The organism is Streptomyces sp. NBC_00859 (assembly GCF_045161865.1).
Lineage (GTDB): Bacteria > Actinomycetota > Actinomycetes > Streptomycetales > Streptomycetaceae > Streptomyces.
In genome coordinates, this window is record NZ_CP108826.1 from 3375001 (window position 1) to 3431291 (window position 56291).

General features: G+C 70.9%; 55 protein-coding genes (1 of these 55 running past the window's edge). 23 read left to right on the plus strand and 32 right to left on the minus strand.

The window, feature by feature from the left end:
- Positions 1-544 precede the first annotated feature (544 nt).
- Complete coding sequence (trpS, locus tag OG584_RS14505; protein ID WP_405778237.1) at positions 545-1540, plus strand: tryptophan--tRNA ligase; 996 nt, start codon at positions 545-547, stop codon at positions 1538-1540.
- Positions 1541-1637: 97 nt separating this feature from the next.
- Here trpS and proC read toward each other — a convergent pair whose 3' ends face one another.
- From proC to OG584_RS14525, 4 genes are all read right to left on the minus strand, one after another.
- Positions 1638-2447 (minus strand): pyrroline-5-carboxylate reductase, encoded by an 810-nt coding sequence (gene proC, locus OG584_RS14510; RefSeq protein WP_405778238.1) that lies wholly within the window; start codon positions 2445-2447, stop codon positions 1638-1640.
- Between the two features lie 159 nt (positions 2448-2606).
- A complete protein-coding gene (locus OG584_RS14515) occupies positions 2607-3344 on the minus strand; it encodes an ABC transporter permease (protein ID WP_405778239.1) in 738 nt (245 codons plus the stop codon).
- Positions 3341-4132: an ABC transporter ATP-binding protein gene (locus tag OG584_RS14520; protein WP_405778240.1), complete on the minus strand. Its 792-nt coding sequence runs from the start codon at positions 4130-4132 to the stop codon at positions 3341-3343. The genes OG584_RS14515 and OG584_RS14520 overlap by 4 nt, the downstream gene beginning before the upstream one ends.
- 66 nt (positions 4133-4198) lie before the next feature.
- Complete coding sequence (locus OG584_RS14525; RefSeq protein WP_405778241.1) at positions 4199-4951, minus strand: class I SAM-dependent methyltransferase; 753 nt, start codon at positions 4949-4951, stop codon at positions 4199-4201.
- Between the two features lie 103 nt (positions 4952-5054).
- Here OG584_RS14525 and OG584_RS14530 point away from each other — a divergent pair, with 103 nt between their 5' ends.
- Entirely contained in the window at positions 5055-5537 is a 483-nt protein-coding gene (locus OG584_RS14530; RefSeq protein WP_405778242.1) for a hypothetical protein, read from the plus strand.
- A gap of 97 nt (positions 5538-5634) precedes the next feature.
- Here OG584_RS14530 and OG584_RS14535 read toward each other — a convergent pair whose 3' ends face one another.
- The 6 genes from OG584_RS14535 to OG584_RS14560 all read right to left on the minus strand — a co-directional run bounded on the left by OG584_RS14535 (position 5635) and on the right by OG584_RS14560 (position 11971).
- A complete protein-coding gene (locus OG584_RS14535; RefSeq protein ID WP_405778243.1) occupies positions 5635-6393 on the minus strand; it encodes a class I SAM-dependent methyltransferase in 759 nt (252 codons plus the stop codon).
- Between the two features lie 123 nt (positions 6394-6516).
- Positions 6517-6984 carry a hypothetical protein gene (locus OG584_RS14540; protein ID WP_405784072.1) on the minus strand — a complete coding sequence of 156 codons (468 nt, stop codon included), beginning with the start codon at positions 6982-6984 and terminating at the stop codon, positions 6517-6519.
- A 354-nt stretch (positions 6985-7338) separates the two neighbouring features.
- Entirely contained in the window at positions 7339-9189 is a 1851-nt protein-coding gene (gene ilvD / locus OG584_RS14545) for a dihydroxy-acid dehydratase (protein WP_405778244.1), read from the minus strand.
- 333 nt (positions 9190-9522) lie between these two features.
- Positions 9523-10158 carry a TetR family transcriptional regulator gene (locus OG584_RS14550; protein ID WP_405778245.1) on the minus strand — a complete coding sequence of 212 codons (636 nt, stop codon included), beginning with the start codon at positions 10156-10158 and terminating at the stop codon, positions 9523-9525.
- Positions 10155-10973 (minus strand): sugar phosphate isomerase/epimerase family protein, encoded by an 819-nt coding sequence (locus tag OG584_RS14555; protein WP_405778246.1) that lies wholly within the window; start codon positions 10971-10973, stop codon positions 10155-10157. The genes OG584_RS14550 and OG584_RS14555 overlap by 4 nt, the downstream gene beginning before the upstream one ends.
- A gap of 65 nt (positions 10974-11038) precedes the next feature.
- Entirely contained in the window at positions 11039-11971 is a 933-nt protein-coding gene (locus OG584_RS14560) for a Ppx/GppA family phosphatase (protein ID WP_405778247.1), read from the minus strand.
- A gap of 77 nt (positions 11972-12048) precedes the next feature.
- Between OG584_RS14560 and OG584_RS14565 the strand changes: the two genes are divergently transcribed.
- Entirely contained in the window at positions 12049-12849 is an 801-nt protein-coding gene (locus tag OG584_RS14565) for a hypothetical protein (RefSeq protein ID WP_405778248.1), read from the plus strand.
- A 278-nt stretch (positions 12850-13127) separates the two neighbouring features.
- Here OG584_RS14565 and OG584_RS14570 read toward each other — a convergent pair whose 3' ends face one another.
- On the minus strand, positions 13128-14840 hold the full coding sequence (locus OG584_RS14570) for a BACON domain-containing protein (protein WP_405778249.1): 1713 nt from the start codon (positions 14838-14840) through the stop codon (positions 13128-13130).
- Positions 14841-15012: 172 nt separating this feature from the next.
- On the opposite strand from OG584_RS14570, the gene radA reads away from it, so the two are divergent.
- Positions 15013-16410, plus strand: coding sequence for a DNA repair protein RadA (radA, locus tag OG584_RS14575; RefSeq protein WP_405778250.1), 1398 nt, complete (start codon positions 15013-15015; stop codon positions 16408-16410).
- A 56-nt stretch (positions 16411-16466) separates the two neighbouring features.
- On the plus strand, positions 16467-17618 hold the full coding sequence (disA, locus tag OG584_RS14580) for a DNA integrity scanning diadenylate cyclase DisA (RefSeq protein WP_405778251.1): 1152 nt from the start codon (positions 16467-16469) through the stop codon (positions 17616-17618).
- Positions 17619-17906: 288 nt separating this feature from the next.
- Here disA and OG584_RS14585 read toward each other — a convergent pair whose 3' ends face one another.
- Positions 17907-18743 (minus strand): hypothetical protein, encoded by an 837-nt coding sequence (locus OG584_RS14585; RefSeq protein WP_405784073.1) that lies wholly within the window; start codon positions 18741-18743, stop codon positions 17907-17909.
- 183 nt (positions 18744-18926) lie between these two features.
- On the opposite strand from OG584_RS14585, the gene OG584_RS14590 reads away from it, so the two are divergent.
- The 6 genes from OG584_RS14590 to cseC all read left to right on the plus strand — a co-directional run bounded on the left by OG584_RS14590 (position 18927) and on the right by cseC (position 24047).
- Positions 18927-19535 carry a phosphatase PAP2 family protein gene (locus OG584_RS14590; RefSeq protein ID WP_405778252.1) on the plus strand — a complete coding sequence of 203 codons (609 nt, stop codon included), beginning with the start codon at positions 18927-18929 and terminating at the stop codon, positions 19533-19535.
- Between the two features lie 16 nt (positions 19536-19551).
- Entirely contained in the window at positions 19552-20478 is a 927-nt protein-coding gene (locus OG584_RS14595; RefSeq protein ID WP_405778253.1) for an A/G-specific adenine glycosylase, read from the plus strand.
- A gap of 277 nt (positions 20479-20755) precedes the next feature.
- On the plus strand, positions 20756-21307 hold the full coding sequence (locus OG584_RS14600) for a SigE family RNA polymerase sigma factor (protein ID WP_405778254.1): 552 nt from the start codon (positions 20756-20758) through the stop codon (positions 21305-21307).
- A gap of 56 nt (positions 21308-21363) precedes the next feature.
- Entirely contained in the window at positions 21364-22020 is a 657-nt protein-coding gene (locus tag OG584_RS14605) for a hypothetical protein (RefSeq protein ID WP_405778255.1), read from the plus strand.
- 12 nt (positions 22021-22032) lie between these two features.
- Positions 22033-22731, plus strand: coding sequence for a two-component system response regulator CseB (gene cseB / locus OG584_RS14610; RefSeq protein ID WP_405778256.1), 699 nt, complete (start codon positions 22033-22035; stop codon positions 22729-22731).
- A complete protein-coding gene (gene cseC / locus OG584_RS14615; RefSeq protein ID WP_405778257.1) occupies positions 22728-24047 on the plus strand; it encodes a two-component system sensor histidine kinase CseC in 1320 nt (439 codons plus the stop codon). Before cseB ends, cseC begins: the two co-directional genes overlap by 4 nt.
- Before the next feature lie 116 nt (positions 24048-24163).
- Here cseC and OG584_RS14620 read toward each other — a convergent pair whose 3' ends face one another.
- Positions 24164-25714, minus strand: a complete 1551-nt coding sequence (locus OG584_RS14620) for an MDR family MFS transporter (protein WP_405778258.1) — start codon at positions 25712-25714, stop codon at positions 24164-24166.
- Positions 25715-25843: 129 nt separating this feature from the next.
- Here OG584_RS14620 and OG584_RS14625 point away from each other — a divergent pair, with 129 nt between their 5' ends.
- Entirely contained in the window at positions 25844-26416 is a 573-nt protein-coding gene (locus OG584_RS14625; protein WP_405778259.1) for a TetR/AcrR family transcriptional regulator, read from the plus strand.
- A 15-nt stretch (positions 26417-26431) separates the two neighbouring features.
- Here OG584_RS14625 and OG584_RS14630 read toward each other — a convergent pair whose 3' ends face one another.
- Together OG584_RS14630 and OG584_RS14635 are read right to left on the minus strand one after the other, a co-directional pair.
- Positions 26432-27124, minus strand: coding sequence for a M23 family metallopeptidase (locus tag OG584_RS14630; RefSeq protein WP_405778260.1), 693 nt, complete (start codon positions 27122-27124; stop codon positions 26432-26434).
- Positions 27125-27902: 778 nt separating this feature from the next.
- Entirely contained in the window at positions 27903-30428 is a 2526-nt protein-coding gene (locus tag OG584_RS14635) for an ATP-dependent Clp protease ATP-binding subunit (protein ID WP_405778261.1), read from the minus strand.
- Positions 30429-30857: 429 nt separating this feature from the next.
- Between OG584_RS14635 and OG584_RS14640 the strand changes: the two genes are divergently transcribed.
- Positions 30858-31511 (plus strand): SCO3374 family protein, encoded by a 654-nt coding sequence (locus OG584_RS14640; protein WP_405778262.1) that lies wholly within the window; start codon positions 30858-30860, stop codon positions 31509-31511.
- On the opposite strand, the gene OG584_RS14645 is transcribed toward OG584_RS14640, so the two are convergent.
- The 10 genes from OG584_RS14645 to OG584_RS14690 all read right to left on the minus strand — a co-directional run bounded on the left by OG584_RS14645 (position 31490) and on the right by OG584_RS14690 (position 39364).
- Positions 31490-31825 carry an Lsr2 family protein gene (locus OG584_RS14645; RefSeq protein ID WP_405778263.1) on the minus strand — a complete coding sequence of 112 codons (336 nt, stop codon included), beginning with the start codon at positions 31823-31825 and terminating at the stop codon, positions 31490-31492. The two genes, OG584_RS14640 and OG584_RS14645, sit on opposite strands and share 22 nt — an antisense overlap.
- A gap of 145 nt (positions 31826-31970) precedes the next feature.
- Positions 31971-32492 (minus strand): amino-acid N-acetyltransferase, encoded by a 522-nt coding sequence (locus tag OG584_RS14650; protein ID WP_405778264.1) that lies wholly within the window; start codon positions 32490-32492, stop codon positions 31971-31973.
- A gap of 10 nt (positions 32493-32502) precedes the next feature.
- Positions 32503-32901 carry a BlaI/MecI/CopY family transcriptional regulator gene (locus OG584_RS14655; RefSeq protein WP_356835567.1) on the minus strand — a complete coding sequence of 133 codons (399 nt, stop codon included), beginning with the start codon at positions 32899-32901 and terminating at the stop codon, positions 32503-32505.
- Positions 32902-33010: 109 nt separating this feature from the next.
- Positions 33011-33190, minus strand: coding sequence for a hypothetical protein (locus OG584_RS14660; RefSeq protein WP_405778265.1), 180 nt, complete (start codon positions 33188-33190; stop codon positions 33011-33013).
- A 13-nt stretch (positions 33191-33203) separates the two neighbouring features.
- A complete protein-coding gene (locus OG584_RS14665) occupies positions 33204-33770 on the minus strand; it encodes a hypothetical protein (protein ID WP_405784074.1) in 567 nt (188 codons plus the stop codon).
- 152 nt (positions 33771-33922) lie between these two features.
- Positions 33923-34720, minus strand: coding sequence for a type III pantothenate kinase (locus tag OG584_RS14670; RefSeq protein ID WP_405778266.1), 798 nt, complete (start codon positions 34718-34720; stop codon positions 33923-33925).
- A 3-nt stretch (positions 34721-34723) separates the two neighbouring features.
- Positions 34724-35722, minus strand: coding sequence for a carboxylating nicotinate-nucleotide diphosphorylase (gene nadC / locus OG584_RS14675; RefSeq protein ID WP_405778267.1), 999 nt, complete (start codon positions 35720-35722; stop codon positions 34724-34726).
- Between the two features lie 2 nt (positions 35723-35724).
- Positions 35725-37521, minus strand: a complete 1797-nt coding sequence (locus OG584_RS14680) for an L-aspartate oxidase (RefSeq protein ID WP_405778268.1) — start codon at positions 37519-37521, stop codon at positions 35725-35727.
- Positions 37518-38468 carry a pantoate--beta-alanine ligase gene (gene panC / locus OG584_RS14685; protein WP_405778269.1) on the minus strand — a complete coding sequence of 317 codons (951 nt, stop codon included), beginning with the start codon at positions 38466-38468 and terminating at the stop codon, positions 37518-37520. The genes OG584_RS14680 and panC overlap by 4 nt, the downstream gene beginning before the upstream one ends.
- Positions 38465-39364 (minus strand): Rossmann-like and DUF2520 domain-containing protein, encoded by a 900-nt coding sequence (locus OG584_RS14690; protein WP_405778270.1) that lies wholly within the window; start codon positions 39362-39364, stop codon positions 38465-38467. Before OG584_RS14690 ends, panC begins: the two co-directional genes overlap by 4 nt.
- 117 nt (positions 39365-39481) lie before the next feature.
- Between OG584_RS14690 and OG584_RS14695 the strand changes: the two genes are divergently transcribed.
- Complete coding sequence (locus tag OG584_RS14695; RefSeq protein WP_405778271.1) at positions 39482-40726, plus strand: threonine aldolase family protein; 1245 nt, start codon at positions 39482-39484, stop codon at positions 40724-40726.
- A 20-nt stretch (positions 40727-40746) separates the two neighbouring features.
- On the opposite strand, the gene OG584_RS14700 is transcribed toward OG584_RS14695, so the two are convergent.
- A complete protein-coding gene (locus tag OG584_RS14700) occupies positions 40747-41424 on the minus strand; it encodes a response regulator (protein WP_405778272.1) in 678 nt (225 codons plus the stop codon).
- A 257-nt stretch (positions 41425-41681) separates the two neighbouring features.
- Entirely contained in the window at positions 41682-42881 is a 1200-nt protein-coding gene (locus OG584_RS14705) for a sensor histidine kinase (RefSeq protein ID WP_405778273.1), read from the minus strand.
- Between the two features lie 96 nt (positions 42882-42977).
- Between OG584_RS14705 and OG584_RS14710 the strand changes: the two genes are divergently transcribed.
- Together OG584_RS14710 and OG584_RS14715 are read left to right on the plus strand one after the other, a co-directional pair.
- Positions 42978-43934, plus strand: a complete 957-nt coding sequence (locus OG584_RS14710) for an SAM-dependent methyltransferase (protein ID WP_405778274.1) — start codon at positions 42978-42980, stop codon at positions 43932-43934.
- Positions 43935-43968: 34 nt separating this feature from the next.
- Positions 43969-45111: an NADH-quinone oxidoreductase subunit D gene (locus OG584_RS14715; protein ID WP_405778275.1), complete on the plus strand. Its 1143-nt coding sequence runs from the start codon at positions 43969-43971 to the stop codon at positions 45109-45111.
- Between the two features lie 142 nt (positions 45112-45253).
- Here the strand turns inward: OG584_RS14715 and OG584_RS14720 are convergent, their stop codons facing one another.
- The 4 genes from OG584_RS14720 to OG584_RS14735 form a co-directional block, all read right to left on the minus strand.
- Positions 45254-46342 (minus strand): hypothetical protein, encoded by a 1089-nt coding sequence (locus OG584_RS14720; RefSeq protein WP_405778276.1) that lies wholly within the window; start codon positions 46340-46342, stop codon positions 45254-45256.
- Between the two features lie 109 nt (positions 46343-46451).
- Entirely contained in the window at positions 46452-47435 is a 984-nt protein-coding gene (locus tag OG584_RS14725) for an ABC transporter substrate-binding protein (protein ID WP_405778277.1), read from the minus strand.
- A 177-nt stretch (positions 47436-47612) separates the two neighbouring features.
- Positions 47613-48281, minus strand: a complete 669-nt coding sequence (locus tag OG584_RS14730) for an ABC transporter permease (RefSeq protein WP_405778278.1) — start codon at positions 48279-48281, stop codon at positions 47613-47615.
- 2 nt (positions 48282-48283) lie between these two features.
- Positions 48284-48985: an ABC transporter permease gene (locus OG584_RS14735; RefSeq protein ID WP_405778279.1), complete on the minus strand. Its 702-nt coding sequence runs from the start codon at positions 48983-48985 to the stop codon at positions 48284-48286.
- Positions 48986-49143: 158 nt separating this feature from the next.
- Here OG584_RS14735 and OG584_RS14740 point away from each other — a divergent pair, with 158 nt between their 5' ends.
- Entirely contained in the window at positions 49144-50289 is a 1146-nt protein-coding gene (locus tag OG584_RS14740) for an ABC transporter ATP-binding protein (RefSeq protein WP_405778280.1), read from the plus strand.
- Here the strand turns inward: OG584_RS14740 and OG584_RS14745 are convergent.
- Positions 50276-51388 carry an alpha/beta hydrolase gene (locus OG584_RS14745; RefSeq protein ID WP_405778281.1) on the minus strand — a complete coding sequence of 371 codons (1113 nt, stop codon included), beginning with the start codon at positions 51386-51388 and terminating at the stop codon, positions 50276-50278. The genes OG584_RS14740 and OG584_RS14745 overlap by 14 nt on opposite strands.
- A 150-nt stretch (positions 51389-51538) precedes the next feature.
- Here OG584_RS14745 and OG584_RS14750 point away from each other — a divergent pair, with 150 nt between their 5' ends.
- The 6 genes from OG584_RS14750 to OG584_RS14775 form a co-directional block, all read left to right on the plus strand.
- Positions 51539-53371 (plus strand): phosphatidylglycerol lysyltransferase domain-containing protein, encoded by a 1833-nt coding sequence (locus tag OG584_RS14750; RefSeq protein WP_405778282.1) that lies wholly within the window; start codon positions 51539-51541, stop codon positions 53369-53371.
- 180 nt (positions 53372-53551) lie between these two features.
- Positions 53552-54412, plus strand: a complete 861-nt coding sequence (gene folP, locus OG584_RS14755; RefSeq protein WP_405778283.1) for a dihydropteroate synthase — start codon at positions 53552-53554, stop codon at positions 54410-54412.
- Positions 54409-54882 (plus strand): nuclear transport factor 2 family protein, encoded by a 474-nt coding sequence (locus tag OG584_RS14760; RefSeq protein ID WP_405778284.1) that lies wholly within the window; start codon positions 54409-54411, stop codon positions 54880-54882. The genes folP and OG584_RS14760 overlap by 4 nt, the downstream gene beginning before the upstream one ends.
- Positions 54883-55103: 221 nt before the next feature.
- Positions 55104-55463: a dihydroneopterin aldolase gene (gene folB, locus OG584_RS14765; protein ID WP_405778285.1), complete on the plus strand. Its 360-nt coding sequence runs from the start codon at positions 55104-55106 to the stop codon at positions 55461-55463.
- Positions 55460-56071, plus strand: a complete 612-nt coding sequence (folK, locus tag OG584_RS14770; RefSeq protein ID WP_405778286.1) for a 2-amino-4-hydroxy-6-hydroxymethyldihydropteridine diphosphokinase — start codon at positions 55460-55462, stop codon at positions 56069-56071. Before folB ends, folK begins: the two co-directional genes overlap by 4 nt.
- Before the next feature lie 91 nt (positions 56072-56162).
- Positions 56163-56291, plus strand: the 5' portion of a protein-coding gene (locus OG584_RS14775; RefSeq protein ID WP_405778287.1) for a DUF3180 domain-containing protein. Its footprint extends 354 nt past the window's final position; the window shows 129 of its 483 coding nt (coding positions 1-129); its start codon is at positions 56163-56165; its stop codon lies beyond the right edge, outside the window.

The following is a 56291-nucleotide window of genomic DNA, read 5'->3' on the forward strand; positions in this document are numbered from 1 at the left end:
TGCTTTCCAGTTCCACGCTTTCGCGTTTCCCTTTCCGGCGATTCCGACTCTATCAGATCCTTTCGGGCCTGATCCCCGGTCAGCGGGGCTTGTCTTCCCGGCCGTTGGGCCGTTCCGACGAGTGAGACATTAGCGGATTCCTGGCCCCCGAGCTAATCGGGGGTCACGTTCTTTCGAACGTGGATTCCTCATTTCGCAAAAGCACATGAAAATGACACGACTAGTCGTCGGGCCGTTCGAATGTTTGGTGCGGAATGGCTGTCCGGGGACCGACCTGGGCCGGGGCTCACGTCGGACAGCTCGGAGAACATTACGGAGACGTCAACCCCGTGTCAAGCCGGTCCTGCCTCTGCCCCAGTGGGCGTCCCCGGCACTACAGTGGGGGCCGTGATGACGCGTGCATACACCCTTCGGTGGCGGGCCAGCTGACGGCGGCCCGTACCTTGCGTATGCATTCAACGGCCGCCTTCCCGGCGGCCGTTCGTGTTTCTCCCTCCACGAGCCGGCTGTCGGTGACGGCGGCCTCGTTCGAGAGGTGGAGAAAATGACGCGGATCTTCAGCGGGGTCAAGCCCACCGGGCACCTGACGCTCGGGAACTACCTGGGTGCCGTGCGGCGGTGGGCCGAGGACGACCAGTACCGGGCCGACGCCCTGTTCTGCGTGGTGGACCTGCACGCGCTGACCATGCAGCACGATCCCGCGCGGGTACGGAGACTCAGCCGGCAGGCGGCGACGCTGCTGCTGGCGGCCGGGCTGGACCCCGAGCGGTGCACCGTGTTCGTGCAGAGTCATGTGGACGAGCACGCCAGGCTCTCGTATCTGATGGAGTGCACCGCCACCGACGGCGAGATGCGACGCATGATCCAGTACAAGGAGAAGAGCGTGCAGGCCAAGGGGGCAGGGGACAGTGTGCGGCTCTCGCTGCTCACCTATCCGGCGCTGATGGCCGCGGACATCCTGGCGTACTCGACGGACGAGGTTCCGGTGGGCGAGGACCAGACGCAGCATGTCGAACTGGCCCGCGATCTGGCGGTGCGCTTCAACCAGCGGTACGGGCACACGTTCGTGGTGCCGAAGGCCACGGAACCCGCGGTGGCCGCGCGGGTCATGGACCTCCAGGAGCCGACGTCCAAGATGGGGAAGTCCCACGAGGCGGGTGCGGGGATCGTCTATCTGCTCGACGAGCCCGGAGTGGTGCACAAGAAGGTCATGCGGGCCGTGACCGACAGCGGCCGGGAGGTGGTCCACGACCGGACCGCGAGTCCCGGTGTCGCCAATCTGCTCGAGGTGCTCGGGGCCTGTACGGGGCAGGAGCCCGGGGCACTGGCCGGTACGTACGCGTCGTACGGGGCACTCAAGAAGGACGCGGCCGACGCGGTGGTCGAACTGCTGCGGCCCGTACAGGAACGGCATGCGGCGCTGGCCGCCGATCCCGGCTACCTGGAAGCGGTACTCAGGCGGGGCGCGGAGCGGGCGCGCGCGATGGCCCGGCCGACGGTCGACGCCGCGTACCGGGCCATCGGGCTGCTGGAGCCGTAGGGACGGACAGAAGCGGCGCGGCTCGCGGGTGTCCGTGAGCCGCGCCGGTGCCCGGAGGCGCCGCGGCACCCTGGGTGGCGCGGCGCGGGTGTCCGGGTCAGCCGTTGCCGGAGGCCAGTTCGCGGCTGCGGTCGCGGGCTGCCTCCAGGGCGGCGATGAGCGCGGCCCGTACGCCGTGGCTCTCCAGCTCACGGATCGCGTTGATCGTGGTGCCCGCGGGGCTGGTGACAGCCTCGCGCAGCTTCACCGGGTGCTCGCCGCTGTCCCTCAGCATCACGGCCGCGCCGATGGCCGCCTGGACGATCAGGTCGTGGGCCTGGGCGCGGGGCAGGCCGAGCAGGATGCCCGCGTCGGTCATCGCCTCGACGAGGTAGTAGAAGTACGCCGGGCCCGAGCCGGAGAGCGCGGTGGCCGCGTCCTGCTGGGTCTCCGGCACGCGGAGGGTCTTGCCGACCCCGCCGAAGATCTCGTCGGCATGGGCCAGGTGTGCTTCGGTCGCGTGGCTGCCGGGCGAGATGACGGACATGGCCTCGTCGACCAGCGCCGGGGTGTTCGTCATGACTCGGACGACCGGGGTGCCTGCGGCGAGGCGGTCCTCGAAGAAGGAGGTGGGGATACCTGCCGCACCGCTGATGACCAGGCGGTCCGCGGGGACGTGGGGGGCGAGTTCGTCGAGGAGCTTGCCCATGTCCTGCGGCTTCACCGTGAGGATGAGGATGTCGGCGCGCTCGGCCGCCTCCTGGTTGGTGACCGGCTCCACGCCGTATCGGGTGCGGAGCTCCTCCGCACGGTCGGGGCGGCGGGTGGTGACGAGGAGATTGGTGGCCGGCCAGCCCGCGCGGAGCATTCCGCTGAGGAGCGCTTCGCCGATCTTGCCGGTGCCTAGGACTGCGACTGTCTGGGCCATGGCTCTGTTCACCTCGCCGGTCGGGACTGTCTGTCGGTGGGTCGGTCTGTCGTTCTGTCCGTCTGCCGGGGTCATCCTCGCACCCGGGGTGGTGGGGGCCGGGTGAGTGTCCGACGGGTGGTACGGGCCCGGTGCGGGAGGTGGCGGGTGGACTCGTCCTTACGTCGTGCGGCGGCGGAGCGTTGCCGCTCCCAGGGTCAGGACCAGGAGTGCGCAGCCGCCCACGATCACGATGTCGCGCCCGAAGTCCGTCGTGATGTCGCCGTGGCGCAGTACCTGGTTCATCGCGTCCACCGCGTACGACATCGGCAGCACGTTGGAGAGGCCCTCCAGGATCGGCTGCATCTGGCCGCGCGGTGTGAAGAGTCCGCAGAGCAGCAGTTGGGGGAAGATCACCGCCGGCATGAACTGGACGGCCTGGAACTCCGATGCCGCGAACGCGGAGACGAACAGGCCGAGCGCCGTGCCCAGCAGCGCGTCGAGGAGCGCCACCAGGAGGAGGAGCCATGGGGAGCCTGTGACGTTCAGGTCCAGGAGCCAGACCGAGAGGGCTGTGGCCAGGGCGGACTGGACGATGGCCAGGAGGCCGAAGGCCAGGGCGTATCCGGCGATGATGTCGCCCTTGCCGATGGGCAGGGACAGCAGGCGCTCCAGGGTGCCCGATGTGCGTTCGCGCAGGGTCGCGATCGATGTCACGAGGAACATCGTGATCAGCGGGAAGACGCCCAGGAGTGAGGCGCCGATCGAGTTGAACGTCTGGGGGGAGGCGTCGAACACGTACCGCAGCAGCGTGATCATGACGGCTGGGATCAGCAGCAGGAGCGCGATGGTGCGGGGGTCGTGGCCCAGCTGTCGCAGGACCCGTCCGGCGGTGGCGAGGGTACGGGTGGGGTTCATCGGGCCGTCTCCCCTGCCGTGTCGACCAGGTGGAGGAAAGCCGCCTCGACGGTCGGGGACTCGTTGCGGGCGCGCAGTTCGTCCGGCGTGCCTTCGGCCAGGATCTCGCCCTCGCGCATGAGGAGCAGGCGGTGGCAGCGTTCCGCCTCGTCCATGACGTGGGAGGACACGAGCAGCGTGGTTCCGGCGTCGGCCAGGGTGTGGAACAGAGTCCACAGGTCTCTGCGGAGTACCGGGTCGAGCCCTACGGTCGGCTCGTCGAGTACCAGGAGTTCCGGGGTGCCGAGCAGGGCGACCGCCAGTGAGACGCGGCTGCGCTGGCCGCCGGAGAGGTTGCCGGCGAGGGCGGTCGCGTGCTCGGTCAGGTCGACCTGTTCCAGGGTGCGGGTGACGTCGGCGGATGGCGCCCCCAGGACCGAGGCGAAGTAGTCGAGGTTCTGGCGGACGGTGAGGTCGTCGTAGACGGACGGCGCCTGGGTCACATAGCCGACGCGGTGGCGCAGCGGGGCGGCGCCCGCCGGGTGGTCCAGGACGGTGAGGGCGCCGGTGACCTTGGCCTGAGTGCCTACGACCGCACGCATCAGGGTGGACTTGCCGCAGCCGGACGGGCCGAGCAGGCCGGTGATCCGGCCGCGGGGGACGGTGAAGTCCAGGTCGCGCAGGACGGTTCGGGAGCCTCTGGTGACGGTGAGGCCCCGGGCCTGGACGGCTGCCGGGTGCCGGGTGACTGCCGGGTACGGAGGGGACGCCGTGGGGTGTCCGGTCGCCCGGTCCTGAGAATTCATCATGTGATGAATATTCTCCCTGTGAGCCGCCCCGTCAAGGAGTGCCGGCTGCCGGATGCGTCCGAGCCGTCAGCGGAGCGCCACCCGGAGGTCGACCACGTACGCCTCGCGGACCCCGCCGTGCGGAAAGAGGTCCTTGAGGACGGCGCGCTCCGCGTCGATGAACTCCCTGGTGACCTTCTCCCCCGCGACCAGGAAGACGGAGTGGCTGGCCAGATTGGCGAGGTGGGTGTCGAGGGGGACCTCACGGGTCCAGGGGACCGTCCGGTCGGCGGAGTCCAGACCGCCGAGCTCACGCGTACGCCCGGCGGTTCCGTGCGCGCCGAGCACGATGTCCGCGTCACCGAAGAAGCGCCGGATCCTGGTCGTCTGGTCGGCGATCCACCCGACTCCCCGGTCCGCGACGTTCCACCAGAGGGCCAGCGCGCCGCCGGGGCGCAGGACGCGCATCGCCTCCGGCACCGAGCGGGCCGGGTCCGTCCAGTGCCAGGCCTGGGCGTACGTGATGACGTCGGCCGACGCGTCGGCGAGCGGGAGGCTGTTCCCGTCACCGCGCACGACCGGGACGCCGGGCAGCGTGCGGCGGAACTGTTCCGTCATACCGTCGCCCGGCTCGACCGCGACGATCCGGGCGCCGCGCTCGTGCAGGAGGGACGTGGCCATACCGGTGCCCGCGCCGATGTCGGCGACGCGTGCGCCTGCCAGCGGGCGGCCGGCGAGTTCTTCCACGGCATCCAGGAGAGCGGGCGGATAGGAGGGCCGGTTCGCCGCGTAGGCGGCTGCGACCGCGTTGAAGGAGTGGGCACGCGAGGGGGTCGTCATACGGGCAATCCTGCCCACCCCTCAGGGTTTTCGCCCTCGGATCCGGGGTGGGTCAGGGGCATCCCCCATGGTGTCCGGCGCGCCGGTGACGGAGCGTTGGGGCATGACGCAGAACCTTGGCAAGTCCGTTCCTGAGATGTCCGGATCCGAGCAGCGCAGTCTGGCCATGGCCTCCGCGACGCTCGGCCCGTGGCGGGCCGCCGCCGCTGTCGGTGCGGTGGGGGGCGGGGTCTCGCTCCTGCTCGCCGCACTCGCCGACGGGCTGGGGACGCAGGCCGTCACCAGCGCGGTCTCGGTCGCGCTGTCCGTCTTCTTCATCGTGGGCGGTGCCGGGGCCGCGCTCGGCGGGCGCCCCGGTGCGCGGGTCGACCGGCGGATCCAGCGGTGGTCCGCCGCGCACCCCTGGCGGGTCGCGGCCGTGCCCGCGGTTCTGATGGCTGTCTGTGACGTGGTGATACGGCAGGTACTCGGCTCGGAGAGCTTCTTCAGCAGCCTGGGTGACGCGCTGTGGCACGGGCTTGTTGTCGGCGGGGTGGTCGGCCTGGTGGGCAGGTTCGGTGGGCGACGGGGCCGGGACCGCCGGTGAGGAGCGGCTCCGGGCGGTGGGCCCGGAGCCGCGGCCCTCGGGCGGCGAGGCCGCGGCGCGCGGGCTGTCCTGTCCACGGAGGTTGTGGACAGGACACCTAGTCGGCCGGTTTCCGTACTGCCGTGAGGTTGATGACGTACTCCTCACGCACCCTTCCCTCCGGGAAGATCCGCAGCAGTTCCGCGCGCTCGTCCGCCAGGGCCGGGGCCGCCTTCCCCTCCGGCGCGGCTGCCACGTACGAGCGGCTGCTCAGCTGGGCGATGTGGGTGTCGATGTCCACCTCTCGGGACCACTGGAGGCGGCGGAAGGCAGGGGCCAGCCCGTCGTAGAGGGTCTTGATGATCACGGGGGCCCTGGGGGCCGTCCCGTAGGGGTAGTACTCGGGGAGCCGCTGCTTCAGCCGGGCCTCCTGGTCCGCCGCCCAGCGGACGGCCGGGTCCGGGACGTTCCACCAGAGGGCCAGCACACCGCGCGGCTTCAGGACCCGCAGGGCCTCGGGGACCGAGCGCGTCGGTTCCGTCCAGTGCCAGGCCTGGGCGTACGTCACGAAATCCGCGCAGCCGGAGGCCAGGGGCAGCGCGTCGCCCACACCCTGCACCAGCGGAACGTCGGGGAAGGCTGTGCGCAGCTGTGCGGCCATGCCCGGCCCCGGTTCGACCGCGACGACCTCGGCGCCCCGCTCCCGCAGCAGCCCGGTGGCGATGCCGGTGCCCGCGCCGACGTCGACCACGTACGCGCCCCTGAGCGAGCGGTGCGCCATCTCCTCGACGGCGTCGAAAAGTGCGGGCGGGTACCCGGGGCGTGCTGCGGCGTACTGGGCGGCGACCGAGTCGGAGGACAGTGCGAGTTCCGTCATGTCTGACATCTTCGCGGCGGACGGCCGCGGGAACCAGAGTCAGGGAGCGGAGGGAGACGAGGATCCGCCCGGGAGCTGGCGTACGGGCGGGAGATGGCGGGCCGCGGCCCGCGTGGCCAGCCGTCAGCGGCGTCGGGCCTTCGGCTTTCTGCGGGCTGCCGGGTTTCCGGCGCGGCTGCCCCGGCGCTTCTCGTACGCCGCGACGGCCGTCTCGTACTCGGTGCGGTGCAGCTGCTCGCCGGGGGCCTCGGTGAGGGAACGGACGAAGTACGCCACGAGCGAGCCGATGAATCCGATCGCCTTGAGGCTGCGCAGGGATTCCTCGCGGGCGGGATCGGCGGGGCGGCGGCGGAAGCCGTCCCAGGTGCGGACGAACGCGACCGCACTGCACACGGCGAAGACGGCGACGAAGAGCAGGGAGGCGAAGCTGCCGATGTCGGCCGTCTCCACGCCCTGGTAGGCCAGCCGCATCACGAAGCACGCGGCGACCGTCGCGACCAGCGAACCCGCCGCGACGGCGGCGCGCCGCACCGCGTATCCGTTGTCGTGGCCGACCCAGGCCGTACCGAAGAAGCGGATGGTCTCGGGCAGTGGCCCCCCGGCCCGGCCTTCGCGACCGGCCGTGCCGTCCTTGCCGTCGTCACCGCCCGAGCTCGCGTTCTTCGCGCCGGTCGCGCTCTTCGCGGTGCTGTCGCCGTTGTCGCTCACGGGCCCGATTATCCCCCGCTGCCGAGCGGCGCCCGGCCGGTGGGGTCCAGCCAGTGGTGCCCAGCCGCGGGGAGGCGACGGCCGGCGTCCGGCTGCGTACCGGCACCGGCCTCGGTCATGCCGGTGGCTGCCGAGATGGCGGCCGTCTCCGGGATGGGCTGCGCCCAACGCGCCGGCCCGGACCCACAGCGGGGAGACGCTGTGGGTCCGGGCCGGCCGGGCGCGTGTGTGCGGCGGTCAGCCGAGCTTCGAAACGTCCCTGACCGCACCCCGGTCGGCGCTGGTCGCCATGGCCGCATACGCCTTCAGCGCCTGCGACACCTTGCGCTCGCGGTTCTTCGGCGCGTACACGCCGTTCAGCGCGGCACGGCGGGCCGCCAGTTCCTCGTCGGAGACGAGGAGCTCGATGGAGCGGTCCGGGATGGCGATACGGATGCGGTCGCCGTCCTCGACGAGCGCGATCGTGCCGCCTGCTGCCGCCTCGGGCGAGGCGTGCCCGATCGACAGGCCCGATGTGCCGCCGGAGAAGCGGCCGTCGGTGACCAGTGCGCAGACCTTGCCGAGGCCGCGGCCCTTGAGGAAGGACGTCGGGTAGAGCATCTCCTGCATACCCGGACCGCCCTTGGGGCCCTCGTAGCGGATGACGACGACGTCGCCCGCGGCGATCTCCTTGCGGAGGATCTTGTCGACTGCGTCCTCCTGGGACTCGCAGACCACGGCCGGGCCCTCGAAGGTCCAGATCGACTCGTCGACACCGGCCGTCTTCACGACACAGCCGTCCACCGCCAGGTTGCCCTTGAGGACCGCGAGGCCGCCGTCCTTGGAGTACGCGTGCTCGGCGTCGCGGATGCAGCCGCCCGCCGCGTCCGTGTCGAGGGTGTCCCAGCGCTCGGACTGCGAGAACGCCTCGGCGGAGCGGACGCAGCCGGGGGCCGCGTGCCACAGCTCGACCGCCTCGGCCGACGGGGAGCCGCCGCGCACGTCCCAGGTCTTCAGCCAGTCGGCGAGCGACGGCGAGTGGACGGAGTGCACGTCCTCGTTGAGCATGCCGCCCCGGTACAGCTCACCGAGGATGGCGGGGATGCCTCCGGCGCGGTGCACGTCCTCCATGTAGTACGTGCCACCGGGTGCGACGTTCGGCGCGACCTTGGACAGGCACGGGACGCGGCGCGAGACCTCGTCCATGTCGCCCAGCCCGTAAGGCAGTTCGGCCTCCTGCGCGGCGGCGAGCAGGTGCAGGATCGTGTTGGTCGAGCCGCCCATGGAGATGTCCAGCGCCATAGCGTTGTCGAAGGCGGCGCGGGTGGCGATGGCGCGCGGCAGGACGGTCGCGTCGTCCTGCTCGTAGTGGCGCTTGGTGATCTCGACGACCGTGCGGCCCGCGTTCTCGTACAGCGCCTTGCGGGCGGTGTGGGTGGCGAGCACGGAGCCGTTGCCGGGGAGCGCCAGGCCGAGGGCCTCGGTCAGACAGTTCATCGAGTTGGCGGTGAACATGCCCGAACAGCTGCCGCACGTGGGGCAGGCGTTCTCCTCGATACGGAGGATGTCCTCGTCCGAGATGCTCTCGTCGACCGCGTCGCTGATGGCGTTGACCAGGTCGAGCTTACGGACCGTGCCGTCGACCAGCGTCGCCTTGCCTGCCTCCATCGGACCGCCGGAGACGAAGACCGTGGGGATGTTGAGGCGCAACGCGGCGTTCAGCATGCCGGGAGTGATCTTGTCGCAGTTGGAGATGCAGATCAGCGCATCCGCGCAGTGCGCCTCGACCATGTACTCGACGCTGTCCGCGATGAGGTCGCGCGAGGGGAGGCTGTAGAGCATCCCGCCGTGGCCCATCGCGATCCCGTCGTCCACGGCGATCGTATTGAACTCGCGGGGCACCGCGCCCGCGGCCTTGATCGCCTCGGAGACGATCCGGCCGACCGGCTGGAGGTGCGTGTGGCCCGGCACGAACTCGGTGAAGGAGTTGGCGACCGCGATGATCGGCTTCCCGATGTCCCCGCTCGCTACGCCCGACGCTCGCATGAGGGCACGGGCGCCCGCCATGTTGCGGCCGTGGGTGACTGTGCGGGACCTCAGCTCGGGCATCGTGGCTCGCTCCTTAGGCAGATGTGACTCCCGTCGAGCGTACGCCTGCGCTCCAGGATCCGGACGCGGCGTCCGGATTACGGGATATCGGAACATCGGCCCATCGGAATATCGCCCCATCGAACGATCCGAAAGTCCGCCCATCCCTCCACCCGAACATCGGCCCATCCGTCCAGCCGAACATCGGCCCACCCGAACATCGGCCCGTCGGAATACCGGGAAAGCAGGAGACCGGAACATCCGGAAAGCCGGACATCGGGACATCGGGACATCGGGAGAGCAGGCGGGCCGGGGGCGTGCGGCGTCCGTCCGCACGTCAGCCCGTCCGCTACGTCACTCCGTCAGGTATCTCTGCAGCGTCGGGGCGACCATCGTCACAATGGCGTCCACATCGGCCGAAGCCAGCGGCTCCACCCTGAGCACATACCGCATCATCGCGACGCCGAGCATGTGCGATGCCGCCAGCTCCGCGCGGAACTGCGGATCCGGCACGTCGAGATCCGCGGCCACCCGCTCGAGTACGCGCTGGAAGACGAAACCCCGCACCACATTCGCCGCCGCCTCGTGCGTCAGCGCCGAGCGCATGATCGCCAGCAGCGGGGCGCGGGTCGCCGGGTTCTCCCAGATGCCGAGGAAGGAGCGGGCCAGCTGTTCACCGATGTGTTCGGGGCCCGCGTCCAGCAGGGAGGCAACGAGCTGGACGGGGTCCATGGCCACCTCGATCGCCGCCTCGAACACCTCGTCCTTGGTGCCGAAGTAGTGGTGGACGAGTGCCGCGTCGACCCCGGCCGCCTTCGCGATGCCGCGTACGGAGGTCTTGTCGTACCCCCGCTCGGAGAACTCCGTGCGGGCCGACTCCAGAATGCGCCTGCGCGCTCCGCCACCGTCTGCCGCCCGCTCGCGCGGTGGCCGGCCCCTGCGGCGCGCGGGGGCCGGGGCGGGGCTGCCGTCTCCTGCGGGGCCGGTCACGTGTGGCGTGCCCGGGTCGCCAGGTGGAGGCGGGTGAAGGCCAGGGCCTCCGCCAGGTCGGCCTCGCGTTCCGCTGTGGACATCGCGCGGCGGGTGTTGACCTCGATGACCACGTGACCGTCGAAGCCGCTGCCCGCGAGCCCCTCGAGCAGCTCCGCGCAGGGCTGTGTGCCGCGGCCCGGCACCAGGTGCTCGTCCTTGCCGGAACCCCGGCCGTCCGCGAGGTGCACATGGGCGAGGCGCGGGCCCATCCGCTCGATCATCGCCATCGCGTCGGTGCGGGCGGTCGCGGTGTGCGAGAGATCGGCGGTGAAGTGCCGGTAGTCGTGGTTGGTGACGTCCCAGTCGGGGGCGTACGCGAGCATCTCGCGGTCCCGGTAGCGCCACGGGTACATGTTCTCCACGGCGAACCGCACATCGGTCTCGTCCGCCATCCGCCAGATCCCGTCGACGAAGTCACGGGCGTAGTTCCGTTGCCAGCGGAAGGGCGGATGGACGACGACGGTGGAGGCGCCGAGCCGCTCCGCGGCCGACCTGGCGCGCTGGAGCTTGGTCCAGGGATCGGTGGACCAGACCCGCTGGGTGATGAGCAGACACGGCGCGTGCACGGCGAGGACCGGCATCCGGTGATGGTCGGAGAGTCTGCGCAGCGCTTCGATGTCCTGGCTGACGGGATCCGTCCACACCATCACCTCGACGCCGTCGTAGCCGAGGCGCGCGGCGATCTCGAAGGCCGTCGCCGTCGACTCCGGGTACACGGACGCCGTGGACAGCGCGACCTTCGCATCCGGGATGCGCACCACTGGTTCTGCCACGGAAGACAGCGTACGGGCCTGCCGGGGTCCCCCGTCCGGATCAGGCCCGATCCGGACGGGAGGCCCTATCTGACCGGGAGATGGTCGAGGCGGCGCAGGATGACGCCTTCGCGCAGCGCCCAGGGGCAGACTTCGAGTTCGTCGGCCCCGAGCAGATCCATCGCACCCTCCGCGACCAGCGCTCCCGCGAGGAGCTGGGGGGCGCGCTCGGCGGATACCCCGGGGAGCCGGGAGCGCTCGGCCGAGGTCATCACGGCGAGTCTGGGGACCCACTCCTCAAGTGACTTACGACTCAGTCCGCGGGGCACGTACGGGCCGTCGCCGGAGCGCGCGGCGCCCGCTATACGGGCCAGTTGCTTGAAGGTCTTGGAGGTCGCGACCACCCGGTCCGGTCTGCCGAAGCGGGCGAACTCGGCGACGGTCCTGGCGATCTCCGCGCGGACATGGCGGCGCAGCGCCCTGACGTCCTGCGGGTCGGGCGGATCGCCCGGCAGCCAGGTGTGGGTCAGCCGGCCCGCGCCGAGCGGCAGTGACACCGCGGCGTCGGGGTCCTCGTCGATGCCGTACGCGATCTCCAGCGAGCCGCCGCCGATGTCGAGGAGCAGCACCTTGCCAGCGGACCAGCCGAACCAGCGGCGGGCCGCGAGGAAGGTGAGGCGGGCCTCGTCGGGGCCGGTGAGGACCTGGAGGTCGACACCGGTCTCGTCGCGTACCCGGGCGAGGACGTGGTCGGCGTTGGCCGCCTCGCGCACGGCGGATGTGGCGAACGCCAGGACACTCTCGGCGCCCTTGTCCTCGGCGGCCCGCAGCGCGTCGCTGACGGTGGCGACCAGCCGGTCGATTCCCTCGGGGCCGATCGCGCCCTCGGCGTCGAGCAGTTCGGCCAGGCGCAGCCCCACTTTGTGCGAGTGCGCCGGAAGGGGGCGGGCGCCGGGGTGCGCGTCGACCACCAGGAGGTGAACCGTGTTCGAACCGACGTCGAGGACTCCGAGTCTCATGGACGGAACGCTACTGGCCCGGCGCAAGCGGGTGGCTGTTCGGGCTGATGAGGGTGGTGTCCCCGTACGCTGGGTGCGTGCCGAAGACGAAAAAGGCGAAGCCGGGCAAAACTGCCGGGCAGCTGAAGCCGAAGAGTGACGAACAGGGCCTGGATTTCGCCCGTGCCTGGGTCGAGTTCCCGGACCCCGCCGACGACGAACAGATCTTCCGATGTGACCTGACCTGGCTCACCTCACGGTGGACCTGCATCTTCGGCAGCGGCTGCCAGGGCATCGAGGCGGGCCGCGCCGACGACGGGTGCTGCACGCTGGGGGCGCACTTCTCGGACGAGGAGGACGAGCAGCGGGTGGCCGGTCACGTGGAGCGGCTCACGCCGGATCTCTGGCAGTTCCACGACGTCGGCACGGACACCGGGTGGGTCCAGCTCGACGATGACGGGGAGCGCCAGACCCGGCGCTGGAACGGTTCCTGCATCTTCCAGAACCGGCCCGGGTTCGCGGGTGGCGCGGGCTGTTCGCTGCACATCCTGGCGCTGCGCGAAGGCAAGGAGCCGCTGGAGACGAAGCCGGACGTGTGCTGGCAGCTGCCGGTCCGCCGTACGTACGACTGGATCGAGCGGCCCGACGAGTCGCGGGTGCTGCAGATCTCGATCGGTGAGTACGACCGGCGCGGCTGGGGCCCCGGCGGTCACGACCTGCACTGGTGGTGCACGTCGGCGACGTCCGCTCACGGTGCGGGTGACCCGGTCTTCGTGACGTACCGGCCCGAGCTGATCGAGCTGATGGGCGCACCGGCGTACGAGCGCCTGGTGGAGCTGTGCGAGGAGCGGCTCTCGGCACTGCTGCCGATGGCTCCGCATCCGGCCGACCCTCGGTAGCGCTTCGCGTGCGGCGGCCCGCGGGAGGGACGGCTCCGCGCTGAGCCGCCTGCACCGCGGTGCGGACGGCTCAGCGCCGGCCGGCCGCGGGAAGGGCGGCTTCGCGCCGGGCAGCCCGCGGGGCGGGCGGCTTCGCGCTGGGCGCCGCACTGCGGGGCGGGCGGCTTCGTGTTCCTGAGCGGGCCGTCCTCGCGGGGGCCGGCCGGCCGCTCGGGGTCCGGGCTCAGGGGGCATGCCGTGTGGCGGGGCGGGCTTCGTGTCGCCCCTGGCTTCTGTGTCTACGACGGTGACGGCGTGGCCGTGGCCGAGGGCGGTGGTGTCGTCGGCGGGTCCGAGACCGTCGGCGTGGGGGTGGGCGTCGGGTCGGAAGGCGTCGGCGTCGGGTCCGACCGGGTCGGTGTGGGGGTGGGCCGGCCCGGCGATGTCGGCCTGCCGTGGCCGCCGTGACCGTGACCGTGACCGCCGTGACCGTGGCCGTGGCCGTGGTCCCCTGCCCCCCAGCCGTATCCGCGCAGCGAGACCACGGCGCCCGAGGGGGCGAAGGCGATCCGGGCCGACCAGGCACCCGAGGGTTCGTTGCGGTGGTCCACGTACACCCGGATCGTGATCGAGCCGCCGGGCGACAGCACGCCCGAGGCGCTGCTCAGGTAGAGCCACGGTGCGCTCCTGGCGGCCGACCAGGCGACCGGGCGGTCTCCGCCGTTGGTCAGCGTGACCGATGTCCGCCCGCCGGCCACGCGGGCCGTGACCCTCAGCGAGCCGGCGGCCAACGATCCGCCGCCCGACTGCTTCTTGCCCGCGTCCGGGCTGATGACCTCCACGGACACGTCGGGCGAACTGTCGTCGCCCGCGGAGGGGGTGGGCTGGGTGCGGGCGTTGCCCGCGTTCTCGTAGTGGTCGTACGGGCCGCCGCCGTCGCTGCCCGGCCCGTCCGCCTCGCTCGACGTCACCGATCCGCCGTGCCCCTCGCCGGTGGAAGGAGCGTGGCGGTACGCGGCCCACAGGGCCAGCACCGGAGCGGCGACGACCGTCGCGACGACTGTGGTCGTCACGGCACGGGAGCGCAGCCGGTCACGGCGCGCGGCGCGGTCCTTGGGGGCCAGCGGGAAGCCGGTGCGGCCGAAGCGCGGGGCGTGGCCGCGGGGCGCGTGCAGCATCGCCGTGTACGCGGCGGATCGTTCCGCCACGACGAGCGGCAGGGCGGCTGGGGTGGCCGGTGTGACGCTGGAACCGGGCCACGGGCCCGTTGCCCCGGCGCGCTCGGCGACCCGGCGGCAGCGGGGGCAGTCGTCAACGTGGCGGACGAGCTCGCGGCGCAGCGCCGTGGAGAGCAGGACCCGGTGATCACCGGTGAGCCGGGCGACGCTGGGGCAGTTGCCGGTCTCGACGACGGCGAGGGCCGCCCGGGTCCGCTCGACCTCACAGGCGCCTGCGGCCAGCAGTTCCCGCGCGGCCGCGTGCTCCAGGCCGAGCACGGCGGCGACTTCGCGCGGGCCGAGTCCGTGGCGCACCGCGAGCTCCAGCGCCTCGCGCTGCTCGGGTGTGGTGCCGGCCGCCTCGGGCCAGGCGAGCGTCGCGAGGTCGCGGCGCTGCCGCTCGGCGGCCTCGGCCGCCCCCGGCTCCTCGGGCGGCGCCATGGGCGCAGGCTCGGGCTCCGGCGCGCGGCCCGAGTGCGCGCCGGGACGCAGCCGCTTCTTCTCGGCGAGCTTGCGCAGGCAGGCCCAGCGCGCGAGCGCGTAGAGCCAGGCCCGGCGGCTCTGTTCGCCGGAGGGACAGCGGCTGAACTGGCGTTCCGAGACGGCCAGCACCTCGCCGAGCACGGCGGTCGCCTCCGCGTGGTCGCACAGGACGGAGAGGCAATAGGTGAAAAGACCGTCCAGATATGCCTCGTACCGGACCGGCGGCCGCTGCTCCGCCGGGTGGGGGGCGCGCCGTTGCGCCCGGTGTGCGCCGGTGGTGTGTGTGGGGTTCTCCAGCCTGCTGCTCGTCACCCGGCCGACGGTAGGCCGGTAATAGCCGCCGTCCAGCACCTCTTGAGGGCATTTAATCCTTACGGGTGAACGTATCCCTCAAAAGGGGACACGAATCGTTCATTCCGACAGCTGCCCGGCCGCATCCGCCGCTGTGGGATCCGCTGTCGGTGCGGGCGGTTACGGTGGCGCCATGGCCACCCGCGCGAAGACCAGAGACCGGCCGTCCTACCGCTGCACCGAATGCGGGTACTCGACGGCCAAGTGGCTGGGCCGCTGCCCCGAGTGCCAGACGTGGGGGACGGTCGAGGAGCAGGGCGGCGGACCCGCCGTGCGGACGACCGCAGCCGGTCCGGTCAGCAGCGCCGCCGTCCCCATCGGGCAGGTCGACAGCCGGACGGCGACAGCGCGTTCGACCGGCGTCGCCGAGCTCGACCGGGTGCTCGGTGGCGGTCTGGTGCCCGGCGCCGTGGTGCTGCTCGCGGGCGAGCCGGGCGTCGGCAAGTCCACGCTGCTGCTCGATGTCGCCGCGAAAGCCGCCGGCTCCGACCACCGCACGCTCTATGTGACGGCCGAGGAGTCCGCGAGCCAGGTCCGGCTGCGTGCCGACCGGATCCACGCGATCAACGACCATCTCTATCTGGCCGCCGAGACGGATCTCGCGGCGGTGCTCGGCCACCTCGACGCGGTCAAACCGTCCCTGCTGGTCCTGGACTCCGTACAGACCGTGGCGTCGCCCGAGCTGGACGGCGCGCCGGGCGGTATGGCGCAGGTCCGTGAGGTGGCGGGCGCGTTGATCCGCGCCTCCAAGGAGCGCGGGATGTCCACCCTGCTCGTCGGGCACGTCACGAAGGACGGCGCCATCGCAGGGCCCCGGCTCCTGGAACATCTGGTGGATGTCGTGCTGTCCTTCGAGGGCGACCGGCACGCCCGGCTGCGCCTGGTCCGCGGCGTCAAGAACAGGTACGGGGCGACCGACGAGGTCGGCTGCTTCGAACTGCACGACGAGGGCATCACCGGGCTCGCCGACCCGAGCGGGCTGTTCCTGACGCGCCGTGACGAACCGGTGCCCGGGACGTGTCTGACGGTCACACTGGAGGGCAAGCGCCCGCTGGTCGCCGAGGTCCAGGCCCTCACGGTCGACTCCCAGATCCCCTCGCCCCGGCGCACCACGTCCGGTCTGGAGACCTCCCGGGTCTCGATGATGCTCGCCGTCCTGGAGCAGCGCGGCAGGATCAGCGCGCTCGGCAAGCGGGACATCTACACGGCGACGGTGGGCGGCGTGAAGCTCACCGAACCGGCCGCCGACCTGGCCGTGGCACTGGCCCTGGCCTCCGCCGCGAGCGACGTCCCGCTCCCGAAGAACCTGGTGGCGATCGGCGAAGTGGGGCTTGCCGGCGAGGTCAGAAGGGTCACCGGCGTCCAGCGCAGGCTCTCCGAGGCACACCGTCTCGGCTTCACCCACGCCCTCGTACCGACCGATCCGGGGAAGGTCCCCGCCGGCATGAAGGTCATCGAAGTGGCGGACATGGGAGACGCGCTGCGGGTCCTTCCGCGCCGTTCAAGGGCCCGCGCGCCTCAGGACGAGTGAGTGCGCCGGTAGACTTTGCCCTGGTCTCGCCTGTCCGTACGAGCCGGAGGAGTGCAGTGGCAGCCAATGACCGAGCAGCACCCGGGAGATCCGGCGGGAGCTCGTCCGGCAATGAAGCGCTGATGCGTGCCACGCTGAGCGCTGTCGCGCCCGGCACAGCGCTGCGCGACGGCCTGGAGCGCATCCTCCGCGGCAACACCGGCGGGCTGATCGTGCTGGGCATGGACAAGAGCGTCGAAGCCATGTGCACCGGCGGCTTCGTCATGGACGTGGAGTTCGCCGCGACCCGCCTCAGGGAGCTGTGCAAGCTCGACGGCGCGCTGATCCTCGACAAGGATCTGACCAAGATTCTCCGGGCCGGTGTCCAGCTCGTCCCGGACGCGTCGATCCCCACCGAGGAGACCGGCACCCGCCACCGCACGGCCGACCGTGTCTCCAAGCAGTGCGGCTTCCCGGTCGTCTCCGTATCCCAGTCGATGCACCTGATCGCGCTGTACGTGGACGGGGAGCGCCGGGTCCTGGAGGAGTCCGCGGCGATCCTGTCCCGCGCCAACCAGGCCCTGGCCACACTGGAGCGGTACAAGCTCCGTCTCGACGAGGTCGCGGGCACGCTCTCCGCGCTGGAGATCGAGGACCTGGTGACGGTCCGGGACGTGACAGCGGTCGCGCAGCGGCTCGAGATGGTCCGGCGGATCGCGACCGAGATCGCCGAGTACGTGGTGGAGCTGGGCACCGACGGCCGGCTGCTCTCCCTCCAGCTCGACGAGCTGATCGCGGGGGTCGAGCCGGAGCGGGAACTGGTGGTCAGGGACTACGTGCCGGAGCCGACGTCCCCCAGAGCGGCCTCCGGGAGGGGCCCCCAGCGTCCGCGTACGGTCACCGAGGCGCTCGTCGAGCTGAACACGCTGAGCCACACGGAGCTGCTCGAACTGCCCGTGGTGGCAAGGGCGCTGGGGTACAGCGGATCCCCCGAGACGCTCGACTCGGCGGTGTCGCCGCGCGGGTACCGGCTGCTGGCGAAGGTGCCGCGGCTGCCCGGAGCGATCATCGAGCGTCTTGTCGAGCACTTCGGCGGGCTGCAGAAGCTGCTCGCTGCGAGCGTGGACGACCTGCAGACGGTGGACGGGGTCGGGGAGGCGCGGGCGCGCAGCGTACGGGAAGGGCTGTCGCGGCTCGCGGAGTCTTCGATTCTGGAGCGGTACGTGTAGGCAGCGGCCTTCCTCCGGGGTGCGGGTCCTCTCGGGGCTCCGCCCCGGACACCGCTCCGCTCCGGACACCGCTCCGCCCCCGGACGCCGCTTCTCAGCTTCCCCGGGCCACCGCTGGGCCGTGCTCACCGGAGGGGCTTGCACTGGCTTGCCGGTGAGCTTCGCGTCCCTCGCCCGGCCGGGACCGGGGTTCTCGCCCTGGGGCTCGCTCTCCTCGTACCCGGAGAGCGTGAACCCCCGTCGGGGCCTGATCCCCCGCCCCGCGAGGCCCGGGTTCGTCAGTCCTTCGTCAGTCCTTCGTCAGGACAACCGAGGTCTGCTTGCGGGGCATGCCAGGCGCCTTGGCCTCGACCAGGTAGGTCCCGGCCCCCACAGTCTTCGGACCCGGCTTCGTGCACTTCGGTGCCGACTTCTTGCGGTCCCATTCCACGGTGTGCTTGATGGTGCTGTTGGCGGGGACCTCGAAGAGCAGTGCCCCGCCGTCCTTCGGGCAGTCCTTCGACGACCAGACGACATGGTCGTCGATGGCCGATGTGATCGTGAACACAGTGCCCTTCGGTCCGAAGTCGACCTTGCAGGCCTTCGCCGAGCTGTTCTTCGCGATCAGGTCGAACTTGAGCTTCTCACCGGGCGGGTAGCTGTTCTTGGGGTTGTGCAGCGTCAACTGGACCGCTCCCGACGTGCAGTCGGGGAGGCTGGAGCCCGCGGGAACCTGGCGGCCTGCACTGGCCCCGCCACCGCCCGGCCCCGAACCTCCGCTGCCACCAGCGCCGTTGGAACCGCCACCGCCGACCGGATCAGTGCCGCCGGAGCCGCTGCCCGCACCGCCGGAGCCACCCGAGCCCGATCCCGAATCCGAACCGGACGAGGAGCCCGACCCGCCGGAATCGCCCGACCCGCCGGTCCCGCCCGGGGCTTGGCTGATCGCCGGGCCCGATCCGGAAGGGCCGGGGGTGATGGAAGGCGCGGGATTGGGCCCCTTCGCCCCGGAACCACCGTGCTTCCCACCGCCCATCGACGCGACCATCCACACGACGAGAAGGGCGAGCAGCGCAACCAGAGTCGACGCCACTGCCCTCCGTCGCCAGTAGATGGAGGAGGGAAGCGGCCCGACCGGATTGCGCATAGATCCCACGTCGCAAACTGTACGAGAGATCAGGCCCAACTCAGGCCCCACCCGCCGCCGTCCGTGCAACTTTTACGGATCATCATTCCGCAGACCACCGCCGGTGTCTCTCCCGCGGGCCGTACGGGCCGTACAAGATCGCTCGTGGTGACCGCTCAGGGATGATCCATACTGTCCGTCACCATGGACAGTTCTTCCGAGCTCTACAGAAACATCCTCGAATTCGCGCACTCCACCCCCTCCTGGGTGCAGCAGCTCATGGAGCTGTGGACCGAGGCCGGTCTGCTGCTCTTCGCCGTGCTGTTCGTCGTCGTGTGGTGGCGGGCGCGCACGGCGTCCGCGCAGTCGATGGCGCTGGCGCTGATCGCACCGCTGGGGACGGCCGTCGCGTACGTCCTCAGCGAGGTGCTCAAGTCGGTGATCCACGAGGACCGGCCGTGCCGGGCCGTCTCCGGGGCGATGAGACCTCTGATCGACTGCCCGGCGCCCGGCGACTGGTCGTTCCCCAGCAACCACTCGATCATCGCGGCGGCCGCGGCGGTCGGCCTCTCCATCGCCCTGGTGCGGCTGGTCTGGCTGACCGTGCCGGTGGCGGTGCTGATGGCCTTCTCGCGGGTCTTCGTCGGCGTGCACTATCCGCACGACGTGATCGTCGGCCTGATCCTCGGGGCGCTGGTCGCACTCCTCGTCATCGAGGGGCTGACCCGGCCGGTGCGGTCGCTGGTGGAGACGGCGCGGTCGGGCGACATCCGCGTGGCGGCCTGGTTCGTGGGGCCGGGTGCCCGGAGCTGAGAGGATCGGATGTGCCATGACTGCAACCACTGAGACTTCGAAACCCGCCGCCGCCCTCCCCGACCCCACCCCCGAGGCCCTGCACTCCGCCGTCATCACCTGGTTCGGCGCGAACGCCCGCGATCTGCCCTGGCGCCGCCCCGAGGCGGGTGCCTGGGGGGTCATGGTCAGCGAGTTCATGCTCCAGCAGACCCCCGTCGCCAGGGTGCTGCCGGTGTACGAACAGTGGCTGGCCCGCTGGCCCCGCCCGTCCGATCTCGCCGCCGAGGCGCCCGGTGAGGCGGTCCGCGCCTGGGGCAGGCTCGGCTATCCGCGCCGCGCCCTGCGCCTCCACGGGGCGGCACAGGCGATCACGGAGCGGCACAACGGCGAGGTGCCGTCCGAGCACGGGCAGCTGATCTCGCTGCCCGGTATCGGCGAGTACACGGCGGCGGCCGTCGCGTCCTTCGCGTACGGGCGGCGCCACGCAGTCCTGGACACCAACGTGCGGCGGGTCTTCGCCCGCGCGGCCACCGGCGTCGAATATCCGCCGAACGCCACCACGGCCGCCGAGCGTGCCCTGGCCCGCACCCTCCTGCCGGACGACGAGGTGACGGCGGCCCGCTGGGCCGCGGCATCCATGGAGCTGGGCGCCCTGGTCTGCACGGCAAAGAGCCCCGAGTGCGGGCGCTGCCCCATCGCCGGGCAGTGCGCCTGGCGGCTGGCCGGCAAACCGGCTCATGTGGGGGCCCCACGGCGTGGACAGACGTACGCGGGTACGGACCGCCAGGTTCGCGGCAAACTCCTCGCGGTGCTGCGCGACGCGTCCACCCCGGTACCGCAGTCACAGCTCGACGCCGTGTGGCACGAGCCTGTTCAGCGGGCCAGGGCGCTGGACGGGCTCGTCGCCGACGGGCTCGTCGAACCGATGGCGGACGGGGTGTACCGGCTCCCGCTCACCTGACGCGGCTGTGGACCTGTGCCGGACCGCCTGTCGTCCGGACCGGCACCGGGTCAGCACGGCCAGGCCCGGTTCAGCCCGGATCGGTTCGGTTCGGCCCGGCCCGGTTCGGCCCGGAAACAGCTCGTTCCCGCTTCAAACCTGGTCGCCGTTACACAATCGATGGGCAGCCGTGCGGCTGCCGACGGCTGGAACGCACAGCTCCGTGACAACGCCTCCGTAGCTTCGTGGACAGACCACAGAACAGCTTGAACACGGGGAACGACGGAGGCGGTTGGGTATGGCGCACGCTGAGGTGCTCGAATTCGAGGAGTATGTACGCACCAGGCAGGACGCCCTGCTGCGAAGCGCCCGCCGGCTGGTACCCGACCCCGTCGACGCCCAGGACCTGCTGCAGACCGCCCTGGCACGCACCTACCGCCGCTGGGAAGGCATCGCCGACAAGTCGCTTGCCGACGCCTATCTCCGCCGCGTCATGATCAACACCCGCACCGAGTGGTGGCGCGCCCGCAGGCTGGAGGAAGTCCCCACCGAGCAGCTGCCCGACGCGAGCGTCGAGGACGGCACGGAGCAGCACGCCGACCGCGCGCTGCTGATGGACATCCTGAAGGTGCTCGCTCCCAAGCAGCGCAGCGTCGTCGTCCTGCGACACTGGGAGCAGATGAGCACCGAGGAGACGGCTGCCGCGCTCGGTATGTCTGCCGGTACGGTGAAGAGCACGCTGCACCGTGCGCTCGCGCGGCTCCGGCAGGAGCTGGAGAGCCGCGACATCGACGCGCGTGCGCTGATCCGTGGGGAACAAGAGATGGGGCGGGAGCGGTGCGCGGCCTGACAGAGGGCCTTCAGGACGACGGTCCTGGCGGCCCCGGGTGCGACGACCGGAGCACTATGGCCAGAACCGGAAGAGGCACATTGGCGGCGGGTGTCACGGCGGTTGCCGGACTCGCCGTTGTCGGGCTGTTCGTGGCGGGCTGCGATTCGGGCGGTACCGGGACGCGCGACGAGGGAGCGGCCCATTCGGTCCCCGCGGTCGCGCCCACGAAGGATCCGGGTTCGGCGGCCGCCGCCCGGCCGGGCGAGCGGGTCGACCCGGTGACGCTCCTGAAGCAGGACTCGGCGGTCAGCGCGGCGGTCAAACGTGATCTGAAGCCGTGCTCGGGGAGCGACTACCCGGTCGACGTCTCGTACGCGCGGCTGACCGGCGGTGACGTCGCCGACGTCGTGGTGAACGTGATGACGTGCCGCAGTGCGGTGGGGGTCGCCACGTACGTCTACCGTTCCCAGGGCGGCTCGTACAAGAACGTCTTCGGGTCCGAGGCCGCGCCCGTCTACTCCGAGATCGACCGGGGCGATCTCGTGGTCACGAAGCAGCAGTACGCGAAGGGCGACTCGATGTCGTACGCGTCGAGCGAGGACGTGATCACGTACCACTGGACGAACAACAAGTTCGCGCAGACCGACGCCGTGCACACCGACTTCAGCCGGGCGGTCGGCGACGGGGACGCCGACGGGGACCCCTCCACCACCAGCCCCACGGGCAACTGAGAGAGCAGCGGGATGGCCGAGACACATGTCCTCTTCGTCGAGGACGACGATGTGATCCGCGAGGCGACACAGCTCGCCCTGGAGCGGGACGGCTTCCGCGTCACCGCGATGCCCGACGGGCTCTCCGGGCTTGAGGCCTTCCGTACGAACCAGCCCGACATCGCGCTGCTCGACGTCATGGTTCCGGGGCTGGACGGGGTCTCCCTGTGCCGCCGGATCCGAGACCAGTCGACCGTGCCGGTGATCATGCTGTCGGCGCGCGCCGACTCGATCGACGTCGTGCTGGGCCTGGAGGCCGGGGCCGACGACTACGTGACGAAGCCCTTCGACGGTGCGGTCCTGGTGGCCCGGATCCGCGCCGTGCTCCGCCGCTTCGGACACGCGGCGGGCGCCGGTACGGACAGCGGGGCCGAGCCGGACGAGCGCGGTGTCCTGGCCTTCGGCGACATCGAGGTCGACACCGAGGGCATGGAAGTACGCAGGAGCGGCACCCATGTGGCGCTGACCCCGACCGAGATGCGGCTGCTCCTCGAATTCTCGTCGGCGCCGGGCACGGTGCTCTCCCGCGACAAGCTCCTGGAGCGGGTCTGGGACTACGGCTGGGGCGGGGACACCCGGGTCGTGGACGTCCATGTGCAGCGGCTGCGGACAAAGATCGGACAGGACCGGATCGAAACGGTCCGCGGCTTCGGATACAAGCTGAAGGCATGAAGCACCTCGCCCTGCGGACCGGTGTCCGGTGGAAGATCAGTATCGCCATCGCCGCGGTCGGCGCGCTCATCGCGGTCGCGCTCAGCCTGGTCGTGCACAACGCGGCCCGCGTCTCGATGCTCGACAACGCACGGGACACCCAGGTCGTCCGGCTCCAGTTCGCTCTGCGGCTCTTCGAGTCGAAGCAGCAGCAACAACAGCCGCAGTTCGGCTCGAAGGTCAACGACCCCAGTCTGCCGAGGGAGCTGAGGCGCCGGGCCGCCGAGAACCGGATCTCCACTCTGATCGTCGAGCACGCCAACGGGATCCCCGACGTCTGGGCGGCCGCCCCGCTGGCCGACGGCGATGTGCTCTCGCTGCACAGCCGCTACGGCAGCAGCGCCTCCGTACTGCAGGACCTCGACCGGGCCCTGATCATCGGCTCCGTCTCGGTGGTGCTCGGGGGCAGCGCGCTGGGCGTCCTGATCGGCGGCCAGCTCTCGCGACGGCTGCGCAAGGCCGCCGCGGCCGCCACCAAGGTCGCGCAGGGCGGCACGGATGTCCGCGTCCGGGCGGCCATCGGCGGTTTCGTGCGGGACGAGACGGACGAGCTGGCCCGCGCCGTTGACGCGATGACCGACACACTTCAGGAGCGGGTGGAGGCGGAACGCCGGGTCACCGCGGACATCGCGCACGAGCTGCGTACGCCGGTGACCGGGCTGCTGACCGCCGCTGAGCTGCTGCCGCCCGGCCGGCCCACCGAGCTGGTCCGCAACCGGGCGCAGGCGCTGCGGACCCTGGTCGAGGACGTGCTGGAGGTGGCCCGGCTGGACAGCGCGTCCGAGCGGGCCGAGCTCCAGGAGATCGCGCTGGGCGAGTTCGTCAGCCGGCGGGTGACGATCATGGCACCGGACGCGACGGTCCGGGTGGTGCACGAATCATGGGTCAACACCGACCCGCGGCGCCTGGAGCGGATCCTGGGCAACCTGCTGGGCAATGCGGCCAAGCACGGCGGGACGCCGGTTGAGGTCACCGTCGAGGGCCGGGTGGTGCGGGTACGCGACCACGGCCCCGGATTCCCCGACACGCTGCTGCGTGAGGGGCCGAGCCGCTTCCGTACGGGCAGCAGCGACCGCGCGGGCGTCGGGCACGGCCTGGGGCTGACGATCGCCGCCGGACAGGCCAAGGTGCTCGGGGCGCGGCTGACATTCCGCAACGCGGCGCCCGAGGGGGCCAAGGAGACGGGCGGCGCCATCGCTGTGCTCTGGCTCCCGGAACACGCGCCGACCAACACCGGCAGCTACCGCACCCTGACCCGGCCTGCGTCGCACTCGTAGACGGACCGTCCGGGCCGTAGGACGCCGGTGGGCCCCGGACGCGCGAGGCGTCCGGGGCCCACTCGTAACCCTGCGGCGGGGGGACCGCGGTTCCGGGGTGTGCCGGGTGGTGGGTCCTACAGCTCCTGGATCGGGGCAGGGGTCTCAGGGGCCCCTCGCAGCACCACTTCTTTGACGAAGACGGCGGCCACGACGACCGCGAGACCGGCCACGGCACCGAGCAGGAATCCGCCGTGGGTACCCGCCGTTACCGCGTACTGGTACGCGTCCCTGGCCTTCTCCGGCAGCCTCGCCAGGCCCGCCGCGTCCAGCTGCGCCGACGGGAGCGAGGCGCCCTTGCCCATCCGCGCCGTCATCTCGTCCTGCACCTTGTTGGTGAAGAGCGCGCCCATGATCGAGACACCGAAGGAGGAGCCGAGCGTACGGAAGAGGGTGGCCGATGACGAGGCGACGCCCATGTCCTTCATCTCGACGCTGTTCTGCGCGACGAGCATGGTGATCTGCATCAGGAAGCCCATGCCGGCACCGAGCACGGCCATGTAGACGCTGGTGGTCAGCCGCGTGGAATGGACGTCCATCGTCGACAGCAGGTACAGCCCGATGACCATCAGGACGCCGCCCGCGATCGGGAAAACCTTGTACTTACCGGTGTTCGTGGTGACCCGGCCCGAGATGAGGGCGACAGCCATCATCGCCAGCAGCATGGGCAGCAGCAGCAGCCCCGAGTTGGTGGCGGACGCTCCCTGCACCGACTGCTGGAACAGCGGCAGGAAGAGCATCGCGCCGAACATGACGAAACCGGTCAGGAAGCCGATGATCGACATCAGCGAGAAGTTCCGGTTGCGGAAGATGTGCAGCGGCACGATCGGCTCGGTCGCCTTGGTCTCCCAGAAGACGAATCCGATCAGGGCGGCGACACCGATGAAGATGAGCTCCATGATGACGGCCGAGCCCCAGGCGTACTGCGAACCGCCCCAGGTGGTGACCAGCACGATCGAGACGATGCCGACGGTGAGCAGCGCCGTGCCCAGATAGTCGATGCGGCCCCTGGCCCGCTTCTTGGGCAGGTGCAGCACGGCCGTGACCATCGCGAGCGCGATCGCGCCCAGCGGGAGGTTGATGTAGAAGGTCCAGCGCCATCCGAGGTGGTCGGTGATGGCACCACCGACGAGCGGACCGCCGATCATCGCGACGCCCATGACGCCGGCCATCATGCCCTGGTACTTGCCGCGCTCACGCGGCGGAATCAGGTCGCCGATGATCGCCATGACGCCGACCATCAGGCCGCCGGCGCCGAGGCCCTGGAGGGCCCTGAACCCGATCAGCTGGTCCATGCCCTGCGCCATACCGCTGAGCGCGGAACCGGCCAGGAAGATCACGATGGAGGTGAGGAAGGCGCCCTTGCGGCCGTACATGTCGCCGACCTTGCCCCAGATGGGCGTGGACGCCGCCGTCGCCAGCGTGTAAGCGGTCACCACCCAGGACAGGTGTGCCAGACCGCCCAGGTCGCCGACGATGGTCGGCATCGCCGTGTTCACGATCATGTTGTCGAGCATCGCGAGCAACATCGCGATCATCAGCGCGAACAGCACCACCCGGACACTGCGCGGTTGCGGCTCGGCCTTGCCCCCCGATTCCGCTTTCGTCAGTTCTACGGTTTCCGACACGTACCCCACCACTCCCCTGGACACTGCCGGGTCTCCAGATACTTACTTGCCGCCCGGCTAGTTGACTACAGTGGGAGAAGGTAGTCTCGTAACTAGCCGGGCGTCAAGTAAGTATCTCTGGAGAGCACCATGAGCAGCAGAGGCAACACCCGCCAGCGCATCCAGGACATCGCGCTGGAGCTCTTTGTCGAGCAGGGGTACGAGAAGACCTCGCTACGGGAGATCGCGGAGAAGCTGGATGTCACGAAGGCGGCGCTGTACTACCACTTCAAGACCAAGGAAGACATCCTCATCAGCCTCTTCCGGGATCTGACGGTCCCCATCGACGAGGTGATCGCGTGGGGCCAGACACAGCCCCGCAGCCTGGAGACGAAGAAGGAAGTCCTGAACCGCTACAGCGAAGCGCTCAGCGGCGCGGCCCCGCTCTTCCGCTTCATGCAGGAGAATCAGGGCACCGTGCGCGAACTGAGCGTCGGCGAGGACTTCAAGGCCCGGATGCTGCTCCTGCTCGACCTGGTGAAAGCACCCGACGCGTCACTGACCGACCAGGTCCGCTGCTTCACGGCGCTGTTCACCATGCACGCCGGGGCGTTCGCCCTGAGAGACGCCGAAGGCGACCCCGAGGACAAGCGCAAGGCTGTCCTCGAAGTCGCCACCGAACTCATGACCCAGGCGCATCCGGATGCGCCCCCGGAGCGGTAGAGCCGCCCCGGCAGGTCAGAACTTGATGCCGTGGGCCTTCAGGAACGGCATCGGGTTGTAACCGGAGCCGTAGTTCGGGCCCGTGCGGATCTCGAAGTGCAGGTGCGGGCCGGTCACGTTGCCGGTCGCACCGGACTTCGCGATGACCTCGCCGGTCTTCACGGTCTGGCCGACGTGGACGTCGATCTGCGACAGGTGCGCGTACTGCGAGTACGTGTTGTCGCTGTGCTTGATCACGATCGCGTTGCCGTACGCCGGGCCGTCACCGCCACCGTTCGGGCCTTCCTTCACGACGGTGCCGCCGTGCACGGCCATGACCGACGTGCCGGTCGGGACGACGAAGTCCTGACCCGAGTGCTTGTGGGACCACATGTGGCCGGCCTCACCGAAGGGCTCACCGATCACGGGGTGCGTGACGGGCGCGATCCACGCGTTGACGTTCTTCTTCGCCTTGGCGACCTTGGCGGCCTCAGCGGCCTTGGCCGTCTTGGCGGTGTGCTCGGCAGCCTTCGCCTGGGCACCGGCCTGGTGGGCGAGCGCGGTCGCGACGTTGGTGTTCCCGTCGGCCACAGAGGCCGAGTGTGCGTCGGCAGCGCCCGCAACCCCTGCTCCCAGCGCGACCGACACTCCGAGCCCGGCGGCTACGACCGCAGCGCGGGTGCGAAGCGGGGACCGGCGGGACACGAGGGACGTGGTGTGCTTCTGCATACGTGGGACTCCATACGTAAGTGGACCCAACCGAACAGGTCGGGCGGACCACTCATTGGTAACCCATTCGACTTAGCACTCAAAACGCCCATCTACGACATTGCACCGTAGGGGCGACACGGCAGAAGTCACTGCGGATTACGGGTGCGTCCTGCGCCGAATCCGGCGGCGCCGATTCACCCGGAGACGTTTAAGCGCAGATGGGCCCTGCGGGAATCGGGCCGGAGCCCGCCTCGGGACCCGGGGGCCGAAAGTCCCGGCCTCCGCGGCACGGAAGGCCCGGCCGCCCCCGCCGGGCCACCCACTATTCCGGCTAGTAGGCCAAAACGGCCTGTGGTCCATGTCACCCGCGCGGGACCAACGCCTGTCCGTTTCGGGACCTTCGGCAGCGGAGCGGAGCCGCCGCTCCGGGGAGAGAACCGGCTTGAAGAGAGCACGGACCGAGGGCACAGACGGCCGCGCGAGGGCGCCGACGAGAGGGCCGCGGTGGCGCTGAGGGGGCGGCGGTGGCCGGACGCGTACCCGCACAGGGCCCGTACGGCACAGGTATGCGTACGACGTCGGGGCAGGCAGGGACAAGCCTGCCCCGACGCCGAAGGACGGGCACCCAGGGGCTGCGGGCGCTGAAGAGCGAAGAGAGCACACAGGGCCCGGAGAGCGCAGAAGCCGCAGAAGCAACGGAAGCAACGGGGCAGGGGACAGAAAAGGGGCGGCCCCGGAACCGATGACCGGTTCCGGGGCCGCCCCTCTGTCGCTCGGGCCGCTCAACGCATCAGCGTCAGACGTCCTTCGTCATGTTCGGGCCGGAGCCACCGGCCGCCTGCTCGATCGGCGGGGCATCGGGCAGAGCCGACTTCTCCTCGCCGCGGAAGGTGAACTTCTTCTCCTCACCCTCGCCCTCGACGCCGACGACCACGATGTGACCGGGGCGCAGCTCACCGAAGAGGATCTTCTCGGAGAGGATGTCCTCGATCTCGCGCTGGATCGTGCGCCGCAGCGGACGCGCGCCCATGACCGGGTCGTAGCCGTGCTTGGCGAGGAGCGCCTTGGCGTCCGGGCTGAGCTCGAGGCCCATGTCCCGGTCACGCAGCCGCTCGTCGACCTTCTCGACCATGAGGTCGACGATCTGGATGATGTCTTCCTCGGTCAGCTGGTGGAAGACCACCGTGTCGTCGACACGGTTCAGGAACTCGGGGCGGAAGTGCTGCTTCAGCTCCTCGTTGACCTTGGCCTTCATCCGGTCGTATCCGGTCTTGACGTCGCCCACGGCAGCGAAGCCGAGGTTGAAGCCCTTGGAGATGTCCCGGGTCCCGAGGTTGGTCGTCATGATGATGACCGTGTTCTTGAAGTCCACGACCCGGCCCTGGGAGTCGGTCAGACGACCGTCCTCCAGAATCTGGAGCAGTGAATTGAAGATATCGGGGTGGGCCTTCTCGACCTCGTCGAAGAGAACGACCGAGAACGGCTTCCTGCGCACCTTCTCGGTGAGCTGGCCGCCCTCTTCGTAACCCACGTAACCGGGGGGAGAACCGAAGAGACGGGAAACCGTGTGCTTCTCGCTGAACTCCGACATGTCGAGGGAGATCAGTGCGTCCTCGTCGCCGAAGAGGAATTCGGCGAGCGTCTTGGAGAGCTCGGTCTTACCGACACCGGACGGGCCGGCGAAGATGAACGAGCCACCGGGGCGCTTCGGGTCCTTCAGGCCGGCTCGCGTACGGCGGATCGCCTGCGAGAGGGCCTTGATGGCGTCCTTCTGCCCGATGACGCGCTTGTGGAGCTCGTCCTCCATGCGGAGCAGCCGCGAGGACTCCTCCTCGGTGAGCTTGAAGACCGGGATGCCCGTGGCCGTGGCCAGCACCTCGGCGATCAGCTCGCCGTCGACCTCGGCGACGACGTCCATGTCGCCGGCCTTCCACTCCTTCTCGCGCTTGGTCTTCGCGGCCAGCAGCTGCTTCTCCTTGTCGCGGAGCGAAGCTGCCTTCTCGAAGTCCTGGGAGTCGATGGCCGACTCCTTGTCGCGGCGGACGTTCGCGATCTTCTCGTCGAACTCGCGGAGGTCCGGCGGCGCGGTCATCCGGCGGATGCGCATCCGTGAGCCGGCCTCGTCGATCAGGTCGATCGCCTTGTCCGGCAGGAAGCGGTCCGAGATGTACCGGTCCGCCAGGGTGGCGGCCTGCACCAGGGCCTCGTCCGTGATGGAGACACGGTGGTGGGCCTCGTAGCGGTCCCGCAGGCCCTTGAGGATCTCGATGGTGTGCGCGAGCGAGGGCTCCGCCACCTGGATCGGCTGGAAGCGGCGCTCCAGGGCCGCGTCCTTCTCGAGGTGCTTGCGGTACTCGTCGAGCGTGGTGGCACCGATGGTCTGGAGCTCTCCACGGGCGAGCATCGGCTTCAGGATCGAAGCCGCGTCGATCGCGCCCTCGGCGGCGCCCGCACCCACCAGGGTGTGGAGCTCGTCGATGAACAGGATGATGTCGCCGCGGGTGCGGATCTCCTTGAGAACCTTCTTCAGCCGCTCCTCGAAGTCACCGCGGTAGCGGGAACCGGCGACGAGCGCGCCGAGGTCGAGGGTGTAGAGGTGCTTGTCCTTGAGGGTCTCGGGCACCTCGCCCTTGACGATGGCCTGCGCCAGACCTTCGACGACCGCCGTCTTTCCGACGCCGGGCTCGCCGATGAGGACCGGGTTGTTCTTGGTGCGGCGCGACAGCACCTGCATGACCCGCTCGATCTCCTTCTCGCGCCCGATGACCGGGTCGAGCTTGGATTCGCGGGCGGCCTGGGTGAGGTTGCGGCCGAACTGGTCCAGGACGAGAGAGGTCGAGGGCGTGCCCTCGGCGGGACCGCCTGCGGCGGCCGTCTCCTTGCCCTGGTAGCCGGAGAGCAGCTGGATGACCTGCTGCCGCACCCGGTTCAGATCGGCGCCCAGCTTCACGAGGACCTGGGCTGCGACGCCCTCGCCCTCGCGGATCAGGCCGAGCAGGATGTGCTCCGTACCGATGTAGTTGTGGCCGAGCTGAAGAGCCTCCCGGAGCGACAGCTCCAGGACCTTCTTGGCACGAGGGGTGAAGGGGATGTGCCCGGACGGGGCCTGCTGCCCCTGCCCGATGATCTCCTCCACCTGCTGGCGGACCGCCTCGAGCGAAATCCCGAGGCTCTCCAGGGCCTTAGCGGCGACACCCTCACCCTCGTGGATAAGGCCCAGGAGGATGTGCTCGGTGCCGATGTAGTTGTGGTTGAGCATCCGGGCTTCTTCCTGAGCCAGGACGACAACCCGCCGCGCGCGGTCGGTGAACCTCTCGAACATCGTTAATCGCTCCTCAGAGCGGTCGGGCAGCGAGGGGTCGGTCCCCTCCCAGTCCTTCCGCATGCTAGTCCCGCAGGGCGGGACAGCTCATTCCAACTGCCGACACCCGTCCATGGCCTCCGGCCCGAACAGCCGACAACTGCTCCAACCCGATGGTGCGAGACGATGTTCCCGCAGGCCAGGCAGATACCCCTGTCTCCAGTACGCCGATGGCGAACGTGAGACTGCCTGAACCGCGTGTCGCCCCTCCCCACTAGGTATGTCTTACCCGCAGACACTGACAGTCCATGCGGCGCGCGACGGTTCCCCTCAGCTACGGGCGAACAACTTGGCGCCCCCGAACACGTCCGCACACCCCTTGACCGTCAACAGAACGCAATCAACCGGAAGCACTCCGTAACTCCCGGCCCGTGCGGGAGTTGCTCAGTCATGGCCTTCACCGTTCCGTCCCCCCGCGAACCGGCCGACAGCACGAGCACCATCACCGGAAGCGGCAGCAACGACAGCACTCTGCGCTGGTACGAATCCCGGCTGGGCTGGGCCGCGCTGGCGGGGCCGCCGGTCCGGCTGCTGACCGGGCTGCGCTTCGACGTACTCGATCTGCCGTCGGACGCCGGGTTCGCGCTGCTGCGCAGGGCGCCCGTCACGGGCCCCGTTGCGCTCTGCGGCTCCCGGATCCGCCTGCTGGTGGCCGCGGGCAGCGCCGATGAACTGCCGGGGCTGCTCGACTGGCTGGAGTGGGGCGGGATCGCCCTGGATCTGGCCGGCATCGGCGCGGGCGGCGTCATCGAGGCTCCCGTGCCTCCAGGACCGCGAGGCGGGCAGGGGGCCGCCCGCTGGTTGCGGCCCCCCGAGCCGGGGCGCGAAGTGGAGCCGGCCCTGCCCGTGTTCAGCCGGTTCGGAGTCCGGGGTACCGCTCCCGATCTGGTACGGCTGGTGGACGCGGCGGCGACAGAATGCCACCGGGCCCGGATGGTGCGTATCGCTGCGGCTTTCCGGGGGGCGCCCCCCGGAGCCGGGACTGCGAATGTCCGGGGTTCGACCCCCGGACCTCCCGGGAATCAGCCGTTGGCCTTCTCGTAGGCCTCACGGATGTCCGCGGGCACACGGCCGCGGTCATTCACGTTGTAGCCGTTCTCCTTGGCCCACTTACGAATCTCGGCGGTGTCCTTGTTGCCACCGGCGGCGATACGGGCCTTGCCACGGCCACCGGTGCCACGGCCACCGGTACGCCGGCCGCCCTTCGCGTAGGGCTCGAGCAGCGTGCGGAGCTTGTCCGCGTTCGCGGTGGTGAGGTCGATCTCGTACGTCTTGCCATCCAGAGCGAACGTCACCGTCTCGTCCGCCTCGCCACCGTCGAGGTCATCGACAAGAAGGACCTGAACCTTCTGTGCCACCGGATTTCCTTTCATCGAAAAATTGAGTACGCGGAAAGGAAACCGCTTTTCCCTGAAAAACACAAACCCCCGGCAGAGGTTCAGGAGTGCAAGAACACGGGAAACATGCGCGATTCGGACATAGGGTTCCGGGCGGAAGTGACCGTCACAGCCGCAGAAGCATCCGGCTGTTGCCCAAGGTGTTCGGCTTCACCCGTTCGAGACCCAGGAACTCGGCGACTCCTTCGTCATAGGAACGCAGGAGCTCGCTGTAGACATCTCCGTCGACGGGAGTCTCGCCGATCTCGGTGAAGCCGTGCTTCGCGAAGAAGTCGACTTCGAAGGTCAGGCAGAATACCCGGCGCACACCGAGCCATCGCGCGGTCTGCAACAGCTTGTCGAGAACCTGGTGCCCCACTCCGGCGCCCTTGAACTCGCGGTCCACCGCGAGAGTGCGCACTTCGGCGAGGTCTTCCCACATCACATGAAGTGCGCCGCAGCCGACGACCCTCGCGTCGTCATCGCGTTCCGCGACCCAGAACTCCTGGATGTCCTCGTAAAGCGTCACCGTCGCTTTGTCGAGCAGGATCCGCTCGCGTACGTACGCATCCAGGAGTCCGCGCACCGCGGTCACATCGCTGGTCCTGGCTCTGCGGACGGTGAGGGCTTTTGCATGCGTACCTGACATGCCGAAGACGCTATCGCCCCGCGTCTCCGTCACGGTCATCGCGGTCCGCATCCCCCTGAACGATGCGCAAAGCATCACGGAGTGCATCGCGCTGCTCGGAGGACATCATGCCGAAGAACGCGACAAGGGCGGCCGCGGAGTTGTCACTCGTCGACCAGGCTTCGTTCATCAGTGCGGCCGAGTAGGCGGCACGGGTGGAGACCGCCGTATATCGATAGGCGCGGCCGTCCACTTCCCGGCGCACCCAGCCCTTCTGATGGAGATTGTCCAATACGGTCATCACGGTGGTGTAGGCGATGGTCCGGTCCCGTTCGAGGTCTTCCAGGACTTCCCTCACAGTGACCGGACGGTTCCACTCCCAGACGCGTGACATGACGGCGTCTTCCAGCTCTCCCAATTGACGGGGCACATCTGCACCATAGTGCGAGATGTCACGAATAGCTGGTTATTGGCGCAGAAAACACAGAAAAGGACGTACGGCCAGTAATGAGCCGTACGTCCTCGGGTCGCCGCAGCAGTCAGGCGGTACTGCCACCCGTCGGCTGCACCGCCGCCTCGGCGCGGGCGAGCACCTCGTCCACGGCCGCGTCTTCCTTGGCCTTGTTGGGGCCGCCCTGGGTCTTCACGATCGTCCTCACGACGATCGTGAAGAACACAGCCATCACCACGGGGGGCACAAGCGCGGAAACGTAGTCCATACGGACAGAGTAGCTAGCCCGTCATCGAGTGCTGAGCCGGGGGCGCCGCGGGCTTTCGGCGTGGCGGGAAGACCTCGGACGGCTTGGGGGCCGGGCGGGGTCTGACGGGCTCCTTGACCGGTGCCGGGCGCTTCGGCTGGTCCGGGTCGTTCGCCGCACGGCCGCCGGGGAGCGCGAGCAGCCGGGTACGCGGGCCCGGGGTCACCGCCCTCCCGGCGAGGCGGGCGCGCACCGACTGCTCGGCCAGCGCCCGGCAGCGCCGCAGCAGGGCGTCCCCGGACGGTGCGCCGCGCAGGGCGCGCAGAGCCGCGAGGTCCTCGGGCCTGGGGTCGTAGCCGGCAGCCAGGGCGTCCTGGAGCAGCTCCGTGTAGCTGCGGGCCGTGCCGGGAAGTGCGTCGCGGTAGCGGGCGAGGTCGGCGAGGAGGAAGGCGCGCAGCCTGCCCGCCTCCCCGATGGTCTCGTCCACGGACTCGGCGAGACGCAGACAGTCCTGGACGTCCTCTTCTGCGACGGGGGTCGGATTGAGGGCGATGGCAAGGGCGCGTCGGAGCACACGCAGCTCATCCGCGCTGAAGGCCATGCCGCCTCGGGAACCGTAGGGCGTGGGCATAAAAGGACGATACGTACTAAAGGGGAAATATCTGCTTAATGCACCGGTGGCGGCGCGGCGGACACGGTCACTCCGCAGTGCCGCCGCCGCACCGCTTCAGGTGGTCAGGCCCGCTCGCGGATTCACAGCCGGGCGACGTTGCGCTCGTACACCAGGCGCAGCCCGATCAGCGTCAGCCACGGCTCGTGCTCGTCGATGACGGTGGCCTCGCTGAGCACCATCGGGGCGAGGCCGCCGGTGGCGATGACCGTGACGTCCGCGGGGTCGTCGGCGAGCTCGCGGGCCATCCGGTTCACGACGCCGTCGACCTGCCCCGCGAAGCCGTAGATGATGCCGGACTGCATGGCCTCCACGGTGTTCTTGCCGATCACGCTGCGCGGGCGGGCCAGCTCGATCTTGCGGAGCTGGGCGCCCTTCACGCCGAGCGCCTCGACCGAGATCTCGATGCCGGGCGCGATGACACCGCCGGTGTACTCACCGCGGGCCGACACCGCGTCGAACGTCGTCGCCGTACCGAAGTCGACGACGACGGCGGGGCCGCCGTAGAGCTCGACGGCGGCGACCGCGTTGATGATGCGGTCCGCGCCGACCTCCTTCGGGTTGTCGACCAGGATCGGGACGCCCGTCTTGATGCCGGGCTCCACGAGGACGGCCGGGACGTCGCCGTAGTAACGGCGGGTCACCTCACGCAGTTCGTGCAGGACGGAGGGGACGGTCGAGCAGACCGCGATCCCCTCGATGCCGTCGCCGAGACCGCGGCCGAGCAGCGGGTGCATCCCCATCAGGCCCTGGAGGAGCACGGCGAGTTCGTCGGCGGTGCGGCGGGCGTCGGTGGAGATGCGCCAGTGTTCGACGATCTCGTCGCCGTCGAACAGGCCGAGGACCGTGTGGGTGTTGCCGACATCGATGGTGAGCAGCATGGGTTACTCCGCCTCGCGCAGGTCGAGGCCGATGTCGAGGATCGGCGACGAGTGCGTGAGCCCGCCGACCGCCAGGTAGTCGACGCCCGTCTCGGCGAAGGCACGGGCCGTGTCCAGGGTCAGCCGGCCCGAGGACTCCAGGAGCGCGCGGCCGCCGACGAGGGCGACGGCCTCCGCGGTCTGCGCCGGGGTGAAGTTGTCCAGCAGGATCAGGTCGGCGCCCGCGTCCAGGACCTCGGTGACCTGGGCGAGTGTGTCCACCTCGACCTCGATGGCCAGCTCGGGGAATTCCGCGCGTACGAGCTTGAACGCCGCGGCGACCCCGCCGGCCGCGACCACGTGGTTGTCCTTGACCAGGGCCGCGTCGGAGAGGGACATCCGGTGGTTGACGCCGCCGCCGCAGCGCACCGCGTACTTCTCCAGGGCGCGCAGCCCCGGTGTGGTCTTGCGGGTGTCGCGGACCTTGGCGCCGGTGCCGTCCAGCACGTCGGCCCAGGCGCGGGTGGCGGTCGCGATGCCGGAGAGGCGGCACAGCAGGTTCAGCGCGCTGCGCTCGGCGGTCAGCAGGTCGCGGGTGCGGGTGGTCACCGAGAGCAGTTTCTCGCCCGCGGACACCCGCGCGCCGTCCTCGACGTGCCGCTCGACCTCGAAGGTCTCGGTGCAGACGATGGAGAGGACCGCTTCGGCGATGCGCAGGCCGGCGACCGTACCGGCCTCGCGTGCGGTGAAGTCGGCGGTGGCGACGGCGTCGGCGGGGACGGTCGCGACGCTGGTGACGTCCACACCCCCGTCGAGGTCCTCACCGATGGCCAGGTGCGCGACGTCCTCGACCAGGACCGGGTCGAGCCCCGAGGCGGCCAGGAGCTCGGCGAGAGCGGGGTCGAGACCGCACTCCATGGCGTCGTCGTCGTGGAAGTCGCCGCCGCAGGCACAGGCGTCGCCGCAGCCACCCGGCTCGGCGCTGTCGCCGATCCGGTGGAGGGGGAGGTCGGGGGTGGTCACGGTCACTGCTCCTGAGGACGCTGAGGGACGGTCGGGGGGAAGTCGGCGCTGTCCGTGGTGTGCACGGCGAGCGAACGGTCGGGGCGCAGCCGTACGACGAGGTGGCGGCGCCACCCGGCGTCGTCGCGGTCCGCGTGGTCCTCTCGCCAGTGGCAGCCGCGGGTCTCCTCGCGGCGCTGCGCGGCGGCGGTGAGGACGCGGGCGACGCAGAGGAGGTTGGTCGCCTCCCAGGCCTCGACGCCCGGTTCGGTGGGCTTCAGCGCGACTGCGGGCAGCGCTTCGGGGGCGCCGGCCGCCGCCGCGTCCATGGCGGCGCCCGCCGCCGCCTCCGCCACCGCCTCGGCCGCTGCGGCCGCCTCCGCCTCGGCACGGATCACGTCCAGCCCGTCGGCCGCACCGGCGAGGCTCCGCGCCGAGCGGAGCACTCCGGCGCCCGCCGTCATGATGCGCTGGATACGGAGACGGGCTTCGGGCTCCAGGAGCGGGAGCGTGCGGGTCTGCGCCTGGGGAACGGGCCCGCCGGAAGCCGGCGCCGCCGACCGGCCGGCGGCGGTGCCGGCGATGTCGTCGGCGATGCGCTCCGCGAAGACCAGGCCCTCCAGGAGGGAGTTGGACGCGAGCCGGTTCGCCCCGTGCACGCCGGTGCAGGCGACCTCGCCGCACGCGTACAGACCGGGGACTGTGGTGCGGCCGTGCAGGTCGGTGCGGACACCGCCCGACGCGTAGTGGGCGGCCGGGGCGACCGGGACCGGCTCGGTCACCGGGTCGATGCCGTGGCTGCGGCAGGCGGCCAGGATCGTCGGGAAACGCTGCTCCCACATCTCGGCGCCGAAGTGCCGGGCGTCGAGATACATGTGCTCGGTGCCGTGCTCCTGCATGCGGCGGGTGATGGCCTTCGCCACGATGTCGCGGGGGGCCAGCTCGGCCAGCTCGTGCTGCCCGGTCATGAAGCGGACCCCGTCGGCGTCGACGAGATGGGCGCCCTCGCCCCGTACCGCCTCGGAGACCAGTGGCTGCTGGCCCTCGGCGCCCGAGCCGAGGAAGAGCACGGTGGGGTGGAACTGGACGAACTCCAGGTCGGAGACCTCGGCGCCCGCGCGGAGTGCGAGGGCCACACCGTCGCCGGTGGAGACGGCCGGGTTGGTCGTCGCCGAGAAGATCTGGCCCATGCCGCCGGTGGCGAGCACGACGGCGGGTGCGCGGACCGCGCCGACGCCGTCGTGCTGGCCCTCCCCCATGACGTGCAGCGTGACGCCTGCCGTACGGCCTTCGGCGTCGGTGAGGAGGTCGAGGACCAGGGCGTTCTCCACGGTGCGCAGCGCGGCCGTGCGGACCGCGTCGACCAGGGCGCGGGAGATCTCGGCGCCGGTGGCGTCGCCGCCCGCGTGGGCGATACGGCGCCGGTGGTGGCCGCCCTCCCGGGTGAGCGCGATGCCACCGCTCTCGTCCGTGTCGAAGTGCGCGCCGGTCGCGATGAGCCTGCGTACGGCGTCGGGTCCCTCGGTGACCAGGGTGCGGACAGCAGCCTCGTCGCAGAGCCCCGCCCCCGCGACCAGCGTGTCGTCGAGGTGCTGCTGGGGGGTGTCGCCGTCGCCGAGCGCGGCCGCGATGCCGCCCTGGGCCCAGCGGGTCGAGCCGTCGTCCAGGCGGGCCTTGGTCACCACGACGGTGCGCAGCCCCGCGGCGGTGCAGCGCAGCGCGGTGGTGAGGCCGGCCACGCCGGATCCGACGATCACGACGTCGGCGTCGATCTCCCAGCCGGGGGCGGGTGCGTGCAGGCGTATTCCGGTTCCGGTCACTGTGGTTCCCCGAAGGTCAGCGGGATGTTGTCGATCAGACGCGTCGCACCGACCCGGGCGGCGACCGCGAGGACGGCTTCGCCCCGGTGGTCGTCGGCGGCCTCGGTGAAGTCGGACGGGTCGATCAGGGAGAGGTAGTCGAGGGACAGCGCTGTCCCTTCGATGACGGCCCGCGCTGCGGCGCGCACGCCCGCGGGGGTGGCCGACGTGGAGCCGGTGAGGGCGTCGCGGCCCGCGAACAGGGCACGGGAAAGGGCCAGTGCGGTGGTGCGGTCCCCGGGGGACAGGAACCGGTTGCGGCTGGACATCGCCAGCCCGTCCGGCTCACGGACCGTCGGTACGCCCACGATCTCGACCGGGAAGTTCAGGTCGCGCGCCATCCGCCGTACCAGGGCGAGCTGCTGGGCGTCCTTCTGCCCGAACAGTGCGAGGCCGGGCCGGGTCAGGTGCAGCAGCTTGGCGACGACCGTGAGCATTCCGTCGAAGTGCCCGGGGCGGGCCGCTCCCTCGAAGCGCTCCCCCATCGGGCCCGCCGCGATGCGGACCTGGGGCTCGCCGCCCGGGTAGACCTCGTCGGCCGCCGGGGCGAAGACGGCGTCCGCGCCCGCCAGTTCGGCCACCGCGAGGTCCGCTTCGAGGGTCCGGGGATAGCGGTCGAGGTCTTCACCCGCGCCGAACTGCAGCGGGTTGACGAAGACCGTGACGACGACCTGCCCCGTCTCCCCCACCCGCTCCCTGGCTGCCCGGATCAGGGTGGCGTGGCCTTCGTGCAGGGCGCCCATGGTCATGACGACGGCACGGGGCGCGGGGTCCTGCGCGCGGACCGCGGCGGGGGTGACGCGGGCGACGGTCGTGGTGCGGGAGCCGTTGCCCGCCTCCGGAGCCGTACCCGAGTCCGCGCGCGGCAGCGCTTGCAGTGCGGCGGCCGTGTGCAGCAGCGCGGTCATCGTGTCTCCCCGTCCGCGAGGACTCCCAGCAGGTCCTGGGCCAGCTCCGGCTTGAGCAGCCCGTGGGCGAGGGCGCGGTCCGCGGTCGTACGGGCCATCGCGAGGTAGCCGGCGACGGCGTGCGGTGCGTGCTTGCGCAACTCGTCGACGTGCGCGGCGACCGTCCCCGCGTCGCCACGGGCGACCGGCCCGGTCAGCGCGGCGTCGCCGGACCTGAGGGCGTTGTCGAGGGCGGCGCCGAGGAGCGGCCCGAGCATCCGGTCGGGGGCTGCGACCCCCGCGGTGCTCAGCAGCTCCATCGACTGGGCAACCAGGGTGACCAGGTGGTTCGCGCCGAGAGCGAGCGCCGCGTGGTAGAGCGGACGGGATTCCTCCGCGATCCACTCGGGCTCGCCGCCCATCTCGATGACCAGCGCCTCGGCGGCCAGCCGCAGTTCGTCCGGCGCGGTCACCCCGAAGGAGCAGCCGGCCAGCCGCTGGACGTCCACGGATGTGCCGGTGAAGGTCATCGCCGGGTGCAGTGCGAGCGGCAGGGCGCCGGCCCGAAGCGCCGGGTCGAGGACCGCGGTGCCGAACCGGCCCGACGTATGGACCAAGAGCTGTCCCGGCCGGATCGCCCCGGTCTCGGCCAGGCCCTCCACCAGCGCGGGCAGCGCGTCGTCGGGCACGGTCAGCAGGACCAGCTCGGCGCGGGCCAGCACCTCGGCCGGGGTGACCAGGGGGACGTCGGGGAGCAGGACGGCGGCCCTGCGGACGGATGCGTCGGAGACGCCGGACGCGGCGACCGGGCGGTGTCCGGCGAGCTGCAGTGCGGCGGCGAGCGCGGGCCCCACCCGGCCCGCTCCGACCACGCCGACGGTGAGCCGCGCGGGGCGGGACTCTGCTGATGCGTTCACGTGGGAAGGCCTTCCGTTCCAGTCCGCGAGGGGTACCGGACGATTTCCCCGTCATGCTACGCCCAGGTTTCGGGGAACTCGTTGGACTGTCCACAGGCCGCGGGCGAGGATCGGCGCATGACGAACGAGGCAGGCACCACCGGGGCGGACACGAAGGATCAGGACACGGACAGCGGGGAGCCGGACGCGCCGGAGGTGACCCCGCCGGGCACGGAGGCACAGGACACGAACGCGCGGGGCCTGCGGCAGCGCAGGAACGCGGCGCTGCGCGGCGCACGACGGGTGCTCTCACGGTCGTCAGCGACGGCCACACTGGGCGAGCGGCTGACCGCGCTGGCCGCGGACGCGGGCTCGGTGTACGACCTGGACGAGCAGGTGGACATCTACGGCGACGGAGTCGTCGCCGAGCTTGAGCGCCGGGTGGCCACTCTGCTCGGGTTCCCGGACGCCGCCTTCTTCCCGACCGGCACGATGGCGCAGCAGGTCGCGCTGCGGTGCTGGGCCGGCCGCACCGGCGACCCGGTGGTCGCGCTGCACCCGATGGCCCACCCGGAGCTGCACGAACGGGGTGCCTTCGGGTCGGTGAGCGGGCTGCGTACGGTCCACCCGGCCTCCGCGCCCCGGCTCCCCACGGCCGACGAGGTACGCGACTTCGAGGAGCCCTTCGGCACACTCATGCTGGAACTGCCGCTGCGCGACGCCGGTTTCGTCCTGCCGACGTGGGACGAGCTGGTCGCCGTCGTCGGGGCCGCCAGGGAGCGTGATGCGGTGGTGCACATCGACGGCGCGCGGCTCTGGGAGTGCACCCCTCACTTCGGACGCGGCCTGGAGGAGATCGCGGGGCTCGCGGACAGTGTGTACGTCTCCTTCTACAAGTCCCTGGACGGCCTGTCCGGCGCCGTGCTCGCCGGACCGGCCTCACTGATCGGCGAGGCCAGGACCTGGCGTCACCGGTACGGGGGCCAGGTCTTCCAGCAGTATCCGGCCGCGCTGTCGGCCCTGCTGGGCCTGGAGCGGGAACTGCCCCGGCTGCCCTCGTACGTCGCCCACGCGAAGGTCGTCGCCGCCGGTCTCGCGGACGGGTTCCGGGCTGCGGGCGTGCCCTGGTTCCGGGTCAGTCCCGAGGTGCCGCACACCCACCAGTTCCAGGTGTGGCTGCCGTACGGGGCGGAAGCGCTGTCGGAGGCGGCGGTCGGACAGGCCGAGGAGACCGGGGTCGCGCTGTTCCAGCAGTTCCACCCCGCACCGGGCGGGGTGCCTGGGGTGTCACTGGCCGAGGTGACGGTGGCGGAACCGGGGCTCTCGTGGAGCGCCGAGGACGTCGTGGAGGCGGTGCGGGAGTTCGTACGCCGGGTGCGGTGAGGCTCCTCCGGGGCGTCCCGTCAGCGCGCCCCGGAGCCCCCGGCCCGCACCAGCCCCTTCTCGTACGCGAGGACGACGACCTGCACCCGGTCCCGCAGCCCCAGTTTGGTCAGGATGCGGCCGACGTGCGTCTTCACGGTGGCCTCCGACAGCACGAGGCGGGCCGCGATCTCGCCGTTGGACAGGCCCTGAGCGACGAGCAGCATCACCTCGCGCTCGCGGTCCGTGAGCCGGTCGATCTCCTTGTGCTGCGGGTCGGCGACCGTGCTCGGCAGCATCGGTGAGAAGCGGTCGAGGAGCCGCCTCGTCGTCGACGGCGCGACCACCGCGTCACCGCTGTGGACGGACCTGATCGCCCCGAGCAGCTCCGCCGGGGGCACGTCCTTGAGCATGAATCCGCTGGCGCCCGCCTTCAGCCCGGAGAACGCGTACTCGTCCAGGTCGAAGGTCGTCAGGATCAGCACCTTGGGCGCTGCCGGCTGCGCACAGATCTGCCGGGTCGCCTCGACGCCGTCCAGCCTGGGCATACGGACGTCCATCAGCACCACGTCGACCGTGGTCGACCGGAGAATGCCGATCGCCTCCGCGCCGTCGCCCGCCTCCGCGACGACCTCCATGTCCGGCTGGGCGGCGAGCACCATCCGGAAGCCGGTGCGCAGCAGCACCTGGTCGTCGACGAGCATTACGCGGATCGCCATCTCGTAACGTTCCTTTCTCGTGGTCGGGCCCCGTTCGTGGGCCGGTGGCCGGGCTCGTCGCCCGGCCCGGGGCTGTCCCGTCGCCCCTGGTGGATCATCGGCGCACGGTGTCGGACGCGGTGCACCGCGAGGCGGGGGGACGTTCGCATACTGGACGTATTCCTGCGTTCCGACAACGCGGCGTGGGGCCCCGGCCGGAGGCTGGGGGGAGTGCCGCAGCTGTCGTCGTGCGCCCGCCGGAGATCACGGGACCGCCGTCAGTGGGCGTGCTTCAGCGGCAGCAGCGCGCTGATCCGGAAACCACCGCCCGGACGCGGGCCCGCGTCCAGGGTGCCGCCGACCATGCCGATGCGCTCCCGCATCCCGATCAGCCCGTGCCCCTGACCGTCCGCCCCGCCGTCCTGGTAGAGCTCGTGCGCCGCGCCCCGGCCATCGTCCTCGACCAGCAGGCCGAGTCCGTCGTCGAAGTAGACGAGACGCACACTGGCGCCCACGTCGGGCCCGCCGTGCTTGCGGGTGTTGGTGAGCGCTTCCTGCACAATGCGGTAGGCGGTGAGCTCCACGCCGCTGGGCAGCGGCCGCGGTGTCCCCTCGATACGGAAGTCCACGGTCAGCCCCGCGACCCTGACCTGCTCCACCAGGTCCTCGATCTGCTGCACATCGGGCTGCGGAACGTACTCGCCGCTCTCCTGCGCGTCGCCGGTCCGCAGCACCCCCAGGAGCCTTCGCATCTCGGCGAGCGCCTGGCGGCCGGTGGACGAGATCGTCTCCAGCGCCTGCTTGGCCTGGTCGGGCGAGGCGTCCAGGACATAGGCGGCGCCGTCCGCCTGGACGACCATCACCGAGACGTTGTGCGCGACGACGTCGTGCAGCTCGCGGGCGATCCGGGCGCGCTCCCCCGCGACCGCGACCTTCGACTGCGCCTCACGCTCCCGCTCCAGGCGGGCGGCCCGCTCCTCCAGCTGCGCGAAATAGGCCCGCCGGGTCCGTACCGAGTCGCCCAGCACCCAGGCCAGGATGAACGGAACCGTCGCCACCATCGTGAGGACCACCTCCTGCACCCAGCCGGCGGCCGTCTCCTCGTGCCAGCGCAGCTGCGCGAGCGTCCCCGCGCACAGACCGCCGATCAGGCCGAACCGGGAGGCCCAGCGCTCCCCGTCGGCGGCGACGGTGTAGATCAGGACCAGCATCGCGAAGTCCGCGGGCCCCGCTTCGATGTCGAGGACGAGCTGCGCCACCCCGAGCAGTGTCACGAGCAGCAGCATCTTCTCGGGCGCCCGGCGGCGCAGGGCGAGAGCCGTGCACAGGCCCAGGAGGACGGGGACGGACTTGAGGTCGTACCCGTGCCCCATCCGGGACGCCTCCCACTGCACCGCGGAGAACCCGAGGAGGATGACGGCCCAGAAGCCGTCGACCAAGGTCGGGTGTCTGCGGATGAAGGCGTAGAGACGCTGCACGTAACCCAGCGTAGGGATGCCGGAGAGGTGTCAGGGTCAACCGGAGGGCCGATCCGGTCACCCGGGGAGTACTCCCCAAGGTGGAGACTTGACGCCGTGACTGATGAGTGGCGCGGGTGGCGTGAGACGGCGGAAGCGGCGTTGTACGGGGCGGACGGCTTCTACCTGCGGCCGGAGGGCCCGGCCGGCCACTTCCGTACCTCGGTACACGCCTCCCCCCTGTTCGCGTTCGCTGTCGCCCGGCTGCTGACGGAGTCCGGGGTCACGGACCCGGACCTGGTCGACATGGGGGCGGGCCGCGGCGAGCTGGTGGCGGGGGTGCTCGCGGCGCTGCCCGCGGACTTCCCGGTGCGCGCGTACGCCGTCGAGCGCGCGCCCCGTCCGGCCGGGCTCGACGAGCGCGTCGTCTGGTGCGCCGAGCCGCCGGCCGGTGTGCGTGGGCTGCTCTTCGCGAACGAGTGGCTGGACAATGTGCCGGTCGACGTCGCGGAGACGGACGACGCGGGGACGCCGCGCTATGTGCAGGTCCGGGCGTCGGACGGTGCGGAGCGGCTGGGCGCTGCGGTGACCGGGGCCGACGCGGAGTGGCTGGAGCGCTGGTGGCCACTGGACGAGCCGGGCCGGCGTGCCGAGATCGGCCGCCCGCGCGACGAGGCGTGGGCGGCGGCGGCCTCCACCGTCGATGCGGGTCTCGCGGTGGCCGTCGATTACGCACACGCGCGGGCGGCCCGCCCGCCCTTCGGCACGCTCACCGGCTTCCGGGACGGCCGCGAGGTGCGGCCGGTGCCGGACGGGAGCTGCGACATCACCGCGCATGTGGCGCTGGACGCGTGCGCGCTGCCGGGCGCGGAGCTGCGGACCCAGCGGGAGGCGCTGCACGCTCTCGGCGTCAGCGGCGAACGCCCGCCCCTCGCGCTGGCCGCCACCGATCCCACGGCGTACGTCAGGGCCCTGGCGGCGGCGGGGGAAGCAGCGGAGCTGGTGGCGCGGGGCGGGCTCGGGGACTTCGGGTGGCTGATCCAGCGGGCCGGCCCGGCGGCCGGGGCCGGATAGGGGGGACGGGCCCCCGCCGGGGATACTGGCCCGTATGACGGAGACGACGGTCGGCATCGGCGGCGCCGCGGAGAGCACTGACATGGTGCTCAACATCGGCCCCCAGCACCCTTCCACGCACGGAGTGCTCCGCCTCCGCCTGGTCCTGGACGGCGAGCGCATCCAGCAGGCCGAGCCGGTCATCGGCTACATGCACCGGGGGGCCGAGAAACTCTTCGAGGCGCGCGACTACCGCCAGATCATCATGCTCGCCAACCGGCACGACTGGCTGTCCGCCTTCTCGAACGAACTGGGCGTCGTGATGGCCGTCGAGCGGATGCTCGGCATGGAGGTCCCCGAACGCGCCGTCTGGACGCGCACACTGCTCGCCGAGCTGAACCGGGTGCTCAACCATCTGATGTTCCTCGGCTCGTACCCGCTCGAACTGGGCGGTATCACCCCGGTGTTCCACGCCTTCCGCGAGCGCGAAGTGATCCAGGCGGTGATGGAGGAGGTCTCCGGCGGCCGGATGCACTACATGTTCAACCGGGTCGGCGGGCTCAAGGAGGACCTCCCGGCGGGCTGGCTCGGCCGGGCCCGGGAAGCCGTCGCCGATGTCCGCTCGCGCATGGACGTGTACGACGACCTCGTCCTCGGCAACGAGATCTTCCGGGGCCGCACCCGGGGCGTGGGGACCCTCTCGTCCGATGCCGTGCACGCGTACGGCGTGAGCGGGCCGATCGCACGCGGCTCGGGCGTCGACTTCGACCTGCGCCGCGACGAGCCGTACCTCGCGTACGGCGATCTCCAGGACACCCTGAAGGTCGTCACCCGCGAGGAGGGCGACTGCCTGGCGCGCTTCGAGGTGCTGCTGGCGCAGACGCACAACGCGCTGGACCTGGCCGACGCCTGTCTGGACCGGCTGGCCTCGCTGGCCCCCGGACCGGTCAACCAGCGGCTCCCGAAGGTCCTGAAGGCCCCCGAGGGCGAGACGTACGCCTGGACCGAGAACCCGCTCGGCATCAACGGCTACTACCTGGTGTCGAAGGGTGAGAAGACCCCGTACCGCCTCAAGCTCCGCTCGGCGTCGTTCAACAACATCCAGGCGCTGACCGAGTTGCTCCCCGGCACCCTGGTCGCCGACATGGTGGCGATCCTGGGCTCGCTCTTCTTCGTGGTCGGCGACATCGACAAGTAGGTGGCACGGAACGCGCGAACGGCCCGGACCCCGTTGGAGGGTCCGGGCCGTTCGCGTGCACGGGCCGTTCGCGTGCAACGGCAGGTTCGCGTGCAAGGGCCGCCGGTGTCGCTGTGGACGCGGGTGACGCCGGTGACCTGCGCTAGGAGATCGCCGTGCGCAGCTCGCCCACGTCGATCTGTTCCGTCTCGTCGTGCTCGGTCAGGTCGATGACCTGACCGACCCCGCGCTCCGCGTCGCTGCGGATGCCTGCGCCGTCCTCCAGGCCGCTGCCCAGGCTGTCCGGGCCGGCCTCAGGACCGGCGACGGCCGCCGCTGCGCGGTGCGCCGCCAGGGCTTCCGCGCCGACCACATCCGCGAGGTCCTCGTTCTGCACCGAGGCCAGCTGCGCGGGCTCCAGGGCCAACGCCGCCTTCTCCTTCTGCGGGCTCTGCGGGTTCTGCGGGCTCTGCGGGCTCTGCGGGTTCTGCATGCCGAAGAAGTCGAAGCCGCCCACCGTCCGGGGGCTGCGGCCCTGCTGCGGGGTGTACGGGGCCACGGCCGTCGCCGGAAGGCGACGCGGAGCGGGCAGAGCCGACGGCGGGCGGGTGTGCTCGCCGTCGGCCGCCGCAGGCTTCCCCTCCGGCTTCGCCGCATCCCGCTGGGTCTGCTTGTCCCGCCGGCCCCGCTGGGACGCGGCGTTGCGGGACAGCGTCCCGAGTGCCTGAGCGGCCTTCGCGTACGCGGCCGGGGTGAGCGCGGAGCGCGCTGCGGGCAGGGCCGCCCGCGCCGGGGCGGCCGCCTCGATCGCCAGGAGTCTGCGGCCTTCCAGCGCGCCGGCCCGCTCGGTCTCGGCGGTGGCGTACCGGCGCAGCAGCGCGGCGTGCTCCCCGCGCAGCGCGGCCAGTTCGCCCCGCTTGGCGCGGAGCTTCGTCTCCAGCTTGACGCGCAGCGCGCGCGACTCCTCCAGGTCACCCTCGAGTTCGGCCGTACGCTCCTCGGACCGCCACTCCTCTGCGGCACGTGACCGGGTCAGTTCGGCGACCCTGCGGCCCGCGATCCGGTCCCAGCTGCGCATGAGTACCGCACCGGTCACCGCGGTGGCAGCCGCGGCCGCCACCAGGCAGCGGAGCACCAGGGGATCCGCGAACAGCCAGGCGCCGACGGCGAGAAGGAGCGAAGCACCGGCTACGGCCGAGGGCTGGAGCAGGCGGTGCAGGGGTGGGGAATGGCGGTGGCGTCCACGTGGCATGGCTCGAAATTTACCGTGCGTACGAGCCGAATGGACGACCGCACCGGGATTTGTTCCCCAGCGGTTACCTCGGCGCTTGCCGCCATTCCCCGGGATCCGGCCGGTCCGGCTAGTTGATCAAGCCCTTCGATTTCAGATAGTCCTTCGCGACATCGTCGGGCTTCGCACGCTCGGAGTCGACCTTGCGGTTCAGCTGGACCAGGTCGGCTGTCGTCAGCGCCGACGTGAGCTTGGCGAGAGCGGACGCGATCTCGGGGCTTCCGGCGTCCTTGGCATTGACGACCGGCAGGACGTTGTCGGCGTTCTGGAGCTTCTTGTCGTCCCGGAGCAGGACGAGGCCGTAGGTGTCCAGCGTCGCGTCCGTGGTGGTGGTGAGCACCAGCTGGTCGGTACCGTCCTTGACCGCCTGCTTGGCCTGGGGAGTACCGACGCCCTTGGGGTCGATGCCGGTGACATCAATGCCGTACTTCGTCTTCAGACCCGGCTCGCAGAACGGCCGCACCTTGCATTCGTCACCAGCGGCGATCTTGACCTTCGCCTTTGACTTCCCCAGATCCGAAAGCGTCTTGAGCTTGTTCTTCGCGGCGAATTCCTTGGTCACGGCGAACGCGTTCTGGTCGACTGCGGCCCCGACCGGAAGGACCTTCAGTCCGCGCGGCCCCGCGAGCTTCTGCAGGGCCGCCGTGGTCGCGGTGACGTCACCGGAGGCAACGGGGTTCTTCTCCGCCTTCTTGGCGCCGTTCACCTTGGCGTTGAGGAATTCCGCGAGAGTGGCCGCGTATTCCGGTACGACGTCGATCTGGCCCTTCTCCAGGGAGGGTTCGTACAGTTCGCGGTTGTTCACCGAAGTGACCGATGTCTTGTATCCGGCGTTGGCCAGCACCTGGCTGTACAGCGCGGCGAGCACCTTCGACTCGGTGAAACCGGCGGCGCCGACGACGAGCGAACCCTTCTTGCCCGACCCCTTGGCGGCGCTCGATCCGCCGCCGTCCTTGCCCTTCTCCAGGCTGTCGCCGCCGCCGCACGCCGCGAGGGAGCCCGTCAGAGCCACCACGCCGAGCACCGCGCCCGCTATTCGCGAGGTTTTGATCATGAGGTCCACTCCAAGTGACAGGTGATTGGGAAACGTTCGGGAGATTCAGCAGAGGCAGTAGATGCGACAGAGGAAGTACAGGCAACAGAGATAACAGGGGCCGGCGAAGGGACGGCAGGGGCGGCAGGGACGGGACGCGGTCGGCTGTGCGCGGCGCGGGCGGATGACAGGCCGGCCTCAGGCCGCCTTGCGCCGCGGGTCGAGCAGCCGGTCCGCCACCACCAGCAGGCCCTCGACGACGAGGGCCAGCGCGGCGACGAGCAGCGCACCCGCCACCACCTGCGCGGTGTCGTAGGTGTTGAACCCGGCCGTGATGATCCGGCCGAGACCACCGCCGCCGGTCATCGCGGCCAGCGTTGCCGTGGCGATCACCTGGACGGCGGCCGACCTCAGCCCGGTCATGATCAGCGGATAGGCCAGCGGCAGCTCGACCCGGAGGAACAGCTGGCTCCCGGACATCCCCATCCCCCGGGCCGCCTCCACCACCGAGCGGTCCACCTCACGCATCCCGGTGTACGCGTTGGTGAGCAGCGGCGGCACGGCGAACAGCACCAGAGCGATCACGGTCGGCAGATCGCCGTGCGAGCGCAACGGGGTCAGCAGCAGCAGCGCGAGCACAGCGAACGTCGGTATCGCGCGCCCGGCGTTGGATATGTTCACGGCCAGCGCCCCGCCCCGGCCGAGATGGCCCAGATGGAGCGCGACCGGCAGCGCGATCAGGCACGCCAGCGCGAACGCGATGCCGCTCACCGTCAGATGCTCGGCGAGCCGGTGTTCCACACCGCTCTCCCCGGACCAGTTGGCCCCCGTCGTCAGCCAGTTCCAGGCATCGGTCAACTCGCCCATGATCAGACCGCCTCAGCCGTCCGGACCGCCTTCGGCGTCCTTGTTCGAGTCCAGGGCGTCAGCAGCCGCTGCACGCCGAGCAGCAGCAGATCGGCCAGCACCGCCAGCAGCACGCACAGCACGGAAGCGGTCAGCACCTGTGCCTTGAAGAGGGTCGGCAGCGCGTCCGATATGAGGTTGCCGAGGCCGCCCTTGCCGACGATCGAGCCGACCGTCGTCAGAGCGACCGTGGAGACCGTGGCGATCCGCACTCCGGCGAGTATCGCGGGGAGTGCCAGCGGCAGTTCGACCTCCCACAGCAGCCTGGCCGGCCCGTACCCCATGCCCAGCGCCGCCTCGCGGGCGTCCCCGGGGACGGCGGCGAGGCCCGCCATGATGTTCCGTACGAGGATGGTCAGCGAGTACAGCACGAGCCCGGTGACCACCAGTGAGGCCGACAGCCCGAACCACGGCAGCAGCAGCGAGAACATCGCCAGGGACGGCACGGTGTAGAGCACCGTCGTCAGGCCGAGCACCGGCCCCGCGAACACCCGTCCGCGGCGGGCGAGCAGCGCCAGCGGAAGCGCCACCACGAGCCCGATCGCCACGGACACCGCGGTGATCCAGACGTGCTGGACCGTCGCGTCGGTCAGCTCGTGGCTGCGGGACGTGACGTAGTCCCAGCAGAGCCAGTCGTTCCTCGCCATGCAGTTCTGCCCGGCCATCCCGCCCCACCTCCCGGCCTCGCCGCCGCTCCGGCAATCCCGTCCCCATCGGGTTTCCTCAACTCAGTGGCGACCCTAACCCCGACCACTGACAATGCCGGGATCCGTCGCACTGCAGCAACATGGCCTTCACAACCGGACCATCACAATGGGGAATCATGATCCGATTCGAAAACGTCACCAAGCGGTACGCCGACGGCACCACCGCCGTCGACGACCTCTCCTTCGAGATCGCCGAGGGCGAACTGGTCACGCTCGTCGGACCGTCCGGCTGCGGGAAGACCACGACGATGAAGATGGTCAACCGGCTCATCGAGCCGACCGGAGGCCGGATATTCATCGACGGGGACGACATATCCGCGGTCGACCCCGTCGAACTCCGGCGCCGGATCGGCTATGTGATCCAGCAGGTCGGGCTCTTCCCGCACAAGACAGTGCTCGACAACACCGCGACGGTCCCGCACCTGCTGGGCGTCAAGCGCGCCACCGCACGCGCCAGGGCGGCCGAACTCCTCGACCTGGTGGGCCTCGACCCGTCCGTCTACGGCGGCCGCTACCCCGAGCAGCTGTCCGGCGGCCAGCGCCAGCGGGTCGGCGTGGCGCGCGCGCTGGCCGCCGATCCGCCCGTGCTCCTGATGGACGAGCCGTTCGGCGCGGTCGACCCGGTCGTGCGCGAGCGCCTCCAGAACGAGTTCCTCGCCCTCCAGAAGTCGGTCCGCAAGACCGTTCTGTTCGTCACCCACGACATCGAGGAGGCGGTGCGGCTCGGCGACCGCATCGCTGTGTACGGGCAGGGGACGATCGAGCAGTTCGACGCCCCGGCCGCGGTGCTCGGCGCCCCCGCCACCCCCTACGTAGCGGACTTCGTCGGCGCGGACCGCGGGCTCAAGCGGCTCTCCGTCACCCCGATCGAACCCGGCGACCTGGAACAGCCTCCGGTCGTCCACCTCGACGACCCGCTGCCCGCCACCCTTCCGGGCTGGGCGGTCGTCCTGGACCGGGAGGAGAATCTGCACGGCTGGATCTCCGCCGCCCAGGCCGCGACGGCCAAGGGCACGGTGCGCGAACACGCCCGCCGGATGGAGGCCCGGCTGCCCGTCGGGGCCTCGCTCAAGCGGGCGTTCGCCACCATGCTCCAGTACGACGCCGGCTGGGTCGCGGTGATCGACGAGGAGGGCGCGGGCCGGTTCCTGGGGGCGCTGACCCCCGCGCGGCTGCACGAGGCGCTGCGCCGCTCCACCGCGGCCGACGCCCGGGACATCGCGCGCGACGAGGTGGAACTGGAGACCGTCAGCGGCCGTTGAGCCGCTGGCTCAGCCATACGAGCCCGGCGGGTATCTCGCGGCGCCAGGTGTTGAAGTTGTGCCCACCGCTCGTCAGGGTGATCGACGAGAGCCGGGTGGGCGGCTTCACCTTGTCCATGAACCGCATGGTGTTGCGGTAGTTCCCCTCGCCCTTCCTGCTGGTCGTGACGAGCAGTGAGGTCTGCGGGGCCGGCCGGTGGTCCAGGCTCCACATCAGATCCGCCCGGCGCCGCTCCCGGCCGTCGCCGTGGAAGAGATCGCCCGTCGTCGGGTCCTCCGCCGCGCGGTAGTACGCCGAGAGCCCCGCCCCCGCCCCGTACACGCCCGGGTGATGGATCGCCAGCTTCAACGCGCAGTAGCCGCCGGTCGAATCCCCGATGAAGCCCCAGCTCCGGGGCCCGTGACCGACGCGGTACGTGCTCCCCACCGCCCCCGGCAGGTCCTTGGCGAAGAACGTCTCGCTCTGCGGTCCGCCCTTTATGTCCACGCACTCGGTGTCCCGCGGCGGGGCCACCGTGGGCCGCAGCATCACCAGGACCATGGGGCGCATCTTCCCGGCCCCGAGCTGCTCGAACTCGGTTCTCGGGTAGTGCAGTCCGTGTATCAGGTTCTCCGCGGTGCCCGGGTATCCCGTCAGCACGACGGCCGCCGGAAACGTTCGCTTGCTGTACGCCGGCTGGAAATACTGGGGTGGCAGATAGACGTACGCGGAGCTGGCTATCTTCGACGTCCGACCCTGTATCACCACCTTCTGTATCTGCCCCGCGACCGCCGGCTCGGTGCCGCCGGCGACCTCCAGGCCCTCCCTCCCCACGACCTGGACGTGACGGCTGCCCGCGTCGTGGTCGACGACCACGCCGGGCGCCTGCTCCTGGCCGAAGAGATCGGCCCAGGAGCCGTAAAAGAGAAAGGAGTTGTTGGCCATGAGCCCGACCGCGGCGAAGACCGCCACCTGGGTCGCCAGGAACAGGCCGATCCGCCCGGCCACCGCCCGGCCGCTGCGCCGTGCGAGCCGCGGCCAGAGCCAGATCGTCGCGGCGAACAGGACGACGGCGAGCAGTGCTGCGAGCGCCAGAACCTTGTGGCTGGTGAGACCCATGGGTAGTCGAGCTTTCTGCGGAGAGAATTTCCGGGTGACGGATGAACCCGCTCCCCGTGATTGACGTCCTAGAGGACACAAAATGTCCGGATGCTGCGCCGACTCCGGCGACCGGCGGACAGAGAACCTCTCGTGGAGCCGTGGGAAGCGATGTCTGTGCCGGTAGATGGGGAAAAGTCGGTAATGGTTCCGAAGAGTGTTCGACGGATCTTCCGGGGCCCCCGCCCCGAGGTGGTCCCCGCCCTGGTCGGCACGGCCTGCACGGTCGTCGGCCTTCTCGATATCGCCGGCGGGGCCTTCCCCCGGTTCCGGCACAGCCGGATGCATACCGTCGCCGAGGTGCTGCCCGGTGCGCTCGGCCCGTTCACCGCGGCTCTCGCGCTCTGCGTGGGGGTGCTTCTGCTTCTCCTCGCCCACGGCCTCAAACGCCGTAAACGCAGAGCCTGGCGGGCCGCCGTGGTGCTGCTGCCCATCGGCGCCGTGGCGCAGTTCGGCTACCGGCACTCGATCGTCGGGGTGCTCATCTCGCTGGTCCTGCTGACGCTCGTCGTACGCCATCGCACCGAGTTCGACGCGCTGCCCGACCCGCGCAGCCGGTGGAAGGCGCTCGCCAACTTCGTGGTGCTGGGCGCGGGGTCGCTGGGCCTGGGCCTGGTCATCGTGAGCGTCCACCCGGGACGGGTGGTCGGCAGCCCCAGCATCGCGGACCGCCTCCAGCACGTGCTGTACGGCCTCTTCGGCTTCGAGGGTCCGGTCGAGTACCAGGGCAGCACGTCGTCGACCGTTGCCTACTCGCTCGGCGCCCTGGGGCTGCTCACCGCTGTGACCACCATCTATCTGGCCTTCCGGCCCGAACACCCGGCGGCGCGCCTCACCGACGAGGACGAGAAGCAGCTGCGGGCCCTGCTGGCGAAGCACGGCGGCCGTGACTCGCTCGGCCACTTCGCCCTCCGCCGCGACAAGGGCGTCGTCTTCTCACCCAGCGGAAAGGCGGCCGTCTGCTACCGGGTCGTCTCCGGGGTGATGCTCGCCAGCGGTGACCCCATCGGCGACGTCGAGGCGTGGCCCGGCGCGATCGAACGCTTCATGGACGAGGCCAAGCTGCACTCCTGGACCCCGGCGGTGATGGGGTGCAGTGAGACCGGCGGTGAGGTCTGGACCCGTGAGACCGGCCTCGACGCGCTGGAACTCGGGGACGAGGCGGTGGTGGATGTGGTGGATTTCTCCCTCGCCGGGCGGGCGATGCGCAACGTACGCCAGATGGTGAAGCGCATCGAGCGCGGTGGCTACGAGACGCGGGTCCGGCGCGTCCGTGACGTCGGCGACGTCGAGCTGGAGCGGATCAGGGCGGCCGCCGCGGCCTGGCGGGGTACGGACACGGAGCGCGGATTCTCGATGGCACTCGGCCGGATCGGTGACCCCGGCGACGGGGACTGCGTCATCGCCACCGCCCACAAGGCCGACGGGCCCGAGTCACCTTTCGGCGACCTGAAGGCGATCATCCACTTCGTGCCGTGGGGCACGGACGGGATGTCGCTGGAGCTGATGCGCCGCGACCGGGCCGCCGACCCCGGCATGAACGAGCTTCTGATCGTCGCGGCTCTGGAGGCGTCCCCCGGGCTCGGCGTGGAGCGGGTCTCCCTCAACTTCGCCATGTTCCGCTCGGCGCTCGCCCGCGGCGAGAAGATCGGCGCGGGCCCGGTCCTGCGGGGCTGGCGGGGGCTGCTCGTCTTCCTCTCCCGCTGGTTCCAGATCGAGTCGCTGTACAAGTTCAACGCGAAGTTCCAGCCGCGCTGGGAGCCGCGGTTCGTGGTCTTCCGCAACACCGGCGATCTGCCGCGCATCGGCTTCGCGGCGATGCAGGCCGAGGGCTTCGTGAACCTGGGACTGCCGTGGCCGTTCTCACGGCGCGAGCGGGTGACCGGGCGTCCGTGCGTCCACCTCACGGGGACCGGCGGCGAGAGCGGGGCACGGGCGGCGTAACGCGCCGCGGGGACCGGGCCGCCACCACCGGCCGGCCCCCGCGGGCCGCCACCGCCCAGGTGACCGCCCGCCCGCGGCCCATGTCCCCCGGTCCCGGCCCCGCCGTCCGCCTCCCCGACCGTGTGACCACCGGCATCCGGGCCCGGCGCGACTCCGGGGACACCCCCTAGGCTGGGGGTCATGAGTACGTTGCACGGGCGGGGCCGGGTGGCAGGACTGCCGGAGTGGGACCGCTGCGCGGTCATGGGCGTCGTCAATGTGACGCCCGACTCCTTCTCCGACGGCGGTCGCTGGTTCGACACCAACGCCGCGGTCAAACACGGCCTCGACCTGGTGGCCCAGGGCGCCGACCTGGTCGACGTGGGCGGCGAGTCCACCCGCCCCGGCGCCAGCCGTGTCGACGCCGACGAGGAGCTGCGCCGGGTCGTGCCCGTCGTACGCGGACTGGTCTCCGAGGGCGTCACCGTCTCGGTCGACACCATGCGGGCTTCCGTCGCCGAGCAGTCGGTCGGGGCGGGTGCCGTCCTGGTGAACGACGTGAGCGGCGGGCTCGCCGACCCCGCCATGGTCCCGGTGGTCGCCGCCGCCGGAGCCCCCTTCGTGGTGATGCACTGGCGCGGCTTCAGCGAGTCGATGGCCGCCCGTGCGGTCTACGCGGACGTGGTCGGCGAGGTCCTCACCGAGCTGCGCGCCCGGGTGGAAGCGGCGGTCGCGGGAGGGATCGCGCCCGAGCGGATCGTGGTCGACCCGGGCCTCGGCTTCGCCAAGGACGCCGAGCACGACCTGGCGCTCGTCGCCCGCCTGGCGGAGCTGCACACGCTCGGGCGCCCGCTGCTGGTGGCCGCCTCCCGCAAACGTTTCCTCGGCCGCGTACTGGCGCGGGACGGTGCCACCCCGCCGCCCGCCCGCGAGCGGGACGCGGCCACCGCCGCGGTCTCCGCGCTCGCCGCCCAGGCGGGCGCCTGGGCGGTCCGGGTCCACGAGGTGCGCGCCACGGCCGACGCGGTCCGTGTGGCACGGGCAGTCGAGGGCGCCGCATGACCGCCGCCACCGATGTGGAAGAGGTCGAGCTCGCCAACACGGCCTTCTACGAGACGATGGAGCGGGGCGACTTCGATGTCCTCTCCACGCTCTGGCTGGAGGACGAGATCTCCTGCGTCCACCCCGGCTGGCCGGTGCTCACCGGGCGCGGCGACGTACTCAGGTCCTATGCGCTGATCATGGCGAACACCGAGTACATCCAGTTCTTCCTGACCGATGTGGTGGTCAACGTCGCCGACGACACCGCTCTGGTCACCTGCACGGAGAACATCCTCAGCGGCGGCCCCGCGGAGGAGGCCGGTGAGCTGGGCCCGCTGGTCGGGCAGCTCGTTGTGGCAACCAACACGTTCCGCAGGACGCCCGAGGGCTGGAAACTCTGGTCCCACCACGGCTCGCCCGTACTCGCCGAGACCGGTGAGGGCGAAGAGGGCGGAGAGGCCGCGGACGAGGGCGACGCGACGCCCGCCTGAGCGGGCACCTGAGCGGGCTGTCACCCGCCTGAGTGGGCCGGCCCCTTCACAGGGTTCGTTTCCACCGGCGAGGGTAGGGGCGAATATCACCCACCCAGAACCATGACCACAGCCCCCGTGACCGGGTGCTGTCGGTAGTCGCAGGTAGATTCGAATGTGTGGGCCGTGCCGACCGCATTCGGCGCCGGCCCGCCTACCGACGAACAGCAGGAGTGATTCGCGTGGATCGTGTCGCGCTGCGCGGCCTCAAGGCCCGTGGGAACCATGGCGTCTTCCCGAGGGAGCGCGAGGAGGGCCAGACCTTCATCGTGGACCTGGTGCTGGGCCTCGACACCCGCCCTGCGGCGGCCGACGACGACCTGACGAAGACCGTGCACTACGGCGTCGTGGCGGAGGAGGTCGTCGACGTCGTCCGGGGCGAACCGGTCGATCTGATCGAGACCCTGGCCGAGCGGATCGCCCAGCAGTGCCTCAAGCACGAAGGTGTCGAGGAGGTCGAGGTGATCGTGCACAAGCCGGATGCCCCGATCACCGTCCCCTTCGACGACGTGACCATCACCATCATCCGGAGCCGAGTATGACCGTGTATCCCAGTGGGGCGCAGAGCGACCCGACCGTACAGCCGGTACCGGCCTCCGTGGTCGCCCAGGTCGATGCGGCGGATGTGACGCTGTCCAATCCGAAACGGGCCGTGATCTCCCTCGGCGCCAACCTCGGCAACCGGCTGGAGACCCTCCAGGGCGCCATCGACGCCCTGGAGGACACCCCGGGCCTGCGGGTCAAGGCCGTCTCCCCGGTGTACGAGACGGAGCCCTGGGGCGTCGACCCCGGTTCGCAGCCCTCGTACTTCAACGCCGTGGTCGTCGTGAAGACGACGCTGCCCCCCGAATCGCTCCTGGAGCGCGGCCAGGCCATCGAGGAGGCCTTCGACCGGGTGCGTGAAGAGCGCTGGGGCCCGCGCACCATCGACGTGGACATCCTGTCGTACGCCGATGTGGTCTCCGACGATCCGGTGCTGACCCTCCCGCATCCCCGCGCGCACCAGAGGGCCTTTGTGCTGGTTCCGTGGCACGACGTCGACCCTGCTGCCGAGGTACCCGGCCGTGGCCCGGTCGCCGAGCTGCTGACGGTGGTCGGCAGCGAAGGTGTGCTGGCCCGAGCCGATCTGGAACTCTGCCTGCCCGACTAGGCGTTAGCCTCTGGGGGGGTCCGGGCGCTTGGGCGGCCGGGCACCGGAGCGGCCGGCCGCGATCAGGGCAGACAAGGAAGAGCAGAGTCACGTGAAGCAACTACGGCTCGGTGTACTGGCCGGCCTGTTCGTCGTCGCCGGAGTGCTCTCCTGGGCGGGCGCCCGGCTCTGGAACACGGTGGGCACCCTGCCGAGCGTGCCGCTCGCGGCGCCCATCGTC

Excerpts from the sequence above, each read along its gene's own strand:
- OG584_RS14600 (WP_405778254.1), top strand. The coding sequence starts at position 20,756 with ATGGCGCACGCTGAGGTGCTCGAATTCGAGGAGTATGTACGCACCAGG.
- OG584_RS14665 (WP_405784074.1), bottom strand. The coding sequence starts at position 33,770 with ATGGCCTTCAGCGCGGATGAGCTGCGTGTGCTCCGACGCGCCCTTGCC.
- OG584_RS14750 (WP_405778282.1), top strand. The coding sequence starts at position 51,539 with ATGTCTGTGCCGGTAGATGGGGAAAAGTCGGTAATGGTTCCGAAGAGT.
- OG584_RS14560 (WP_405778247.1), bottom strand. The coding sequence starts at position 11,971 with ATGAGACTCGGAGTCCTCGACGTCGGTTCGAACACGGTTCACCTCCTG.
- OG584_RS14720 (WP_405778276.1), bottom strand. The coding sequence starts at position 46,342 with ATGCCACGTGGACGCCACCGCCATTCCCCACCCCTGCACCGCCTGCTC.
- cseC (WP_405778257.1), top strand. The coding sequence starts at position 22,728 with ATGAAGCACCTCGCCCTGCGGACCGGTGTCCGGTGGAAGATCAGTATC.
- OG584_RS14535 (WP_405778243.1), bottom strand. The coding sequence starts at position 6,393 with ATGACGGAACTCGCACTGTCCTCCGACTCGGTCGCCGCCCAGTACGCC.
- OG584_RS14585 (WP_405784073.1), bottom strand. The coding sequence starts at position 18,743 with ATGCGCAATCCGGTCGGGCCGCTTCCCTCCTCCATCTACTGGCGACGG.
- OG584_RS14650 (WP_405778264.1), bottom strand. The coding sequence starts at position 32,492 with ATGTCAGGTACGCATGCAAAAGCCCTCACCGTCCGCAGAGCCAGGACC.
- OG584_RS14715 (WP_405778275.1), top strand. The coding sequence starts at position 43,969 with ATGACGGAGACGACGGTCGGCATCGGCGGCGCCGCGGAGAGCACTGAC.
- OG584_RS14725 (WP_405778277.1), bottom strand. The coding sequence starts at position 47,435 with ATGATCAAAACCTCGCGAATAGCGGGCGCGGTGCTCGGCGTGGTGGCT.
- cseB (WP_405778256.1), top strand. The coding sequence starts at position 22,033 with ATGGCCGAGACACATGTCCTCTTCGTCGAGGACGACGATGTGATCCGC.
- OG584_RS14605 (WP_405778255.1), top strand. The coding sequence starts at position 21,364 with ATGGCCAGAACCGGAAGAGGCACATTGGCGGCGGGTGTCACGGCGGTT.
- proC (WP_405778238.1), bottom strand. The coding sequence starts at position 2,447 with ATGGCCCAGACAGTCGCAGTCCTAGGCACCGGCAAGATCGGCGAAGCG.
- OG584_RS14520 (WP_405778240.1), bottom strand. The coding sequence starts at position 4,132 with ATGATGAATTCTCAGGACCGGGCGACCGGACACCCCACGGCGTCCCCT.
- OG584_RS14695 (WP_405778271.1), top strand. The coding sequence starts at position 39,482 with ATGACGAACGAGGCAGGCACCACCGGGGCGGACACGAAGGATCAGGAC.
- radA (WP_405778250.1), top strand. The coding sequence starts at position 15,013 with ATGGCCACCCGCGCGAAGACCAGAGACCGGCCGTCCTACCGCTGCACC.
- ilvD (WP_405778244.1), bottom strand. The coding sequence starts at position 9,189 with ATGCCCGAGCTGAGGTCCCGCACAGTCACCCACGGCCGCAACATGGCG.
- OG584_RS14625 (WP_405778259.1), top strand. The coding sequence starts at position 25,844 with ATGAGCAGCAGAGGCAACACCCGCCAGCGCATCCAGGACATCGCGCTG.
- folK (WP_405778286.1), top strand. The coding sequence starts at position 55,460 with ATGACCGTGTATCCCAGTGGGGCGCAGAGCGACCCGACCGTACAGCCG.
- OG584_RS14740 (WP_405778280.1), top strand. The coding sequence starts at position 49,144 with ATGATCCGATTCGAAAACGTCACCAAGCGGTACGCCGACGGCACCACC.
- OG584_RS14595 (WP_405778253.1), top strand. The coding sequence starts at position 19,552 with ATGACTGCAACCACTGAGACTTCGAAACCCGCCGCCGCCCTCCCCGAC.
- OG584_RS14525 (WP_405778241.1), bottom strand. The coding sequence starts at position 4,951 with ATGACGACCCCCTCGCGTGCCCACTCCTTCAACGCGGTCGCAGCCGCC.
- OG584_RS14630 (WP_405778260.1), bottom strand. The coding sequence starts at position 27,124 with ATGCAGAAGCACACCACGTCCCTCGTGTCCCGCCGGTCCCCGCTTCGC.
- OG584_RS14700 (WP_405778272.1), bottom strand. The coding sequence starts at position 41,424 with ATGGCGATCCGCGTAATGCTCGTCGACGACCAGGTGCTGCTGCGCACC.
- OG584_RS14590 (WP_405778252.1), top strand. The coding sequence starts at position 18,927 with ATGGACAGTTCTTCCGAGCTCTACAGAAACATCCTCGAATTCGCGCAC.
- OG584_RS14760 (WP_405778284.1), top strand. The coding sequence starts at position 54,409 with ATGACCGCCGCCACCGATGTGGAAGAGGTCGAGCTCGCCAACACGGCC.
- panC (WP_405778269.1), bottom strand. The coding sequence starts at position 38,468 with ATGACCGCGCTGCTGCACACGGCCGCCGCACTGCAAGCGCTGCCGCGC.
- trpS (WP_405778237.1), top strand. The coding sequence starts at position 545 with ATGACGCGGATCTTCAGCGGGGTCAAGCCCACCGGGCACCTGACGCTC.
- OG584_RS14730 (WP_405778278.1), bottom strand. The coding sequence starts at position 48,281 with ATGGGCGAGTTGACCGATGCCTGGAACTGGCTGACGACGGGGGCCAAC.
- OG584_RS14640 (WP_405778262.1), top strand. The coding sequence starts at position 30,858 with ATGGCCTTCACCGTTCCGTCCCCCCGCGAACCGGCCGACAGCACGAGC.
- OG584_RS14660 (WP_405778265.1), bottom strand. The coding sequence starts at position 33,190 with ATGGACTACGTTTCCGCGCTTGTGCCCCCCGTGGTGATGGCTGTGTTC.
- OG584_RS14745 (WP_405778281.1), bottom strand. The coding sequence starts at position 51,388 with ATGGGTCTCACCAGCCACAAGGTTCTGGCGCTCGCAGCACTGCTCGCC.
- OG584_RS14515 (WP_405778239.1), bottom strand. The coding sequence starts at position 3,344 with ATGAACCCCACCCGTACCCTCGCCACCGCCGGACGGGTCCTGCGACAG.
- OG584_RS14670 (WP_405778266.1), bottom strand. The coding sequence starts at position 34,720 with ATGCTGCTCACCATCGATGTCGGCAACACCCACACGGTCCTCGGCCTG.
- OG584_RS14735 (WP_405778279.1), bottom strand. The coding sequence starts at position 48,985 with ATGGCCGGGCAGAACTGCATGGCGAGGAACGACTGGCTCTGCTGGGAC.
- OG584_RS14530 (WP_405778242.1), top strand. The coding sequence starts at position 5,055 with ATGACGCAGAACCTTGGCAAGTCCGTTCCTGAGATGTCCGGATCCGAG.
- folP (WP_405778283.1), top strand. The coding sequence starts at position 53,552 with ATGAGTACGTTGCACGGGCGGGGCCGGGTGGCAGGACTGCCGGAGTGG.
- OG584_RS14635 (WP_405778261.1), bottom strand. The coding sequence starts at position 30,428 with ATGTTCGAGAGGTTCACCGACCGCGCGCGGCGGGTTGTCGTCCTGGCT.